The sequence below is a fragment of the Burkholderia sp. LK4 genome, assembly GCF_001043615.1.
Classification (GTDB): domain Bacteria; phylum Pseudomonadota; class Gammaproteobacteria; order Burkholderiales; family Burkholderiaceae; genus Burkholderia; species Burkholderia cepacia.
The window spans coordinates 112,868-166,919 of sequence record NZ_LDUL01000027.1 but is presented as its reverse complement, the minus strand read 5'-3'; the positions used below and the strand labels follow the sequence as shown (position 1 = coordinate 166,919).

Annotated in this window: 56 protein-coding genes and 3 pseudogenes (1 of these 59 only partly in view); 24 read left to right on the top strand and 35 right to left on the bottom strand. The window is 67.8% G+C overall.

All coding sequences use genetic code 11. The features are described 5' to 3' along the window. Positions 1-27: 27 nt before the first annotated feature. Both VK92_RS14565 and VK92_RS14560 read right to left on the bottom strand, forming a co-directional pair. Positions 28-513: an SRPBCC family protein gene (locus VK92_RS14565; protein ID WP_048023526.1), complete on the bottom strand. Its 486-nt coding sequence runs from the start codon at positions 511-513 to the stop codon at positions 28-30. Further along, positions 485-850, bottom strand: coding sequence for an ArsR/SmtB family transcription factor (locus VK92_RS14560; RefSeq protein ID WP_048023525.1), 366 nt, complete (start codon positions 848-850; stop codon positions 485-487). The genes VK92_RS14565 and VK92_RS14560 overlap by 29 nt, the downstream gene beginning before the upstream one ends. Before the next feature lie 204 nt (positions 851-1,054). On the opposite strand from VK92_RS14560, the gene VK92_RS14555 reads away from it, so the two are divergent. After that, the gene (locus VK92_RS14555) at positions 1,055-1,585 is read left to right on the top strand and encodes a GNAT family N-acetyltransferase (RefSeq protein ID WP_042975362.1); all 531 of its coding nucleotides are present in this window, start codon (positions 1,055-1,057) and stop codon (positions 1,583-1,585) included. A 170-nt stretch (positions 1,586-1,755) separates the two neighbouring features. After that, positions 1,756-2,334: a membrane protein gene (locus VK92_RS14550; RefSeq protein ID WP_048023523.1), complete on the top strand. Its 579-nt coding sequence runs from the start codon at positions 1,756-1,758 to the stop codon at positions 2,332-2,334. 48 nt (positions 2,335-2,382) lie between these two features. Here VK92_RS14550 and VK92_RS14545 read toward each other — a convergent pair whose 3' ends face one another. Further along, positions 2,383-2,967: a TetR/AcrR family transcriptional regulator gene (locus tag VK92_RS14545; protein WP_021159936.1), complete on the bottom strand. Its 585-nt coding sequence runs from the start codon at positions 2,965-2,967 to the stop codon at positions 2,383-2,385. Positions 2,968-3,313: 346 nt separating this feature from the next. On the opposite strand from VK92_RS14545, the gene VK92_RS14540 reads away from it, so the two are divergent. Next, positions 3,314-4,018, top strand: coding sequence for an SDR family oxidoreductase (locus VK92_RS14540; protein WP_048023522.1), 705 nt, complete (start codon positions 3,314-3,316; stop codon positions 4,016-4,018). A 64-nt stretch (positions 4,019-4,082) separates the two neighbouring features. Here the strand turns inward: VK92_RS14540 and fabV are convergent, their stop codons facing one another. After that, the gene (gene fabV, locus VK92_RS14535; RefSeq protein ID WP_021159934.1) at positions 4,083-5,285 is read right to left on the bottom strand and encodes an enoyl-ACP reductase FabV; all 1,203 of its coding nucleotides are present in this window, start codon (positions 5,283-5,285) and stop codon (positions 4,083-4,085) included. 161 nt (positions 5,286-5,446) lie between these two features. Between fabV and VK92_RS14530 the strand changes: the two genes are divergently transcribed. The 6 genes from VK92_RS14530 (at position 5,447) to VK92_RS14505 (ending at position 11,090) form a co-directional block, all read left to right on the top strand. Next, a complete protein-coding gene (locus tag VK92_RS14530) occupies positions 5,447-5,980 on the top strand; it encodes a GbsR/MarR family transcriptional regulator (RefSeq protein WP_011353812.1) in 534 nt (177 codons plus the stop codon). Between the two features lie 88 nt (positions 5,981-6,068). Further along, positions 6,069-7,388 carry an SDR family oxidoreductase gene (locus tag VK92_RS14525; RefSeq protein ID WP_048023588.1) on the top strand — a complete coding sequence of 440 codons (1,320 nt, stop codon included), beginning with the start codon at positions 6,069-6,071 and terminating at the stop codon, positions 7,386-7,388. Then, on the top strand, positions 7,385-7,855 hold the full coding sequence (locus tag VK92_RS14520) for a DUF2269 family protein (RefSeq protein ID WP_021159932.1): 471 nt from the start codon (positions 7,385-7,387) through the stop codon (positions 7,853-7,855). The genes VK92_RS14525 and VK92_RS14520 overlap by 4 nt, the downstream gene beginning before the upstream one ends. Positions 7,856-7,951: 96 nt before the next feature. Next, positions 7,952-8,827 carry a thiol-disulfide oxidoreductase DCC family protein gene (locus VK92_RS14515; RefSeq protein ID WP_048023520.1) on the top strand — a complete coding sequence of 292 codons (876 nt, stop codon included), beginning with the start codon at positions 7,952-7,954 and terminating at the stop codon, positions 8,825-8,827. After that, the gene (locus VK92_RS14510) at positions 8,824-10,323 is read left to right on the top strand and encodes a TIGR01777 family oxidoreductase (RefSeq protein WP_048023518.1); all 1,500 of its coding nucleotides are present in this window, start codon (positions 8,824-8,826) and stop codon (positions 10,321-10,323) included. Before VK92_RS14515 ends, VK92_RS14510 begins: the two co-directional genes overlap by 4 nt. Before the next feature lie 143 nt (positions 10,324-10,466). Further along, positions 10,467-11,090 carry a glutathione S-transferase family protein gene (locus tag VK92_RS14505; protein WP_021159929.1) on the top strand — a complete coding sequence of 208 codons (624 nt, stop codon included), beginning with the start codon at positions 10,467-10,469 and terminating at the stop codon, positions 11,088-11,090. 80 nt (positions 11,091-11,170) lie between these two features. Here the strand turns inward: VK92_RS14505 and VK92_RS14500 are convergent, their stop codons facing one another. Both VK92_RS14500 and VK92_RS14495 read right to left on the bottom strand, forming a co-directional pair. Then, positions 11,171-12,580, bottom strand: coding sequence for a serine hydrolase domain-containing protein (locus tag VK92_RS14500; protein WP_048023516.1), 1,410 nt, complete (start codon positions 12,578-12,580; stop codon positions 11,171-11,173). A gap of 192 nt (positions 12,581-12,772) precedes the next feature. Then, positions 12,773-13,057: pseudogene (locus VK92_RS14495) on the bottom strand (hypothetical protein); the annotation flags it as partial. Between the two features lie 88 nt (positions 13,058-13,145). Here VK92_RS14495 and VK92_RS14490 point away from each other — a divergent pair. The 5 genes from VK92_RS14490 to VK92_RS14475 all read left to right on the top strand — a co-directional run bounded on the left by VK92_RS14490 (position 13,146) and on the right by VK92_RS14475 (position 17,348). Further along, positions 13,146-13,565, top strand: a complete 420-nt coding sequence (locus VK92_RS14490) for an HIT family protein (RefSeq protein ID WP_048023513.1) — start codon at positions 13,146-13,148, stop codon at positions 13,563-13,565. 254 nt (positions 13,566-13,819) lie between these two features. Continuing rightward, complete coding sequence (locus VK92_RS42455; RefSeq protein WP_165589125.1) at positions 13,820-13,984, top strand: hypothetical protein; 165 nt, start codon at positions 13,820-13,822, stop codon at positions 13,982-13,984. A 156-nt stretch (positions 13,985-14,140) separates the two neighbouring features. Next, positions 14,141-14,800 (top strand): methyltransferase family protein, encoded by a 660-nt coding sequence (locus tag VK92_RS14485; RefSeq protein WP_048023511.1) that lies wholly within the window; start codon positions 14,141-14,143, stop codon positions 14,798-14,800. 378 nt (positions 14,801-15,178) lie between these two features. After that, on the top strand, positions 15,179-15,616 hold the full coding sequence (locus VK92_RS14480) for a hypothetical protein (protein WP_027790397.1): 438 nt from the start codon (positions 15,179-15,181) through the stop codon (positions 15,614-15,616). An 895-nt stretch (positions 15,617-16,511) separates the two neighbouring features. After that, complete coding sequence (locus tag VK92_RS14475; protein WP_048023509.1) at positions 16,512-17,348, top strand: bifunctional allantoicase/(S)-ureidoglycine aminohydrolase; 837 nt, start codon at positions 16,512-16,514, stop codon at positions 17,346-17,348. A gap of 465 nt (positions 17,349-17,813) precedes the next feature. Here VK92_RS14475 and VK92_RS14470 read toward each other — a convergent pair whose 3' ends face one another. Continuing rightward, positions 17,814-18,749 carry a LysR family transcriptional regulator gene (locus VK92_RS14470; RefSeq protein ID WP_048023508.1) on the bottom strand — a complete coding sequence of 312 codons (936 nt, stop codon included), beginning with the start codon at positions 18,747-18,749 and terminating at the stop codon, positions 17,814-17,816. A gap of 357 nt (positions 18,750-19,106) precedes the next feature. On the opposite strand from VK92_RS14470, the gene VK92_RS14465 reads away from it, so the two are divergent. The 3 genes from VK92_RS14465 to VK92_RS14455 are packed head-to-tail and all read left to right on the top strand — an operon-like array spanning position 19,107 to position 21,926. Beyond that, positions 19,107-20,543 carry an NAD-dependent succinate-semialdehyde dehydrogenase gene (locus tag VK92_RS14465; protein ID WP_048023506.1) on the top strand — a complete coding sequence of 479 codons (1,437 nt, stop codon included), beginning with the start codon at positions 19,107-19,109 and terminating at the stop codon, positions 20,541-20,543. 13 nt (positions 20,544-20,556) lie between these two features. After that, entirely contained in the window at positions 20,557-20,934 is a 378-nt protein-coding gene (locus VK92_RS14460) for a carboxymuconolactone decarboxylase family protein (protein ID WP_021164021.1), read from the top strand. Beyond that, the gene (locus VK92_RS14455) at positions 20,931-21,926 is read left to right on the top strand and encodes an NAD(P)H-quinone oxidoreductase (protein WP_048023504.1); all 996 of its coding nucleotides are present in this window, start codon (positions 20,931-20,933) and stop codon (positions 21,924-21,926) included. The genes VK92_RS14460 and VK92_RS14455 overlap by 4 nt, the downstream gene beginning before the upstream one ends. Before the next feature lie 174 nt (positions 21,927-22,100). On the opposite strand, the gene VK92_RS14450 is transcribed toward VK92_RS14455, so the two are convergent. Both VK92_RS14450 and VK92_RS14445 read right to left on the bottom strand, forming a co-directional pair. Further along, positions 22,101-22,451 (bottom strand): VOC family protein, encoded by a 351-nt coding sequence (locus VK92_RS14450; protein ID WP_048023503.1) that lies wholly within the window; start codon positions 22,449-22,451, stop codon positions 22,101-22,103. 173 nt (positions 22,452-22,624) lie between these two features. Continuing rightward, positions 22,625-23,419, bottom strand: a complete 795-nt coding sequence (locus VK92_RS14445; RefSeq protein ID WP_048023502.1) for an aminoglycoside phosphotransferase family protein — start codon at positions 23,417-23,419, stop codon at positions 22,625-22,627. Positions 23,420-23,655: 236 nt separating this feature from the next. On the opposite strand from VK92_RS14445, the gene VK92_RS14440 reads away from it, so the two are divergent. Together VK92_RS14440 and VK92_RS14435 are read left to right on the top strand one after the other, a co-directional pair. After that, positions 23,656-25,776, top strand: coding sequence for a penicillin-binding protein 1A (locus VK92_RS14440; RefSeq protein ID WP_048023586.1), 2,121 nt, complete (start codon positions 23,656-23,658; stop codon positions 25,774-25,776). A gap of 8 nt (positions 25,777-25,784) precedes the next feature. Next, positions 25,785-26,396: a trimeric intracellular cation channel family protein gene (locus VK92_RS14435; protein WP_048023500.1), complete on the top strand. Its 612-nt coding sequence runs from the start codon at positions 25,785-25,787 to the stop codon at positions 26,394-26,396. 29 nt (positions 26,397-26,425) lie between these two features. On the opposite strand, the gene VK92_RS14430 is transcribed toward VK92_RS14435, so the two are convergent. From VK92_RS14430 to VK92_RS14390, 10 genes and pseudogenes are all read right to left on the bottom strand, one after another. Continuing rightward, positions 26,426-26,809: a VOC family protein gene (locus VK92_RS14430; protein WP_048023499.1), complete on the bottom strand. Its 384-nt coding sequence runs from the start codon at positions 26,807-26,809 to the stop codon at positions 26,426-26,428. Between the two features lie 104 nt (positions 26,810-26,913). Continuing rightward, positions 26,914-27,735 carry a heme ABC transporter ATP-binding protein gene (locus tag VK92_RS14425; protein WP_048023498.1) on the bottom strand — a complete coding sequence of 274 codons (822 nt, stop codon included), beginning with the start codon at positions 27,733-27,735 and terminating at the stop codon, positions 26,914-26,916. Between the two features lie 19 nt (positions 27,736-27,754). Continuing rightward, a complete protein-coding gene (locus VK92_RS14420) occupies positions 27,755-28,843 on the bottom strand; it encodes a FecCD family ABC transporter permease (RefSeq protein ID WP_048023497.1) in 1,089 nt (362 codons plus the stop codon). A 15-nt stretch (positions 28,844-28,858) separates the two neighbouring features. Next, on the bottom strand, positions 28,859-29,740 hold the full coding sequence (locus tag VK92_RS42450) for a heme/hemin ABC transporter substrate-binding protein (protein WP_197092543.1): 882 nt from the start codon (positions 29,738-29,740) through the stop codon (positions 28,859-28,861). Between the two features lie 24 nt (positions 29,741-29,764). Continuing rightward, positions 29,765-30,853 (bottom strand): annotated as a pseudogene (locus VK92_RS42445) (hemin-degrading factor); the annotation flags it as partial. Positions 30,854-30,902: 49 nt separating this feature from the next. Continuing rightward, positions 30,903-33,173, bottom strand: coding sequence for a TonB-dependent hemoglobin/transferrin/lactoferrin family receptor (locus VK92_RS14410; RefSeq protein WP_048023495.1), 2,271 nt, complete (start codon positions 33,171-33,173; stop codon positions 30,903-30,905). Between the two features lie 268 nt (positions 33,174-33,441). After that, positions 33,442-33,669, bottom strand: coding sequence for a hypothetical protein (locus tag VK92_RS14405; protein ID WP_048023493.1), 228 nt, complete (start codon positions 33,667-33,669; stop codon positions 33,442-33,444). Positions 33,670-33,850: 181 nt separating this feature from the next. Next, positions 33,851-34,234: a DUF6232 family protein gene (locus VK92_RS14400; RefSeq protein WP_042972737.1), complete on the bottom strand. Its 384-nt coding sequence runs from the start codon at positions 34,232-34,234 to the stop codon at positions 33,851-33,853. Between the two features lie 124 nt (positions 34,235-34,358). Beyond that, positions 34,359-34,619 carry a DUF2866 domain-containing protein gene (locus tag VK92_RS14395; protein ID WP_011353838.1) on the bottom strand — a complete coding sequence of 87 codons (261 nt, stop codon included), beginning with the start codon at positions 34,617-34,619 and terminating at the stop codon, positions 34,359-34,361. A gap of 207 nt (positions 34,620-34,826) precedes the next feature. Further along, positions 34,827-35,984: a porin gene (locus tag VK92_RS14390; RefSeq protein WP_021156477.1), complete on the bottom strand. Its 1,158-nt coding sequence runs from the start codon at positions 35,982-35,984 to the stop codon at positions 34,827-34,829. Between the two features lie 308 nt (positions 35,985-36,292). Between VK92_RS14390 and VK92_RS14385 the strand changes: the two genes are divergently transcribed. After that, positions 36,293-37,099 (top strand): MetQ/NlpA family ABC transporter substrate-binding protein, encoded by an 807-nt coding sequence (locus VK92_RS14385; RefSeq protein WP_021156475.1) that lies wholly within the window; start codon positions 36,293-36,295, stop codon positions 37,097-37,099. Between the two features lie 150 nt (positions 37,100-37,249). On the opposite strand, the gene VK92_RS14380 is transcribed toward VK92_RS14385, so the two are convergent. The 4 genes from VK92_RS14380 to VK92_RS14365 all read right to left on the bottom strand — a co-directional run bounded on the left by VK92_RS14380 (position 37,250) and on the right by VK92_RS14365 (position 41,616). Beyond that, positions 37,250-38,365, bottom strand: coding sequence for a succinylglutamate desuccinylase/aspartoacylase family protein (locus tag VK92_RS14380; protein WP_021156474.1), 1,116 nt, complete (start codon positions 38,363-38,365; stop codon positions 37,250-37,252). 225 nt (positions 38,366-38,590) lie between these two features. Continuing rightward, a complete protein-coding gene (locus tag VK92_RS14375; protein ID WP_048023490.1) occupies positions 38,591-39,373 on the bottom strand; it encodes an ABC transporter substrate-binding protein in 783 nt (260 codons plus the stop codon). Between the two features lie 226 nt (positions 39,374-39,599). Next, a complete protein-coding gene (locus VK92_RS14370; protein ID WP_021156472.1) occupies positions 39,600-40,520 on the bottom strand; it encodes a LysR family transcriptional regulator in 921 nt (306 codons plus the stop codon). 148 nt (positions 40,521-40,668) lie between these two features. Next, entirely contained in the window at positions 40,669-41,616 is a 948-nt protein-coding gene (locus VK92_RS14365) for a GlxA family transcriptional regulator (RefSeq protein WP_048023489.1), read from the bottom strand. Between the two features lie 107 nt (positions 41,617-41,723). Here VK92_RS14365 and VK92_RS14360 point away from each other — a divergent pair, with 107 nt between their 5' ends. Together VK92_RS14360 and VK92_RS14355 are read left to right on the top strand one after the other, a co-directional pair. Next, positions 41,724-42,032 carry a DUF3817 domain-containing protein gene (locus VK92_RS14360; RefSeq protein ID WP_048023487.1) on the top strand — a complete coding sequence of 103 codons (309 nt, stop codon included), beginning with the start codon at positions 41,724-41,726 and terminating at the stop codon, positions 42,030-42,032. Then, on the top strand, positions 42,029-42,430 hold the full coding sequence (locus VK92_RS14355) for a CopD family protein (RefSeq protein ID WP_048023582.1): 402 nt from the start codon (positions 42,029-42,031) through the stop codon (positions 42,428-42,430). Before VK92_RS14360 ends, VK92_RS14355 begins: the two co-directional genes overlap by 4 nt. On the opposite strand, the gene VK92_RS14350 is transcribed toward VK92_RS14355, so the two are convergent. From VK92_RS14350 to VK92_RS14340, 3 genes are all read right to left on the bottom strand, one after another. Beyond that, positions 42,417-43,019 (bottom strand): hypothetical protein, encoded by a 603-nt coding sequence (locus VK92_RS14350; RefSeq protein ID WP_048023485.1) that lies wholly within the window; start codon positions 43,017-43,019, stop codon positions 42,417-42,419. The genes VK92_RS14355 and VK92_RS14350 overlap by 14 nt on opposite strands. A 216-nt stretch (positions 43,020-43,235) precedes the next feature. Beyond that, on the bottom strand, positions 43,236-44,624 hold the full coding sequence (locus VK92_RS14345) for an NCS2 family permease (protein ID WP_021156467.1): 1,389 nt from the start codon (positions 44,622-44,624) through the stop codon (positions 43,236-43,238). 568 nt (positions 44,625-45,192) lie between these two features. After that, on the bottom strand, positions 45,193-45,870 hold the full coding sequence (locus tag VK92_RS14340) for a TetR family transcriptional regulator (RefSeq protein ID WP_048023484.1): 678 nt from the start codon (positions 45,868-45,870) through the stop codon (positions 45,193-45,195). A 48-nt stretch (positions 45,871-45,918) separates the two neighbouring features. On the opposite strand from VK92_RS14340, the gene VK92_RS14335 reads away from it, so the two are divergent. Beyond that, on the top strand, positions 45,919-46,584 hold the full coding sequence (locus VK92_RS14335; RefSeq protein WP_048023482.1) for an O-methyltransferase: 666 nt from the start codon (positions 45,919-45,921) through the stop codon (positions 46,582-46,584). A 148-nt stretch (positions 46,585-46,732) separates the two neighbouring features. Here VK92_RS14335 and VK92_RS14330 read toward each other — a convergent pair whose 3' ends face one another. The 8 genes and pseudogenes from VK92_RS14330 to VK92_RS14300 form a co-directional block, all read right to left on the bottom strand. Then, complete coding sequence (locus VK92_RS14330) at positions 46,733-47,251, bottom strand: DUF3455 domain-containing protein (protein ID WP_048023480.1); 519 nt, start codon at positions 47,249-47,251, stop codon at positions 46,733-46,735. A 141-nt stretch (positions 47,252-47,392) separates the two neighbouring features. After that, positions 47,393-47,599, bottom strand: a pseudogene (locus VK92_RS43405) (cyclase family protein); the annotation flags it as partial. 1 nt (position 47,600) lies between these two features. Further along, a complete protein-coding gene (locus VK92_RS43490; RefSeq protein ID WP_208451039.1) occupies positions 47,601-47,747 on the bottom strand; it encodes a hypothetical protein in 147 nt (48 codons plus the stop codon). Positions 47,748-47,766: 19 nt separating this feature from the next. Beyond that, entirely contained in the window at positions 47,767-48,882 is a 1,116-nt protein-coding gene (locus VK92_RS14320; protein ID WP_027790425.1) for an alkene reductase, read from the bottom strand. 64 nt (positions 48,883-48,946) lie between these two features. Next, complete coding sequence (gene dkgB, locus VK92_RS14315) at positions 48,947-49,753, bottom strand: 2,5-didehydrogluconate reductase DkgB (protein WP_048023477.1); 807 nt, start codon at positions 49,751-49,753, stop codon at positions 48,947-48,949. Positions 49,754-49,904: 151 nt separating this feature from the next. Next, positions 49,905-50,861: an LLM class oxidoreductase gene (locus VK92_RS14310; protein ID WP_048023475.1), complete on the bottom strand. Its 957-nt coding sequence runs from the start codon at positions 50,859-50,861 to the stop codon at positions 49,905-49,907. A 19-nt stretch (positions 50,862-50,880) separates the two neighbouring features. Next, a complete protein-coding gene (locus tag VK92_RS14305) occupies positions 50,881-51,204 on the bottom strand; it encodes a MoaF-related domain-containing protein (RefSeq protein ID WP_048023473.1) in 324 nt (107 codons plus the stop codon). A gap of 28 nt (positions 51,205-51,232) precedes the next feature. Continuing rightward, positions 51,233-52,435 (bottom strand): MFS transporter, encoded by a 1,203-nt coding sequence (locus VK92_RS14300; RefSeq protein ID WP_021156457.1) that lies wholly within the window; start codon positions 52,433-52,435, stop codon positions 51,233-51,235. Positions 52,436-52,536: 101 nt separating this feature from the next. Here VK92_RS14300 and VK92_RS14295 point away from each other — a divergent pair, with 101 nt between their 5' ends. Further along, positions 52,537-53,481, top strand: a complete 945-nt coding sequence (locus VK92_RS14295) for a LysR family transcriptional regulator (protein ID WP_048023472.1) — start codon at positions 52,537-52,539, stop codon at positions 53,479-53,481. Positions 53,482-53,655: 174 nt separating this feature from the next. Here VK92_RS14295 and zwf read toward each other — a convergent pair whose 3' ends face one another. Continuing rightward, positions 53,656-54,052 carry the 3' portion of a glucose-6-phosphate dehydrogenase gene (gene zwf, locus VK92_RS14290; protein ID WP_048023470.1) on the bottom strand. 1,079 nt of this gene lie beyond the right edge of the window, so 397 of the gene's 1,476 nt are visible here — the last part of the coding sequence; its start codon lies off the right edge, out of view; it ends in the stop codon at positions 53,656-53,658.

Below are 54,052 nucleotides of genomic sequence, written 5' to 3'. Positions count from 1 at the left end.
ATGCAATGATCGCGCACCCGGCCGCGCTCAGCGCAGCGCGGCCGCGAAGGCGTCGAGCTGCGTGATGCAGGTGTTCCAGCCCTCGAAGAAGCCGAGCGCTTCATGGCGCTCGCGCGTGGCGGCGTCCGGATGCATCACGCGCGCCTCGTAGCGGCTGCCCGCATCGTCGTCGGCCATCGTGACGACTGCCGTGAACCCCATCCACGGCACTTGCGGCCGCCAGCCGCCCCCGAGCATCGACGTGAACGCGATGCGCGATTCGGGCACGATTTCGAGGAAGCAGCCGGGGTTGTCGCTCGTGCCGCCGTCGGGGCCGCGCATGAACGTGTGGAAAGCGCCGCCCGGACGCAGGTCGAATGCGCGTACTTCGGTGGTCCACGGTTTCGGGCACCACCATTCCTTCAGCAGTTCGGGGTCGGTCCACGCACGCCACAACGCGTGGCGCGGCGCGTGCAACGTGCGCGTGATGACGAGATCGTGGGCTTCAGCGGGGTCGACGGGGCTGGCTGACATCGTGCTCCTCCTGGTGACGGCGTTCGACGAATTCGACGAGACGATCGGATCGTGCTTCCCATAGCGCGCGTTGCGCGGCGAGCCATGCCTCGGCCTCGGCGAGCCGGCTGCCGACCAGTGTGCAGGTGCGCGAGCGGCCGGATTTCCGGGTCTGCACGAGGCCGCTGCGCTCGAGCACGGCCACGTGCTTCATGAACGACGGCAGCGCCATGTCGAACGGCTCGGCCAATGCGGAGACGGTCCGCTCGCCCTGGCCGAGCGCGCCGACGATCGCGCAGCGCGTCGGATCGGCGAGGGCGTGGAACACGTCGCTGATGCCGGGTTGAAAGTTAGCCATGTGGCTAAGTGTAGGCAATGGGAACGGCGATGCAACGGAAATTTTCGTCGCGTAGGATGATGGGGCGGTAACACGCGCCGACCGGGCGCGGTATTGCCGCATGCCTGCTGTCGTTGCGCGAGCCGCGACGATCGGCCGGTGTTCTTTCCGATCCGGCCGCCCGCCGAACCCGTGCGGGCGGGCCACCTGACTCCCGGAGATGGCATGACCGAATCCGTTACCGTCCGCCGCATCGACGCGGGCGAAGCGATGACCTGCGTCGATGCGCTGGCCGACGTGCTGATCGATTGCGTCGAGGGCGGCGCGTCCGTCAGCTTCATGTTGCCGATCGGGCGGCCGACCGCCGTCGCGTTCTGGACCCACGTCGCCAACGGCGTCGCGAACGGCGAGCGCATCCTGCTCGTTGCCGAGGACGCGGCCGGCCGGATCGTCGGCACCGTGCAGGTCGTGACCGCGCAGCCGGAGAACCAGCCGCATCGTGCGGATATCGCGAAGATGCTCGTGTCGCGTCACGCGCGCCGGCAGGGCATCGCTGGGCGGCTGATGGCGGCGGCCGACGCGGCCGCGCGCGACGCCGGCAAGACCGTGCTCGTGCTCGATACCGTGACGGGCGGCGACGCCGAGCGGCTGTACGAGCGGGCCGGATGGCAGCGCGTCGGCGTCGTGCCGAACTATGCGTTGATGCCCGACGGCACGCCCTGCGCGACGACGTATTTCCACAAGCAACTCGCGTAACGGGGCGCGCGATGCATCCCGTCGCTCCGGCGCTTGTCTCCCCGGTCGCGGCGAGCGCAGGGCCCGGGGCGACCGCGCCCCGTCCGGGAATCTGGCAGGGCCGGAGACGTCGCCAGTCCGATATAGTCACGCAGGAAGATTTCAGCTGCACGCCCCGGAACCCCGCCTCGATGAAACGCTCCCATGTCGCTTACGCCCTCACGGGCCTGCTTGTCGCGCTGCCGATTGCCGCGTATGCGCTGGTCAAGCCGCTGCGCGTCGTCGCGCCTGTGCTGGTTCCCGGCGTGTCGTGCCCGAGCGCCGATCTCTGCACCGACGATGCCGCGAGGCTCGGCGACGCACGGCAGCTCTATCGCGACGGTTATGCGCGCGCGGCGGCAGCCGTCGGCGCGTTCCGGGAGGCGCCGCGCGTCGTGTTCTGTTCGACCCGCGCGTGCGCCGATGCATTCGGCCTCGGCCAGCGCGCGGCGCTGACGCTCGGGAATTTCGGCGTGGTTGTCGCACCGCGCGGCTGGCAGACCTACTTTCTCGCGCACGAGCTGATCCATCACCGTCAGGCGGAAGTGCTCGGCAACCTGGCCGTCGTGACCAAGCCGCGCTGGCTGATCGAAGGGATGGCGTATTCGCTCAGCGACGATCCGCGCCATCCGTTGGCGGAGCCGTTCGAAGCGTGGCGCACGCGTTTCGACGCATGGCATGCGGCGCTGGGCGGGCAGCCGCTGTGGGAGGCCGCGCGGGCGGTCGAATAGCGCGGGGCAAGGGCGCCGCGCGCGCCGTCTTGCCCCGCCGTCTGCCCGTCATGCCGGCGCGGACGGATCGTCGCGCCCGGCGGTGAGCGCGTCCCGCCCCGCCGCGAGGATTTCGTCGGCCAGCGCGGGCTCGGTGCCGGCGATCGCGCGCGACAGCACGAGCGCGCCGACCATCTGGCTGAAGACGGCGATCGCGTCGCGACGCGTCTGCGCCGGTGTCCCGCCTTCGACGGCCACCATCCGTTCCAGCCGGTCGAGATACGTGGCGAGGCCGTGCGCGTAGCACGCACGCGCCGCATCGGTCAGTCGCGGCGCATCGCCCGCGAAACCGGACAGCGGGCACCCGGCCTCGACGTTGTCGCGATGCGCGGCAGACAGATACGACGCCACCTGCGCGTCGAGACTGCCGGCGTTCGGCGAATCCGCGCGGTCCTGCATGGCCTTTTCCATCACCTCGGCCACCAGCGCGTCTTTCGACTTGAAGTGGTTGTAGAAGCCGCCCTGCGTGAAGCCGGCTTCCTTCATCAGCTCCGTGAGTCCGACCGCGTCGACGCCGCGCACGCGGAACAGCCGCTCGGCGGCCGCGACAATCGCGCTCCGGTTCTCGGCAGCCTGCTGTCTTGAAACGCCCATCGATTCCTCCCTGATTTTTGCCGATCGCGTCGATTGAAAATCACAATGGCGACCACCATTGACATGAACGGACTGCGTGAACACAATGCACGGCAAAGACAATGGTGATCGACATTGACATCGAGTGTAGCCGACTTGGCGGAGGGTGCAAAGCCGCTGCCGGAACAGCCGATGGCGATCGATCGGTGTCTTGGGCGCCGCCGGGGCACGTGTATCGGGCAACGGGCGGCTTGCCGCCTGCCGGCGGCGTACCGGTTCGGAACGCAATGGCAGCCTGGTTTTTCACCGGATCTCACGCGCGCGGCGAGCCGGCGCGCATGCGATTCATCATGCGAAAGGAAGCGTCATGAAGATCGAAGGTGCAGTGGTGTTCGTCACGGGTGCGAATCGCGGGCTCGGGCTCGAGTTCGCGAAGCAGGCGCTTGCGAGAGGGGCGCGCAAGGTCTACGCGGCGGCGCGCGATCCGGCCACCGTGACGCTGCCGGGCGTCGTGCCGGTGAAGCTCGACGTGACCGATCCGGCGGCCGTCGCTGCGGCGGCCGACGCGGCGCGCGACGTCACGCTGCTGATCAACAATGCGGGCATCGCGCGACTCGGCAGCCTGACGGACGACGGTGCGACCGACGCATTGCGCGACCATTTCGAAACCAACGTGTTCGGGATGCTGGCGATGTCGCGCGCGTTCGCGGGCATCCTCGCCGGCCATGGCGGCGGCGCGATCCTGAACATCCTGTCCGTCGCGAGCTGGGTGAACCGGCCGATCCTGTCGGGTTACGGCGTGTCGAAATCGGCCGCGTGGGCGTTGACCAACGGGCTGCGCCATTCGCTGCGCGAGCAGCGCACGCAGGTCGTCGGGCTGCATGCCGGCTTCATCGATACCGACCTGACGGCCGGCCTCGACGTGCCGAAGGCGACGCCGGCCGACGTCGTGCGCCAGGCGTACGAAGCGATCGAAGCAGGGGAAGAAGAAGTGTCGACCGACGAGTTCACGCGGCAGGTGAAGGCCACGCTGTCGTCGGGCGTCTATCTGGAAGAACCGGCGCCGCGTTGACGCCGCCGGAACCTCGAACCCGCCTCCCGCGCCGCGTGTGCGGTACGGGCGGCGGGCCGGGCCGTCAGGCCGTGGTGTCGATGATGCCGGGGATCTTCACGTCCGGGTTCACGTCCGCGTCGTAGTCGACGCCGGCGATCTCGAAGCCGAACAGGCGCAGGAACTCGGTCTTGTAGCCGGCGAAGTCGGTCAGCTCGTACAGGTTGTCGTTCGTCACGTGGTTCCACTGCGCGACGACCTTCGCCTGCACCTGCGGATCGAGCTCCTTGTAGTCCGCGCGCAGGCGGCCTTCTTCGTCGACGTGCGGCGTCGCACCGTACAGGCTGTCCTTGAACAGCCCGTACACCTGCTCGATGCAGCCTTCGTGCGTGCCGGTTTCCTTCATCGTCTTGAACAGCAGCGACAGGTACAGCGGCATCATCGGGATCGCCGAGCTTGCCTGCGTGACGACGGCCTTCAGCACCGACACGCGCGCATCGCCGCCGTGCGCGGCCAGCTTGTCGCGGATCGACAGCACCTTCTTGTCGAGATCCTTCTTCGCTTCGCCGATCGAGCCGTTCCAGTAGATGTCGTGCGTGATCTGCTCGCCGAGATACGTGAACGCGGTCGTCTTCGCGCCGTCGGCCAGCACGCCGGCTTCATCGAGCGCGTCGATCCACATCTGCCAGTCCTCGCCGCCCATCACGGCGACGGTGCCGTCGATCTCTTCCTGCGTCGCCGGTTCCAGCGTGACGTCGCGGATCACTTCCTTGTCGGTGTCGAGGCCGCGGAACGTGACCGTCTTGCCGATCGGCTTGAGCGTCGAGCTGATGGTTTCGCCCGTCTTCGGATGCGTGCGGCGCGGTGCCGCGAGGCTGTAGACGACGAGATCGACCTTGCCGAGATCCTGCTTGATGGTGTCGATCGTGACCTGCTTGACCTTGTCGGAGAATGCGTCGCCGTTGATGCTGCGCGCATAGACCCCTTTTTCGGCGGCGAATTTCTCGAACGCGGCGCTGTTGTACCAGCCCGCCGTGCCCGGCTTCGTTTCGCTGCCGGCGCGCTCGAAGAACACGCCGAGCGTGTCCGCACCCGAGCCGAAGGCGGCCGAGATCCGGGCGGCGAGGCCGTAGCCGGTCGACGCGCCGATCACGAGCACCTTTTTCGGGCCGTTGGCGATCGGGCCGTGCGAAGTCACGTAGTCGATCTGTTCCTTGACGTTGGCTTCACAGCCGACCGGATGAGTCGTCACGCAGATGAAGCCACGCACGCGCGGTTTGATGATCATGGAAACCCTCTAGTCAGAAAGGCAGAAACGGCCTGAAATCGGAAAAATCCCGCGCATTGTAATGGAAGCGGCCGATCGCGGGCGGGCGCGGCCGGAACCCGGCGGATCGTCCAGTTATTTCTCTCTTGACAGAAATAACTGAAATGCCTAAATTTCACGCCATGGAACTCACACCGATTGCCGAACGATTCATTCTCCACTGGGGCGAAATGGGCTCGCGGTGGGGCGTCAACCGCACCGTCTCGCAGATCCACGCGCTGCTGTATCTGGCCGGCCGGCCGATCGCGGCCGACGAGATCGCCGAGACGCTCAACGTCGCGCGCTCCAACGTCAGCACGAGCCTGAAGGAGCTGCAGGCGTGGCGGCTCGCGAAGGTCGTGCATGTGCTGGGCGACCGCCGCGACCACTTCGAGACGTCGACCGACATCTGGGAACTGTTCAAGCTGATCGTCGAAGGGCGGCGGCAGCGCGAGATCGAGCCGACGCTCACGGTGCTGCGCGATTGCCTGACGAATCCGGAGATCGCGAACGAGAGCCGCGAGACCGAGCAGCGCATCCGCGACACGCTGCAGTTCGTCGAGACGCTCACGACCTGGTCGGACGAGATGCTGCGGCTCAAGCCCGATACGCTGATGAAGGCGCTCGGCATCGGCGCGAAGATCAGCCAGACGGTCAGGCGCAAGCCGTCGAAGTAAGCGTGACGCGCAGTGCGGGCAGGCAGCCCGCTTTTTTTGGGATTGTTATTTCTGTCTGTACAGAAATAACTGTAAGTGGAGGATGAAAATGAACGCTGTCTTGCCGTCGACCTGCCCGCAGGGCCGCACCGGGGCGCGCCGCATGACGGTCCTCGTGTGCGGCGCGAACGGCTTCATCGGGCGGGCACTGTGCGCGCAGCTCGAAGCCGGCGGCCATCGTGTGCTGCGCGGCGTGCGGCACGCGGCCGGCCCGTGCGACGTCGCGATCGACTTCGCCGCCGACATCGATCCCGATGCGTGGCTCGCGCGGCTGAAGGGCGTCGACGTGGTGATCAATGCGGTCGGCATCCTCGCCGATCGGCGCGGCGCGACGCTCGACGCCGTGCACCGTGCAGCACCGTGCGCACTCTTTACCGCGTGCTGCCGCGCCGGCGTGCGGCGCGTGATCCAGATCTCGGCGCTCGGCGTCGAGCGCGGCGGCACGCGCTACTTCGCCAGCAAGCTTGCCGCCGACCGCTTCCTGCAGACGCTGCCGATCGACTTCCGGATCGTGCGGCCCGCGCTCGTCTACGGCACGGACGGCGCGTCCGCGCGGTTTTTCCGGATGCTCGCGAGCCTGCCCGTGCAGGTGCTGCCGGCGGGCGGTCGTCAGCGGCTGCGCCCCGTGCACATCGACGATCTCGCCGAAGTCGTCGCGCGGCTCGTCGTGCAACCGGGCGATACGTCGGCGGCCGGCCGCGCGGTGATGGACGTGGTCGGCAACGACGAAGTCGAATACCGCGAGGTGCTGGCCCGCTACCGTGCCGCGCTGGGATTTCCGCCGGCCGCCCGCGTGACGCTGCCGGGCACGCTGGCCGGCGCGGCGGCCGCGTTGCTCGGCACGCTGCCGGGCGCGATGTTCACGCGCGACACGTGGACGATGCTGCGTGGCGGGAACACCGGCGATCCGTCCGCCGTCACGACCGTGCTCGGCCGGCCGCCGCTCGGGATCGACGGCTTCATCGGCACGGAAGCCGTTGCGCTGCGTCGCGACGCGCTGGCGATGTGGCGTCGGCCGTTGCTGCGCGGCGCGCTCGCGATCGTGTGGATCTGGACGGCCATCGCCAGCGCATTCATCCATCCGCTGCCCGCGAGCCTCGCGCTGCTCGCGCCTGCGCACCTGACGGGGCTGCCCGCGCTGATCGCGTTGTACGCGGCCAGCGCGCTGGACTTCGCGTTCGGCATCGCGACCGTCGTCGCGCCTTCACGGCGCCTGTGGGCGGCGCAAGCGGCGCTGATCGTCGCGTACTCGGCCGTCATCGCGGTCACGATGCCGGCGCTGCTCGCCGAGCCGTTCGGCCCCGTGCTCAAGAACGTGCCGATTCTCGCGATCCTGTTGATCCTTTTTTCAGAAGAAGAACAAGCATGAATACCTATCTCGTCATCAAGGCGCTTCACATCCTGTCCTCCGTGCTGCTGGTCGGCACCGGCTTCGGCACCGCGTTCTACCTGTTCTTCGCGAACCGCACGCAGTCGGTGCCCGCGATCGCGGCCGTGTCGCGCCTCGTGGTGCGCGCGGACTGGTGGTTCACGACGCCGGCCGTGATCTTCCAGCCGGCATCGGGGCTCTGGCTCGCGCACACCGCCGGCTGGCCGTGGCATACGCCGTGGCTGCTCGCGTCGATCGTGCTGTATGCGATCGCCGGTGCGTGCTGGCTGCCGGTCGTGTGGCTCCAGCTCGAACTTGCATCGATGGCGAAGCTCGCCCATGCGAACGGCGACGCCGCATTGCCGGAGCGCTACTGGCGCTATGCGAAGCGCTGGGAACTGCTCGGTTACCCGGCGTTCTTCGCGATGCTGTCCGTCTACTTCCTGATGGTGCTCAAGCCGATGTAAGCACGTGGCCGCCGCTGCACGGGAGCGGCGGTACGGCGTGCGGGAAAGCAGTCGATCGATTCACGATGCACGCAAGAACAAAAAGGAATGCGAATCATGGAATCAAGTGAACTGGTGCTGTACTTCGACGGACGATGTCCGTTATGTGTCGCGCAGATACGGCGTCTCGGTGCCCGCGACGCGCAGCAGCGGCTGGCTTTCGTCGATATCGCGGGGCCGGGCTTCGACCCGGCGCCGCTGGGCGTCGGCCTGCCCGCGCTGAATCGCGAGCTTCATGCGCGTCTGCCGGACGGACGCATGCTGACCGGGGTGGACGGCATCCTCGCCGCCCATGCGCTGACCGGGCGCGGCTGGCTCGTCCGGCTGCTTCGCGTGCCGGTCGTGCGCGGCGTGCTGGCACCGCTGTATCGCCGCGTCGCGCGCAACCGGCACGCCCTTTCGCGCTGGCTCGGCTATCGCACCGAAGCGGCGTGCGACGGGCGGGCATGCGATAGCGACCGCGCCGCCGAACCCGCCGAACCCGCGGCCGAGCGTCCCGCGCGCGATGACATGCGCCGCATCGTGGTGACCTGGATGTACGGCGCGGCGCTTGCGCACCTGCTCGTCGGCATCGCCGTTCCGTGGGTGGCCGGCACGCCGTGGCTCGACGCGTATCACCGCGTCATCGAGCTGCATTTCTGGGCGGGTACGGCGCCCGGCCCGGCGCGCGCGCAGCAGGTCTGGTGGATGTCGCTGATCGGCGCGACGGTGCAATGCGCGTCGGTCTGGATGCTGGCGCTTGTCCACCTCGGCAACCGGCTGCGCCGGCGGGAGGTGTGGGGGTGGCTGCTGGCCGGCCTGTCGATCTGGGCGCCGCAGGACATGCTGTTTTCATTGCAGGCCCGAGTATCGGGCCACGTGGCGATCGACGCGGCGGCGCTCGTTGCGATGGTGCCGCCGCTTGTGTGGCTGTGGAGAAGGGATACACCATGAACACCTTGCCTGCTTACGACTGGGCGCTCAACCTGCTGATCGTGCAGGGCGCGATGGGCGCATTCGATACGCTCTATCACCACGAGCTCACGCAGGATCTGCCGCACAGCCCGCGCGCGCGGCTCGAGCTGGGGATTCACGCGGTGCGCTCCGTGCTTTACGGTCTCGTATTCGCGTCGATCGCGAACGTCGCCTTTCACGGCGCGTGGGTCGCGGCCCTCGCGGCAGTGGTGGTCGTCGAGGTGGTGCTGACGTTGTGGGATTTCGTCGTCGAGGACCAGAGCCGCAAGCTGCCGGCGACCGAGCGCGTGCTGCACACGCTGCTGGCCGTCAACGGCGGCGCGCTGTTCGGGATGATCGCGATGCAGCTGGCCGTCTGGGCGCACGAGCCGACCGCGCTTCAGGTACTCGACCTCGGCTGGCGCGGCGGGTTGCTGAGCGTGTTTGCCGTCGGCGTGACGGTATCGGGCATCCGCGACGGAATCGCGGCCTGCCGGATCGCGCAACGCGCGCCGGCCGCCAATCCGTTCGCGGGGCAGCCGCCGGGGAACGTGCTCGTCACGGGCGGCACCGGCTTCATCGGCGAAACGCTCGTGAACCATCTGCTCGATGCGGGCCATACGGTCACGTTGCTGGCGCGCGACCCGCTGCGCGCGGCCTACTCGTTTCAGGGCCGTGTGCGCAGCGTGACGTCCGCCGGACAACTGCAGCCGCACGAGCGTTTCGACACGGTCATCAACCTCGCGGGGGCGCCGGTGCTGGGCGCGCGCTGGAGCAAGCGCCGCCAGGCGGTGCTGCTCGCCAGCCGCGTCGGCGTCACGGAATCGCTGATGCGCTGGGTCGAGACCGCCGAGGTCAAGCCCTGCACGTGGATCCAGGCGTCGGCGATCGGCTACTACGGCGTGCGGCCTGCCGACGAGCGGCTCGACGAGCGCAGCAGCGCCGGCACCGGCTTCATGTCCGGGCTGTGCCGGCAGTGGGAGCTTGCCGCACAGCCGCTCGAATGCCACGGCGTGCGCACGGTGGTGCTGCGGCTGGGCGTCGTGTTCGGCCCCGGCGGCGCGTTGCGCCCGATGCTGCTGCCGCACTACTTCGGGATGGGCGGGCGATTCGGCGACGGCACGCAGGTGATGAGCTGGATACACCGGGACGACGTGCTGCGGATCATTGCACGCGTGATGTCGAACGCGGGCATGCACGGCGTCTACAACGCGGTCGCACCGGCGCCGTTGACCCAGCGCGAGTTCGTGCAGGTCGTGTCGAAGGTGTTGCGTCGCCCGGCCTGGCTGCACGTGCCGGCCGCGCCGCTGCGCGTCGCGATGGGCGAGATGGCCGAGCTGCTGCTAGACGGGCAGCGGGTGATGCCGGCGCGGCTGCATCAGGACGGATTCATGTTCCGGTTCCCGACGGCCGAGCACGCGCTGCGTGACCTGACGAACCGGCCGCATGGAGATTTCGCGCACGCGGCCTGCCGTTTGCCTCGCGGTCGTGTTTGACCGCTCTGCCCGTGCCCCGAAGGAAGTTCCCCAGGGGAAAAGGACGGAGGTTCCCGGAGCAAACCTGCTAAATTCGGCGTGAATGCGTTCGTGGCGCGTCGTGCGCCCCGAACGCTCCGCATCCGACCTCACAAGGAGACTGCATGCTGCACATCCTCGGCAAGATTCCGTCCATCAACGTCCGCAAGGTGCTGTGGCTGTGCACCGAACTGAACCTGCCGTTCGAACAGGAAGACTGGGGCGCGGGCTTTCGCACGACCAACGATCCGGCCTATCTCGCGCTGAACCCGAACGCGCTCGTGCCCGTCATCAAGGACGACGATTTCGTGCTCTGGGAATCGAACACGATCATCCGCTACCTCGCGAACCGTTACGGCGGCGACGCGCTGTATCCGGCCGAGCCGCAGGCGCGTGCGCGGGTCGACCAATGGATCGACTGGCAGGGCGCGGACCTGAACCGCTCGTGGGTCGGCGCGTTCCTCGGCCTCGTGCGGAAATCGCCCGATCACCAGGATCCGGCCGGCATCGCGCAGTCGATCGCAGGCTGGACGAAGCACATGCAGGTGCTGAACGCACAGCTCGAAAAGACGGGCGCATACGTGGCCGGCGACACGTTCACGCTCGCGGACATTCCGATCGGCCTGTCGGTCAACCGCTGGTTCGGCACGCCGTTCGAGCATCCGGAATTGCCGGCGGTGTCGCGCTATATCGAACGTCTCGCGACGCGCGAAGGCTTCAAGCAATACGCGGGCAGCGCGAATCCGTAAGGCCGGCCGGTAGCGCGTGAGGCGGCCGTGTTGCAATCGCTGCCGCTTCACGCCTGATTCATCGATCCACGTACCCGTCGTCACGCGCCGGGCGCCGGCACCGCGTCGAGCACGCGCGCAAGAAACGCCTCGTGGTTCCACGCGGATTCCGGCCGCGACAGCCCGAGCCGCACGACCACCAGTTGACGGCTCGGCACCACGCTCACGAACTGGCCTTCATGGCCGACCGCATGAAACGCGTCGGCCGGCATCGCGACCGCGTGCGGATCGCGATCGTTGAACGGCTCCGGCACCTTGACCCACAGCTGCGCGCCGTATTCCTGGCGCGACGACTGCGGCGTCGCGCGCGTCAGGTAGCGTACCCAGCCGTCCGGCAGCAGCCGCTGCCCGTCCCACACGCCGTCCTGCAGCAGAAGCTGCCCGAAGCGCGCCCAGTCGCGTGCGCTCGCATACATGTACGACGCACTGACGAGTGTGCCCGACACATCGGGCTCGAACACCGCGCTGCGCATGCCGAGCGGCGCGAACAGCGCGCGACGCGGAAACGCGAGGTAGTCGTCCTCGCCGCCGCCCAGCGCTTCGCGCATCACGCGCGCGACGATCGCGCTCGTCCCGCTCGAGTAAGACCACTGCGTGCCGGGTGTCGCCGCGAGCGGCTTCGCCGATGCGAACCGCGCGGTATCGGGCTGCGTGAACAGCATCAACGCGACGTCGGACAGCGGGTCGTCGTAGTCCTCGTTGAATTGCAGGCCGCTCGTCATCCGCAGCAGCTCGTCGAGCGTGATGGCCGCGCGCGGATCGCCGCTGCCGCGCCATTCGGGCAGCAGCGCCGACGTATCGGGCGACAGCTTGTGCTGCGCGACGAGCGCGCCGGCCAGCGCGGCCGTCACGGTCTTCGTCATCGACCAGCCGGGCAGCGGCGTGTCGGCCGTGAAGCCGGGCGCATAGCGTTCGGCGATCACCTGGCCGCGCCACATCACGACGACCGCGCGCGTGCGCCGCGGTCGTGCCGGATCGGGCTCGTCGAACGCGCGGTCGAGCGCGGTCTGCAGTTTCCGTGCGTCGATGCCGGCCGGCGGCGTGGACGGTGCGGCTGGTGCGGGCTGCGCGGGCGGCGGATCGGGGAGGGGTGCCAGCGCGGCCGGCAATGCGGCGGGCGACGGCCCGATCGCGAGCGTGCAGCCGAGCCCGGGCCGGAAGTCGGCTTCGCGCCGGGCGAAGCCGGCGAAGGTCGCCACGGCGCGATGACGGTCGGGATCGATCGACGGGCGGACCAGTTTCAGCAGCGGATGCACGCCGGCCATGATGTCGACGTCGATCACGGACGCGGCAGGGCGGCCCGATACGTACACGCCGGAACACAGCGCCTTCGCCGCATAACCGGTCGCGACCGGCGCGAGCCGGGACAGCATGTAGCCCGTGTAGCCGATCGCGGCGACGGCCGCGAGCGCGACGCCGCGCAGGATCGGCTTCTTGAAGGGGATCGTCATGCGCGGGTGTCCTCGGTTGTCTGAAGGCGGAACACGAACCGGCAGTGTCGCAGGTTCGGGCCGGCGGTGGCAATCGCGAGGGGCGGCGATGCCGGGCAGCGTCGACAGCGCGCAGATGGCCCGGCATGTGCGAATCGTGTGTGTCGATCGCGGATGTCGAACGGGCCGCGCGCGGCCCGTTCAAGCGGCGCATCACTGCGTGTTGTTGTCGTCGGAGCGCAGGGTCCGGACCGTCGCGATATTCGTGTTGTCGTCGACGGCCGCGAATTGCCGCTGGCCTTTGCTGCCGTGCCCGAACGCCAGGCCGAACGCGGCCCCTGGAACGGTGTCGACCTGCATTTGCGCGACGAAGCGCCCGTCCACCGTGAATTCGACGATCTCGCTCGGCTGCTGCGGGGCGGCGTTGACCGCGTCGCCGTTCGCGGTCACGAGATGCCCGTTCGATGCGAGCGCCAGCGTGAGCGAGCCTGACAAGTTGAAATCCGACCCGTCGCCGGCCGATAATCGTCGGGCATTGCACTCCCGCTTTACCGCTTTCCCAGTCCAACCGATATCGGAAACCGACATGCCCTACGACAACAACAACCCGTTCGCCAGAATCCTGCGTGGCGAACTGCCTTGCGTGAAGGTCGCGGAAGACGACACGACGCTCGCGATCATGGATCTGATGCCGCAGGCCGACGGCCACGTGCTCGTGATCCCGAAGGAGCCGGCCGCACAGATCTTCGACTTGTCCGGCGATGCAGCCGCGGCCGGCATCCGCATGACGCAGCGCGTCGCGGCGGCGGTGCGCGCGGCGCTCGAGCCGGACGGCGTGTTCATCGGCCAGTTCAACGGCGCGGCAGCCGGCCAGACGGTTCCGCACGTGCACTTCCATGTGATCCCGCGCTGGGAGGGCGCCGAGCTGCGGATGCACGCGCGCGAGATCGCCGACGCGGCGACGCTCGAAGCGCTCGCGCAGCGCATTCGCGCGCGCTTCGTGTAACGCGTCGATTGCACGCGGCACGGCGCGCGGCGGCACACCGGCCGGCCGCCGCGCCCTCGTCTGTTTCAGCGGTCATGCGAGGTAACACGTGTAACCGGCGGCGAAACTCGTCCCGGCCGACCCGGCGCTAGACTCGGCGCATTGCTTCATCGAGCGACAGGAAGGGCGGATTGCCTCTTCGTGCCGGCCGTCGCACCTCGCGACGACGCGGCGTTCGCGAGGTGCCATTCGTCTTTCGCGCCGGGAATCGAGCCATGTCCAGACTTCTCATCACGCTTGCCCTGATCGGCGGCCTGTCCGGCTGCTACGTCGCGCCGCCGTACGGCTACGCGCCCGCGCCGGCCTACTACGGTTATGCGCCGGCGTATTACGCGCCGCCTGTCAGCGTCGGGATCGGCGGCCACTTCCGCATCCGCTGATCCGGCACCGGGCGCGGGCCCCGGCCGCCCGGGCCAGGGTCGTGGCGTTGTGCCGGACGATGCGCGCGGATTCGCGCGCTGCATGACGGCGGTGCGCTGCGCGGCGTGCGCGCGGTTCCTATACTTCACAGGAAAGCGCACTCCGGCGAGGCAGTCATGACAGTCACCCGCAAGGTCGCCGCCCTGTCAGGCATCTCCACGCTCGTTTATCTCGGGCTCGCGGTGCTCGGCAGCGGCGGGTTCGCGGCCTTCTTCTCGCATCCGCCGCTGACCGTCGTCGTCGTCGCGACACTCGCGATGGCCGTCGCGGCGATGTTCACCGAAGGCAACCTGAGCAGCGGCGAGCGCGAGAACCGCGACAACCGCTGGGTGCTCGCGGCGTTCGCGGTGAGCGGGTTCCTGCTGGCCTACCTGCCCGCGCTGACCGACCGGCTCGACTTCTGGACCTTCGGCGGCGACGCGGTGCGCTGGGCCGGCGTTGCGCTCTACATCGCGGGCGGCGTGCTGCGCATCTGGCCCGTGTTCGTGCTCGGCAAGCGCTTCAGCGGGCTCGTCGCGATCCAGCCGGGCCATACGCTCGTGACCGACGGCGTCTACCGCCGCATCCGCAATCCGAGCTATCTGGGGCTGCTCGTCAATTCGGTCGGCTGGGCGCTCGCGTTCCGCTCGGGTGTCGGCGTGCTGCTGGTCGTGTTGACGATGATCCCGCTCGTCGCGCGTATCCGCTCCGAAGAGGCGCTGCTGCGTGCGCAATTCGGTGCCGAGTACGACGCGTATTGCGCGCGAACCTGGCGGCTGCTGCCCGGCGTGTACTGACCCCCTTCATTTTTCCCGGATGGTCGTTTCCGGGCCCGCTCACGACACGTGCCCGATGTGTTGCCACGTGTGTCGCAAACGGGCGACGCCCCGCATGGGCGACCCGTCGCTGCGCAGGGCCGGAACCTCGGCAGAGCCAATGCCGGCGCGGGTTTGCGGGCATTCTGGTGCGGGCGTTTGGGGGCGCCTGTTCGTAAACAACTTGTTACCAGAATGTCGACGGCAAGGATGCGGGACCGGTGCTATTCTTCGCCGCAAGCTCATTGAAATGAATTGGTCCGCGGTTCGGCACAATGCCGGATCCGACGTCGATCGATTCAGATCGTCGTACCGAGCGGACCTTCGATAACCAGATTGCGAACAAGGAAGAATACGGGAATGTGGAAGAAAATCGCCCCCGCTCTCGTCGTCGCCGCGCTGACCGGCGCGACTGCGCTGCCGGCCCTGGCAGGTGACATGAACAACGCGCTTGGCGGCGCGCTCGGCGGGGTAGCCGGCGCAGCGGTCGGCGGTGCGCTCGGCGGCAGCACGGGCTCGGTGATCGGCGGCGCCATCGGCGGCGGCGCAGGCGGCGCGGTGACGTCGAACCGTCGCGAGCGCACCGGCGCGATCATCGGCGGCGCCCTCGGCGGCGGCGCAGGCACCGCGGCAGGCAACGCGATGGGCGGCCGCACGGGCGGCCTGCTGGGTGCGGCGGTCGGCGGCGGCGCCGGCGCGGCGCTCGGCGGCAACATGTCGCGCAGCTCGTACGAGCGCGATCATGGCGATCGTGGTTATCGCCACCGCAAGCATCGTCACCATCGCGACTGGGACTGATCGCCGCCCGCGCGGCACGGTGCGCGAACCGCGCACCGGCGCGTAGACGGCGTCGGTTTCCGACGCGAGATTCGGCCCGGCGGCCTGCCGGGCCGCCATCGCCGGCCAGACCGGCGAACATTTTCCGGCTTCACCAGCCGCGGCCGGATGCCCGATCGACGGGTCGGCCAGTTTCCCCTCCTCGCAGCATTTCTCCGTTTTCCCGGCTACACCGCCTCTCGCGACGGAATGCGTTCGCGCAGCGTCGACATCCTTGGCGTTCCGTTCGACCCCCGTTCGATCCGCGTTCTGCCCCGTTGCCCCGTTCCGGTCCGACGACGGCTCATGATCGGTGCGGAGCGGTTCGTAGCCTTGCACGCTTCGGCGCACGCCAATCTGCGTAACCGGATGTATCGCGACCCGCGTGCGTGACCGGCATGACCGCAGTTGCATACCCGCGCCTCCAGCGCCGCCGACGTGTGTTTGCGCGGCCCCGCCCGTCAGGATTTCCCGGATAGCCAGACCGTCGCGCCACGCTCCGTCACCGCGTATCGCGGGTGCCGACAGGTAGTGGGAAATCGAATGGAATCCATCGCAACATTTAATTGGTCGATTGCGAACGACTTCGCTATCGTCGGCGATGCTCGCGTACGGCGTCGAACCGTGCCGCCGGCCGCGCGTCGCCGCATGAACGCGAGCGCCACGGCCCGGCCGCCGGCCCCACACAAACATGGGCCGCTGCGTCCGATGAACCGGACGAACCCGTCGCGAAGCCTGGCCGACCGAACGAAGGCGCATGCGCCTTCAAGCCACCCCGGCAACGATGTCCCGCCGCCGCATGCGTGCCCCACGCGCATGCGTGCCGCCCGATGCCGTTGGCGCCCGGGGCCGGACCAACCCATTGCCTGGATGCACTATGTCTAAGACAACGTATTACGCGCCGCACGGCGGCCACCCGCCGCAGACCGATCTGCTGACCGATCGCGCGATGTTCACCGAGGCGTACGCGGTGATCCCGAAGGGTGTGATGCGCGACATCGTCACGAGCTGGCTGCCGTTCTGGACGAACACGCGCCTGTGGGTGATCGCCCGCCCGCTGTCGGGTTTCGCGGAAACCTTCTCGCAGTACATCGTCGAAGTGAACCCGGGCGGCGGCAGCGACAAGCCGGAGCAGGACAAGAACGCCGAAGCCGTGCTGTTCGTCGTCGAAGGCGAAGCCGAGCTGACGCTGCAGGGCACGAAGCACGTGCTGAAGCCGGGCGGCTACGCGTTCATTCCGCCGGGCGCGGACTGGACGCTGCACAACGTCAGCGATGCCGCGGTGCGTTTCCACTGGGTGCGCAAGCATTACCAGGCCGTCGACGGCATTCCGCTGCCGGAAGCATTCGTGACCAACGAGCAGGACGTCGAGCCGATCCCGATGCCGGGTACCAACGGCGCATGGGTGACGACGCGCTTCGTCGACATGAGCGACATGCGCCACGACATGCACGTGAACATCGTGACGTTCGAACCGGGCGGCGTGATTCCGTTCGCTGAAACGCACGTGATGGAGCACGGGCTGTACGTGCTCGAAGGCAAGGCCGTCTATCGCCTGAACCAGGACTGGGTCGAGGTCGAAGCGGGCGATTTCATGTGGCTGCGCGCGTTCTGCCCGCAGGCATGCTATTCGGGCGGCCCTGGCCGCTTCCGCTACCTGCTGTACAAAGACGTGAACCGTCACATGAACCTGACGCTGAATCCGGCGCGCTGAAGCGCCGTGCAAGTCGGACAAGAAAGGCCGCCGGTGGAAGCCGGCGGTTTTTTTTCGGGCGCTTCGTGGGGCGGAACGTCGGCGGACAAGCTGTACCACAACCCGAATCCGAACCCGCACCGTGCGAAGGCGTCGCGCGCGGTCGTCGAAGAGACATGAGGCCGCAAGCGCCAGGAGGCCTGAAATTGCGCCCGTTGGGGATACGGTAACCACTCGTATGCGGGTACGCGTCGCCCAACGCTGTCAGGGCACCAACGACCAGCGCATTGCCGCATACGCCGTTGGCGGAACGTCGGCGAACGGCTGCAATGGATCGGGAACCGGTCGCGACACATCGAGTCCGGCACGAGCGGCACGGTATGCGGATTCGTCGGTCCGCCGTAATGGCAGTGTCACAACCGCATACGCTCAATGCGAGGAGGGCGGCACCGCGAAACCGGATACCCATGCCGACAGCGAAGTGGCTCATGAGACCGTGATGGCGAGCTCCTCCGCATACGCATTCAACTGGTCACCTACCCGCACCTTCAGTACATCGATGAACCGTTTGATTTTCGCATCGACGAACTGACGGGACGAATACATCGCATACACGTTGCGCTGAGCGGTGTGGAATTGAGGCAGGACACGAACGAGCGATCCTTTACGCAAATCGTCGATTGCCGAGAAGGCGGCGATCAGCCCGATTCCGGCGCCTTCCTGCAGCACAGTGGACATGGCATCCATGTCGTTGACACCGAAGTACGATCCCGTCGGACGATACACCGCGTCACCGGCCCTGCCTTGCAGATGCCACTCGTCGGGTGCGTAATCGACCGTGCTGAGGAGCACGCACGTGTGATCGGCGAGATCTTCCACGCATTCGGGAGCCGGATGCCGTACCAGATAATCGGGCGATGCCGCCAGAACGCAGTGGCTTGCACCGATCTTCTGGCTCACATACGCCGAGTCCGGCAGGGTGCGCGCAATCACGATCGCCACGTCGAGCTGCTCTTCCAGCAGATTCGGCATTCGCTGCGACAGCATGAGATCGACCGATACTTCCGGGTATGCGCTTCGATAGGCCAGCACGGCTTGCGAAACCAGTCGACGACCCAATCCGGGAACCGCGTGCACGCGTAATACACCGCGCGGCTCCAGGAGCGCATCGCGGGCTTCCGCTTCTGCCTGCTCGATGTCCGACAGGATCGCAACGCTGCGCTCGTAAAAACGTCGCCCCGCATCGGTGACCACGAGCCGTCGCGTCGAGCGCTGCAGCAACCGCGTATTGAGATTGTCCTCGAGTACCGAGACCGCTCGGGAAATGTTGCCGACCGTCGTATCGAGGTGGTTTGCGACAGCCGTGAAACTGCCCATCTCGACCACTTTCGCAAACACCGACATGGTGTGAACCTTGTCCATTACGCACCCTGGTTTTGAATTTTTCGTCGAATCGCTGCGTTTCGGCCCGCGCGAGCCAGTGATCATAGAGCGCGCGCCTGTTCCATGCAGTCAGCGCGCAAGAGCGTGTCGTTTTTGCGCATCCTTTCAATATGCCCTCATGCCGGCAGGGGATTTTCTCTCCCGAGACAAGATTCATTCTTTCCGGCCCCTCTAAGTTGCCGCCGGCTTCACCCCTAGACTGGGTCCCGAAGTCAGGCAGTCAGAACACGGACGTTTGAAACCCGAGCTCGGCCCGACACGGCGTGGCGCGGTTCCCCTATCCGGCTCGCGGCGAACACATATTGAATCGTATTCCTAACCATAGAAGGCAATACCATGGACATCAGTTACGACGCACTTCACCTTTTCATCAACGGCGAATGGATCGGCGCGAGCGAACGCGAAACGGCGCCGGTGATCAATCCCGCCACGCAAATCGAGATCGGGCGCGTGCCGCTGGCGACGGCAGCCGACCTGGATCGCGCCCTGCAGGTCGCCGCCCAGGCGTTCGACGTCTGGCGCAATACCGTGCCGGCCGAACGCGCGCGCATTCTCAAGCGCGGGGCGGAGCTGATGCGCGAGCGCGCCGAGCACATCGCGACCGTCATGACGCTCGAGGAAGGCAAACCGCTGGCGGAAAGCCGCGACGAAGTCCTGCGGGCCGCCGACTATTTCGAATGGTTCGCCGAAGAGGCGCGTCGCATCGACGGCCGCGTGGTGCCGTCCAACCGCCCGGGTGTGCAACAGCTCGTGAAGAAACAGGCGATCGGGCCTGTCGCCGCCTTCACGCCGTGGAATTTTCCGGCGATTACCCCGGCGCGCAAGCTGTCCGCCGCACTCGCCGCCGGGTGCAGCGTCATCATCAAACCCGGCGAGGAAAGCCCCGCAACGGCGCTCGCGCTGGCACGCGCACTGGATGACGCCGGTTTGCCGAAGGGCGTGCTTCAAGTCGTGTTCGGCGTGCCCGACGAGGTGTCGAAGCACCTGATCGCTTCCCCGGTCATCCGGAAGGTGACGTTCACGGGCTCGGTGCCGATCGGGCGTCTGCTGTCGGCGCGCGCAGCCGAAGGCGTCAAGCCCATCACGCTGGAGCTGGGCGGCCACGGGCCCGTCCTCGTATTCAACGATGCGGATGTCGAGAAGGCCGCGGTCGAAGGCGCGGCGAACCGCTTTCGCGGGACGGGCCAGATCTGCATCTCGTCGACGCGCTTCCTGATCCAGCGCGAAGTCTACGACGCGTTCGTCGGGCACTTCGTGCGTGCCGCCAACGCGCTCAAGGTCGGGAACGGCATGGATGCGGGCACGCAGGTCGGGCCGCTGGCCAATCCGCGCCAGCTCGCCAAGATGGAGGAACTCATCGCCGATGCGGTGGAACGTGGCGCAACGGTTCTCGCCGGCGGAAAGCGCATCGACGGCGAAGGGTACTTCTTCGAGCCCACGGTGCTGGCCGACGTCCCGAAGGACGCGCGCGTGATGCACGAAGAGCCGTTCGGCCCGATCGCGGTGCTGATGCGCTTCGATGCGCTCGCCGACGGGCTCGCCGAAGCGAACCGGTTGCCGTACGGGCTCTCCGCCTATGCGTTCACGAGCAGTGCGCGCACGGCCATCGATGTGGCAGACGGTCTTGAAGCCGGCATGATCGGCATCAACCAGTACCGCATCGTCTCGACCGAACTCCCGTTTGGCGGCATGAAGGAAAGCGGCCATGGTTCGGAAGGCGGCGCCGAGGGCATCGAGTATTACCTGACACGCAAATTCATCAGCCAGGTTTAAAGGGAGCATCGACATGTCTCACGCAGATTTCAGCAGCCCGCGGGAAGCCGCACGCGCCTTTACGCCGACGCTCTCGGCATTCGTCGACGACACGCTCTATCCGCGCATCTGGAACGACCCGGCGCTGTCGCCGCGCGACCGCAGCCTCGTGACCGTCGCCGCGCTGATCGCGGGCGGCCATCTCGACGAGTTGCCGGCGCACCTGCGTCGTGCCGTGACGAACGGTGTCACGCGGGAAGAGCTGTCGGCGGCCATCACTCACCTCGCGTTCTATGCGGGGTTTCCCGCGGCGATCTCGGCATCCGCCGCGGCGCAGGCAACGCTTGGCGCGCAACCTCGGTCCGACGATGTTGCCGGCCATTCATCCACGACGCAGGAAGGTGTGAAATGAAAGCCATCACGTTCAGCGAATTCGGCGAGGCCGAGGTTCTCCAGCTCGCGGAGGTCCAGGCACCCGAGGTTCGTCCCGACGACCTGCTGGTGCGCGTCCATGCCGCAGGCGTGAATCGCGCGGATCTTACGCATCGGCGAGGAGGATACGGCCGGCCGAACTTCGGCGACTCGACGATCATGGGGCTCGAAATCGCCGGCGAGGTGATCGAGACCGGACCTTCCGTTCAGGGTTACAAGGTCGGTGATCGTGTCATGGGCGTAGTGGGCGGCGGGGCCTATGCAGAACTGGCGCGCATCGACTGGAGAATGGCGATGCCCATTCCCGCAACGATCGACTACGTGCACGCGGCTGCGATACCGGAAGTCTTCGTCACTGCGCACGAAGCGTTGTTGCATCTTGGCCGGTTGCAGCATGGCGATTCGGTGCTGGTTCACGCGGCGGCGGGCGGGGTGGGTTCCGCGGCAGTGCAGCTGGCCTACGCAACCGGCGCGACGATATTCGCGACCGCCGAAGCTTCGAAGCTGGAACGGATCGTTCAACTGGGTGTGGACCATGCGATCGGCTACAAGACGCAGGACTTCGCGGAAGTCATCGCCGACAAGACAGACAAGCGCGGTGTCGACGTGGTTATCGACTTCGTCGGTGCACCGTATTTCGCGCGGAACATCGCATCGCTCGCAAACGGAGGGCGGCTGGTGCAGGTCGGCATTCTGGGTGGGGGCGGCGACGTGAGCGTGAGCCTCGAGCAGATCCTGTACCGTCATCTGCAAATCATCGGCACGGTGATGAAGTCGCGCGACCAGCGCGAGAAACATGCAATGGTCCGGCGGTTTCGTGAACATTGGCTGGACCGCTTTGCGGGAGGGGCGGGCCTGGAACCGGTCGTCGACAGCGTGTTTCCTCTCGCCGATGCCGCGGCTGCCCATCGACGGATGGAGTCGGCCGTGAACGTCGGAAAGATCATCCTGACGATGGGCGAAAACGCCTGACGTGGCGTTTGCTCATGTCGGATGCCGGTGCATGAAGCTGTTGGGCAGGTGAGCGGAGCGAAGCGACCACCCGGCCGGATTGCGTGATCGACATTCGTCGCAACTCTTGCAACGGCCCTTCGTCGCCGCGAAGCGGTCGTTCGCAGGACGTGCGATGAAGTGGAAAGCCGCGGGCTAGTCGCGGCACATGCAAAGCTCGAACTCGTGTCCGTCGGGGCTGCTCAATACAATGCTTTTCATGGACTCGATCTTCAATCCGTCCATCACGATGGAGGCTCCGTTTTCTGTTGCCCGCTTCACGAATTCGTGAAGCGCCTTTTCTTCGAACTCGAAGACAGGGACGGAGCCGCTACCTTTTATCTCGTCTCCGAAATCGTTTAACAAAAGGCCCAGTCTGCTTGTGCCGATCATGAATTCGGTCCACTTGCCGGACCGCTTGAGCGGTGCGTATCCAAGTAGCCGCTCCCAGAAAGAAGCGGACGTCTCCATATCACTCACCTTCAAATACACGGTCCGAAGTTTCATGACGTGTCCCGGAAATGGATGCGAATCGAATGTATCAGACGCCAAAATAATTGGTTCACGGCAGCGTCGGCCTGGCTCATGCAGTGATTGACGCTCGAGCACGATGCGCCGGGCGCGACCGTCCATCAGCGGGCGTGCGTTACCGGCCCCGTTTTCATGGCCGGTGCGTATCGCTACAGATCGAGCGCGATTGCCGCGAGTCGCGCAACCTGCAACCGCGTGTCGGGCAGCAGGTCATCCTCCATCAGCCACACGGCCGACAGGCCCGCCCACGCGAGAATCCACTGCAGCAGCCGACGGCGATCGAGTCGCGCGGCATCGGCCACGCACACGACGCGTTGCGTGAAGCGCGCCGGATCGACGGCGATCTCGTGCGCGGGATTGCAGAACAGGTTCGCGTAGTCGAACGCACGATCGCCGCGCAACCCTTTCGGGTCGATCGCGAGCCAGCCGCGATCGCCGAAATGAAGAATGTTGTCGTGATGGATGTCGCCGTGCAGGACGACTTCGTCGACGGGCGGCCCGGCCAGCAGCTCGTGCGCGATCGTTGCCGAGCGATGCAGCACGTCGTTGCCGATGTCGTCCGACAGCAGCGAACGGAACCAGTCGCGCAACGGCACGACCGAAACCGGCTCCGGCGCGCGATGCGCGTGCAGCCGTGCGACGACGCCGCATGCGATGCGCATCGTGTCGTCGTCGTGACCCGATGCGGACAATTGGGCCAGCGACGGCGCGGGCTGCGCGCGCTCGAGCAGGATCGCGTCGCTGTCGTGCTGCCACACCTGCGCCGCGCCGTGCCCGTTCCACCACGTCATCAGCGCGTTGCCGCGCCGCTCTTCGTCGCAGGTGGCGACCTTCAGCATCGCAGGCCGCGCCTGCCAGAGAACGGGCAACAGGCCGCCGCTCGCGGTCAGGATCGGGCCGCCGTCGGGTACGAGGCCCCACAGGGCGAGGTATCGATCGAACATCCCACGATGCTACAGGCGAAACGGATCGCGCGCAGCGCGGTTCTCCCGGCCGTGTTTGACGTGCCCGCATGATCGACGTGAGCGGCCCGACGCACTTTCCTAAATAAAATTTAGCCTGCCAAACTTTGGCTAAAGAATGTTCCGGTTTCGTGCGATCCCTTCGACAATGCGCGCCTTTCGTGACGGTCGGTGCATATCGCGCGCCGGCCGTCGCAGCATCGAAGAAGGAGCCCGACATGACCGACCACACCGCATCCCCTCCGCCGCCGCCCGTGCCGCCGCCGCGCCGCCGTCGCGCATGGCGCACGCTCGCGGGCGCGCTGCTCGGCCTGACGCTCGCGTGCGCGGGCATCGGCGCATGGACGATCCATCGCATCTGGACGCAGCTGCCGTCCGTCGAGCACCTCGCCGTCTATCGTCCCGCGCTGCCGCTGCGGATCTTCTCGCGCGACGGCGACCTGCTCGCCGAATACGGCGTCGAGCGGCGCGAGTTCGTGCCGCTCGAACGCATCCCGCCGCTGATGCGGCACGCGCTGCTCGCGGCCGAGGACGCGAAGTTCTATCAGCACGGCGCGGTGGATGTCGGCGGCCTCGCGCGTGCGACGTTTGCGAACGTCGTGACGGGGCAGCCGGGGCAGGGCGGCAGCACGATCACGATGCAGGTCGCGCGCAACTTCTACCTGACGCGCGACAAGGTGCTGAGCCGCAAGCTCGCCGAGATCCTGATGGCGGCCAAGCTCGAACGCGAATACAGCAAGGACAAGCTGCTCGAGCTGTACATGAACGAGATCTACCTGGGTGAGCGCGCATACGGTTTCGCGGCGGCGGCGAACGTGTATTTCGGCAAGCCGCTCGACGCGCTGAACGCGGGCGAGGCGGCCGTGCTCGCGGGGCTGCCGAAGGCGCCGTCCGCGTTCAACCCGGTTGTCAATCCGGCGCGCGCGACCGCGCGGCGCAACTACGTGCTCGGGCGGATGCATGCACTCGGCCAGCTCGACGACGCGACGTACCGTGCGGCCGTCGACGCGCCGATCGCGCTGGCGACCACGCCGCCGCCCGGGATCGTCGCCGCGCCGTACGTCGCCGAACGCGCGCGGCGCATGATGGTCGAGCGTTTTCACGACGACGCCTATACGCTCGGCCTCGACGTGACGACGACGATCTCGATGCGCGACCAGCGCGCGGCCGAAGCCGCGCTGCAGCGTCAGCTGAGCCGGCAGCCGGGCGCGAAGCGCGATGCGCGCAACGGGCTCGAAGGCGCGCTCGTGTCGCTCGATGCGGCCACCGGCGACATGCTCGCGCTCGTCGGCGGCGCGGATTTCAATCGCAACGTGTTCGACCATGCGCTGCAGGCGTATCGCCAGCCGGGTTCGAGCTTCAAGCCGTTCGTCTATTCGGCCGCGCTGGAAAAGGGCTACTTCCCGGGGGTACTCGTCGACGATACGCAGCGCACGCTCACCCATGAGGAAACCGGCGCGCGGCCGTGGCGTCCGCGCAATTTCGGCAACCGCTACGAGGGTTTCATCCCGGTGCGGCGCGGGCTCGTGCGCTCGAAGAACCTGGTCGCGGTCAGCCTGATGCAGGCCACCGACGCGCGCTACGTGCAGCAGCACGCGGTGCATTTCGGCTTCGACGCGCAGCGCAATCCGGCGTCGCTGCCGCTCGCGCTCGGCGCGGGCGCGGTGACGCCGCTCGAACTCGCGAGCGCGTACAGCGTGTTCGCGAACGGCGGGACGCGAATGGAGCCGCGCCTGATCCTGTCGGTGAAGCAGCGCCACGGCGGCGCGATGTACGAGGCCACGACGCCGGAAGGTGCGCGCGTCGTGTCGGCGCGTAACGCGTTCTTGATGGACAGCATGCTGCGCGACGTCGTGAAGGCCGGCACCGCGCGCGGCGCGCTCGCGCTGCGCCGCGACGACGCGGCCGGCAAGACGGGCACGTCGAACGGGTCGAAGGATGTGTGGTTCGCCGGCTACTCGTCGGGTATCGTCGCGGTCGCGTGGCTCGGCTACGACACGCCGCGCCCGATGGGGCGCGCGACCGGCGCGACGCTGGCGCTGCCGGTCTGGCTCGACTACATGAAGACGGCCGTCGACGGACGCACGCCGGTCGATGCGACGCCGCCGCAGGACGTCGCGCTCGTCGACGGCGATTTCGTCTACGCCGAATACACACGCGGTACCTGCACGGCCGACGTGCCGGCGTATATCCGCAGCCGCTTCGCGTGCGGCGGCGCGGCGGCACAGGACGCCTCCGATGTGCCGGCCGGTAGCGGCAAACCCGACGCGCCGATGCCCGCGGCCGTCGACGCGGCCGAGCGCGAACGCGTGCTCGACCTGTTCCGTACCGACGACTGACGCGCACCATGCATACGCTTTATCTGATTGCGATCGTCGCGGAAGCGATGTCGGGTGCGCTGATGGGCATGCGGCGCGGGATGGACCGCTTCGGGCTCGCGCTAGTCGGCGCGGTGACGGCGCTCGGCGGCGGCACCGTGCGCGACGTGTTGCTCGGCCACTATCCGCTCGGCTGGATTGCGCATCCCGAGTACCTGGTGATCACGCTCGCCGCGGCAACCGTCGCATCGTGGGCCGCCCGGCACGTCGCGCGAATGAAGACGCTGTTCGTCACCGTCGACGCGATCGGCCTCGCCGCGTTCACGATCATCGGCTGCGACATCGGCGCGTCGACCGGCGCCGCGCCGATCATCGTCGTGCTGGCCGGCGCGATCACCGGCGTGTGCGGCGGGATGCTGCGTGACCTGCTGTGCAACGAGATGCCGCTGATCCTGCGCGAGGAACTGTACGCGAGCGTCGCGTTCGTGACGGGCGCGTTGTATGTCGGGATGCAGCATCTCGACGTCGATGCGGGCGCGGCGACCGTGGTCGCGCTGGCAGCCGGTTTCTCGATGCGGATGCTGGCCGTGCGGCTCGGGTGGAAGATGCGGACCTTCGGCGCGGCCGACGTCGGGCATTGACGCGTGGCGGCGAGGCGGCGCGGCGGCGTTCAGTCCGGCTGCATCACCTGGAAGACATTGCCTTCCGGATCTATGCCGTCGAGCAGCCGGTACGTGAATCCGTCGAAGCGCTTGACGTCGCGCACGGTGACGCCGTCGCGCGCGAGGCGGTCGCGATGCGCGTCGATGTCGGCGTCGATCCGGAAGACGAGCTTCACGTTGTTCGTCGCGGGGGGCGCATTCGACGGCGCGGCCGCGTGGCGGAACGCCGGGCCCGCCAGATGCAGGGCGAGTTCGATCGCACCCGCGTCGAGCACCGCCCATTCACCGTCGATTTCCTCGATGACAGGCAGATCGAAATGGCGTTGATAGAACGCCTTCAGCAGCGTGACGTCCTGGACGTACAGGATGATGCGGGTCATCGGAAGCGGCATGGGGTTTCCTCGAAGGGGAAGCGCGAAGCGCGAATGAGGTCGCTTGAAAGTCGAACGTGCTGATCAACGGGCAGGAAGCGGCCGCCCGGCATGCGCCCGCGGCGTCACGCCGGGACCATGACCGGCGGCGCACCGTCGCCGGTTTCCACCATCTTCACGGAAAACCCGTAGCACTGCGCGATATGCGCGGGCGTCATCACGTCGCGCGGCGTGCCGTGCGCGACGATCGTGCCGTCGGCGAGCATCGCGATCGTATCCGCGTGCCGCGCGGCGAGGTTCGGATCGTGGACGATCGCGAGCACGCCGAGCCGCCATTCGCGCGCGACCGAGCGTACGGTGTCGAGCAGCCGGTGCTGGTGCGCGAGGTCGAGCGCGGCGGTCGGTTCGTCGAGCAGCAGGTAGCGCGGGCCGCACTCCGTTGCTTCGTCGTCCGGCCATAACTGCGCGAGCACGCGCGCGAACTGCACGCGCGCGAGTTCGCCGCCCGACAGCGTCGTGACGTCGCGGCCGACGAGCGCGTCGGCGCCCGCGCGTTCGAGCGCGCGCCACGCGATGTCGCGATCGTGGTGCGACGTCGCGCCGCTGCGCCGCGCATGCGGATAGCGGCCGAGCAGCACGATTTCGTCGACGCTGAACGGGAAGGCCGGTTGCGCGGCCTGCGGCAGCACCGCGCGCAGGCACGCGAGGCGCGGCGCGTCGATGCGCGCGAGCGGTTCGCCGTTCAGCGTGATGTCGCCGGTCACGCGCACGCCGTTCGGCGCGACGCTGCCGGTCAGCTCGCCGGCGAAGGTCTTCAGCAGCGTGCTCTTGCCCGCGCCGTTGCGGCCGAGCAGCGCGGTCACGCGGCCCGGTTCGATCGACAGCGACAGGTCGCGAAGGATGGCGTTGTGGCGGCGCGCGACGTCGAGATGGTGAGCGGTCAGCATGGTCGTCGTGAAGAAAGGGTTACCCGCCGAGCGCGCCGCGGCTTTTCCACAGCAGCGCGAGAAAGAACGGTGCGCCGAGCAGCGCGGTCAGCACGCCGAGCGGAATGTCGGCCGGCGCCGCGACCGTGCGCGCGGCGAGATCGGCGGCGAGCGTCAGCAACGCGCCGAGCAGCGCGGCGCCGGGCAGCACGACGCGCTGGTCGGGGCCGCACGCGAGGCGCACGCAATGCGGCGCGACGAGCCCGATGAAGCCGATGATGCCGGCGCACGATACCAACGCGCCGACCGCGAGCGCGACCGCGACGAGCACGCGCCGCTTCAGCCGCTGCACGGGCACGCCGAGGTGCAGCGCCTCGGTTTCGCCGAGCTGCAACGCGTTCAGCGCGTCGCGTTCGCGTGCGAGCAGCACGCAGCCGATCGCGACGCACGGCGCGACGGCCGCGAGCGCGGACCATTGCGCGCCGCCGAGGCTGCCGAGGCTCCAGAAGGTCAGCGAGCGCAGCTGCGCATCGTCGGCGACGAACGTGAGCAGCCCGATCGCCGCGCCGGCCAGCGCATTGATCGCGATGCCGGCGAGCAGCAGCAGCGGCAACGCGAGCCGGCCGCGCGACGCGGCGAGCCGGTAGACGAGCGCGGCGACCGCGAGCGCGCCCGCGAACGCGGCGACGGGCAACGCGGCGGCACTTGCGTGTGCGGCGAACAGCGCAGGGCCGAGCACGATCATCGTGGTCGCGCCGAGTGCCGCGCCGCTCGACACGCCGACGAGCCCCGGATCGGCGAGCGGGTTGCGGAACAGTGCCTGCATCGCGGCGCCGGCCGCGCCGAAGCCGCCGCCGACCAGCAGTGCGAGCGCGACGCGCGGCGCGCGGATGTCGAGCAGCACCGCGCGCGCCTGCTGCGCGGCGGCGTCGCCGGTCAGCGCGGCCCAGGCTTCCGTGAGCGGAATGCGGTATGCGCCCACGCACAGCGCGACGACGGACATCGCACACACGAGAACGGCAAGTGCGGTGAGCGCGAACGGCGCGAAGCGGCGCGACGTGCCCATGCGCGCGGCGCCGGAGCGCGACGCGGGCGACGGGGCGGGGAAGGGCGAAGCATGAGCGGGCATCGGGGCGATCCGGAATCAGGCGAGTGCATCCGACAGCCGTCGGTGCAGGGTCGTGACGGCGAGCGGCAGGCGTGGGCCGAAGCCGAGCAGGAACAGGGCATCCAGCGACACGACGCGTTGCGCGCGGCCGGCCGGCGTCGCGCCGAAGCCGGGCGTGGCGAGCAGCGCCGCGCGCCCGCCGACGGCCGCGAGCCCTTCGTCGGAAATCAGCACGACGTCGGGCGCGGCGGCGGCGAGCGCCTCGGTCGTCAGCGGCTTGTAGTGATCGAAACCCTGCATCGCGTTGCGTGCGCCCGCGTAGCGGATCATCGCGTCGGCGGCCGTGCGCTGGCCGGCGACGAGCGCCTGGTTGCCGGTATGGTTCAGCACGAACAGCACGCGCGGCGGCTGCGCGCCGCCGGGCGCACGGGCAGCGACCGCGTCACGCGCGGCCTGCCAGTCGCGGTCGAAACGGTGCAGCAGCGCGGTGCCCGCGTCGCGCACGTCGAGCGCCTGCGCGACGCCCGTGATCTTCGCGCGGGCCGATTCGACGTCATGCCGTTCGTCGAACGTCGTCACCGCGACGCCGGCGCCTTTCACCTGCGCGATCGCGGTGGGCGGCCCGGCTTCCGCCGACGCGAGCACGAGATCGGGCCGCAGCGACAGCAGCCCCTCTGCCGACAGCGCACGCTGGTAGCCGACTTTCGGCAAACGCTTCGCGGCATCGGGATACGTGCAGGTCGTGTCGGCGCCGACGAGCCGGTAGCGCGGCGTCTCGGCGCCGCCGAGCGCGAACGCGGTTTCCGCGAGTGCGCCGCCGATCACGACCACGCGCTTCGGCGCAGCCGGTGCAGCCTGGGCGAGCACGCTGCCGGGCAGCGCGCCGGCGAGCGCGCCGGCCGCCGCGCCCGCCAGCATCGCGCGGCGGCGCGGATCGAACGGTCGCGCGCCTCCGCGTGCCGCGGCCGGCAGCGTTGCGACGAGCGCGCGCCAGTCGTCGCGTTCGACCTTGCCGGGCTTGCGCTCGCCGAACAGCAGCGCGACGTGGTCGCCCTGCCGGTCGAACAGCTCGAGCGACGTGACGATGCCGTCGCTCGTCGGCTTCTTCACGACCCACGCGGCGGCGATCAGGTCCTCGCGCACGTGCAGGTTGAAGCCCGGATCGAGCACGTTGATCCACGCGCCGACCTCGCGCACGTTCGCGACCGGGCCCGTATGAATCTGGATCATCCCCGCGTTGCCGACGAACACCATGATCGGCTGCCCGCTCTGGGCGGCCTGTTCGAGCACGTGGCGCAGCGCATGCGCGGTTTCGACCGGATACGCGTATTGCGGATCGGCGAGGCGCAGCGCCTGCATGCGGCTCACGCCGAAGCGCTGCGTGATGCCGAAGAACTGGTGCGTGTCGGTCATCGCGTCCCACGCGGCGCGAAAACCCGCGACGTCGATCTCGGTGTCGGCGCGCTCGGGCGTTTTCGGCGCGGCGGCCGCGACCTCGAGTCCCGGCTCCTGCGACGGCGCGCGCCAGCGCTCGACGAACGCGTCGTACGCGGCGTGGTCGCTGTGCGCGCGCAGGTAGACCTTGTGAATCGCATGTCCCTGCGCGTCGAAGAACTGCAGGCTCTTCAGCGGGCCGTGCGCGGTCTCGTCGCGCACCGCGAACGCCGACACCCAGTGACGATAGAAGATGCGCAGGTCGATATCGCCGAGCGCGAGGCCGACGGGCCCGTCATGGCTCATCTGCGCATATTCGCCGTCCTTCTCGTGGACGGCCGTATCGTTGCGCGTGAGCGCCATCACGCGGCCGAGGCGCGGCATTTCCTCGAACATCGCCGGAAAGCGCGCGTCGAGCCGCACGACGTGCTCGCCGACGAACGCGGCGAGCGCCTCGCCTTCGCTGACGCCGAGCGCCTGCGCGACGTCGCGGTTGCGCAGCTGGCGCTCGGTCTTGAGCTTGACGAATGCGTCGCGCAGCGCGGCGGCCGCGCGGGCCGGCGTGGCCGGTTGACCGGGAAGGGCGGATTGCATCATGTCGGACTCCTTCGAGTAACGGTTGAGGTGGTTGCGCGGGCGGCGCGCATCAGAAATCCACTTTCATGCTGACGGCGACCGTGCGTCCGGACGACGTATATGCATCGAGCACCTGCGAATCGGCTGCGATGCCGCGCACGTCCGACCAGTTCCAGTATTTGCGGTCGAACAGGTTGCGGATGCCGACCGTCGCGCTCACGTGCTTGTTGAAGCGGTAGCCGCCGCGCAGGTCGACGACGAACGACGACGGCGGCGAGAAGCACGTCTTGTTCGAACAGTCGGACTTGTCGATGTCCTTGTCGCGTTTCGCGGCCTGGAACAGCAGGTCGGTCTGCACGAACCAGCGTTCGGTCGGTTCGTAGCGCACGCCGAACACGGCGGAGAACGGGTTGACGGTGTTGAGCGGCTGGCTCGCCGCGCCGTCGTTCTGCGTCGAGCCCTTCGTGAACGCCATCGCCGTCTTCAGCGTGATGCCGTTCGGCATCACCCATTCGGCGCGGCCTTCGAGGCCGTGGATGCGCGCGTCGGCGAAGTTCACGTACTGGAACACGGACGGGTCGGCCGGCCGGCCGCTGCCGGCGATCGTCGTGCGCGAGATGAAGTTGCGGTAGCGGCCCGTGAACGCGGCCGCGCTGTAGCGCACGACGCCGTAGCCGGTGCCGGCCTTGCCGCGCAGCCCGGCTTCGAAGGTATCGCTCGTCTCGGGCTTCAGGTTCGGATTGCCGATCGACGTGTAGCCGTACACCGGGTTCGAGAAACTGCTGTTCACCTGGTCGGGTGTCGGTGCGCGGAAGCCGTGCGCGTACTGCACGTACGGAATGACCGCCGGTGTGATCTCGTAGAGCACGGCGACGCGCGGCGACAGTTCGTTTGCGCTGGTCGACACGGCCTTGCCGGTGAACAGCGGATCGTTTGCGGTCGGGCTCAGCCGGTACGTGTCGAAGCGCAGGCCCGGCGTGACGAGCAGGCGGCCGTAGCCGATCTGGTCCTGCAGGAACGCACCGAACAGCGTGTAGTCGGTGTCGGGAAACGCCTTGTTCGGGAACGCTTCGCCGACGCCCGGCACCGTGCCGTCGCGCAGGTTCGTCACGCGCGACACGCTGCCGTCGACGCCATACAGCAGCTTGTGCGCGAACGGCCCGGTCGCGAAGCCGCTTTCGGCGAACGCCGAGCCGCCGAACGTGCGTTCCTTGTACTGGTTGTCGCGCGAACGCGATTTCAGCGGCGCGCCGCGCGTCTCGAACGCGTACTGGTCCTGCTTCGCGTCCTGGTAGTAGAACTGCACGTGCGCGGTCTGGAACCAGCGGAACGCATCGTCGCGGAAATCGTAGCCGACGCTGAAGCGGTTGCGTTCGAGCCGGTCGTTCGTCGTGAGGCCGAGCGTGGTCGGCGGATTGATCGCGGACAGCACGTTGGTGCTCACGCGCCGCTGCACCGTTTCGGCGGTGAGCTTGAACGTGTCGCGCGCGGTGGGCGTCAGTACGAGCTTGCCGAGCAGCGATTCCGAATAGACGTCCTGCGGATTCGACGTGGTGCGCAGCGTGCTCGCCGAGTTGTTGCTGCCGCGCGTGTCGACCTCGTGGCCGCGCCGCCCGTCGGCGATGATCATTCCCTGGACGCGATCGTTGCCGCCCGCGGCCGATACGGTCGCGCCGATGCTGCGGTCGGCCGAGTCGTAGCTCGGCCGAAACGAGAAGTAGGTGGGCTTGTTGTAGATCGACAGCAGGTCGCGCGGATCCTTCGTGATGAAGTTCACCGCGCCGGTCAGGCCGTCGCTGCCGTAGAGCGCCGACGCCGGCCCGCGCAGGATCTCGATGCGCTTGAGTGTGTCGAGATCGGCGTAGTCGCCGCGCCCCGCTTCGAGCGGGCCGAACGAAAACGCGTTCGGCAGGCGGATGCCGTCTTCCATCAGCAGCACGCGATTGCCTTCGAGGCCGCGGATGTTGATGCTCGAATCGCCGTCGCGGCCGCCGCCGAGCGCGGCGGTGCCGGGCCGGTACGCGGTGCGGCGCACCGTGATGCCCGGCTCGTAGCGCAGTGCATCCTTGATGTTGGTGGCCTGCTGCTCCTCCAGATCCTCGTCGGTGATCACCGAGACGGATGCAGCCGTGCGGCTCGTGGCCGTTGCGGTGCGGTTGGCCGTGACGGTGACGGGATCGAGCAGCGCCGCATCGCCGCGCGTGGACGCGGCAACGAGCAGGGTGGAAGGCGGGGTGGCGCCTTGCGGCGACGAATCGGCGTGAGCCGGGGCGGCGGACAGGCCGAACGCGCCGAACAGCGCGGCACAGATCGGCCGCCGCGCCAGCGTATAGCAATGCACAGGTGGTCTCCCATTGACGAAAACAAGCCCGAAGGCTGGCTGGGTGACGCGTTCACCTGGCTGGCCCGCCCGCGCACGGAATGCGGCGGGCGGCGAATTGAAAGGCAACTGATAATTTTGCCAGTGTAAATGAGAATTATTATCAATACAAGAACGAAAGGCGGCACGCGTGGGTGAGCGCTCACCTGCGCGGCTCGGGCCTGCCGTGGCGGGAAATACGGGAGAAGCGCGGGCCCCGGCGCAAGCCCGTCACGAGCGTGAACAGGCCCTAGGCGAGTGCTTCGATGCGGATCAGCAGGTTGCGTGCATGCGTGATGAACGCATCGTGCGTCGCGCGATCGCCGTGGCCTTCGAGGCCGGCCTGTTCGGCGAACGCGATCTGTTCGGTGTAGAGGTCGACGAGCGCACGGCGTGCGTCAGGGGGAAGCGCGCGGATCATCGACACGATCAGCAGTTCCTGCGCGCGAAGCGTGCCGGACAGCGTCTGGATGTTCATGCTGGCCTCCTCGGACGATGCGGCGACGAGCCGCTCTTTCCATACTAGGCGGTCGGCGTACGCAGCGCAGGCGAGGCGGTGGTGGAATGCGATTCGACGGGGGCAATCGAGGGCGCCGTTGCGCGACGCGAAACGCGCCGCCGGGCACCACGGATCGAAGCGTGCAGGGATGCGAACGGAATCAGCCGGCCGTCGTTGCGGCCTGCGCATCGCGCACGACCTGCGCGACGCGTTCGACGAACTCGACGTCGACGCTCGACAGCGCTTCGCGCTTGCCGTCGGGCATCTCGACCATCAGGCGATACGTGACGTCCTGCGTGGTCCACGCGAGATAACCGACGACGGCGAGCATCACGCCGACGACGAGCGCGGCGCTCGATCCGGCGATGCCGCCCGCCACGGCGGCGGCCGCGCCGATCAGCGAGATCAGCGACGGCACGAGGCGGTTTTTCGGAATCTTGACGACATCGACGTGGCGGATGTCACGCAGCGCGAATACCTGCCCGGCGGCCGACAGGCCGTTGCGCGTGATCATCACGCCGCGTTCGTTGAATGCGTTTTCCATCATGTGTTGCGTGGACGAAAACGCGCAGCGTAGCAGGTTTCATTGCCGCATCAAACGAGACCGACTGCCGCACGATGCGTGCGGCAAGGCCGAAAGACGGGCAGCGGGTGGAACGGGACGGCGTTCAGAACTGCAGCCGGCCGTCGCCGTAAAGCCGGCCCGGCACGTGCGACGCGACGACCTCGGCGATCTCTTCGTCGGTCGATTCGGCCGGCACGATCTGGCGCCGCGCGGGTGCGTCGAGATGCATCGTCCATTCGACGAGACGATACGGCCGCCCCCACGGGCGCTGCATTTCGACCGATACGCGGCAGCTCTGGACCGGCATCGAGTGTTGGCACGTCAGAATCGCGTGCAGATGGCTGAAAACGGTATCTTCGATCATCATGGCCTCCGATCCTGTCTTGTGGGCAATCGATGGCGGCGCCGTCGGCGGTTCAAAAAAAAAGCCGCCGATGTTCAGGCGGCCAACAGGGGGGGTGAGAGCATCCTCTCAGCCCAGAATTAAGCGAAACTTAAAAGCCCATAAAAAAGCGCCCCGCGTGGAGCGGGGCGCTTCTTGCCGTCGTGATCCGCGAGTTAAGCGGATGCTTTAGAACTTGTGACGGATACCGATACGTGCGGCGATCTGGTTCTTCGAACCCGTGCCCGACGTGTTGAAGTAGCTCGTGCTCGAGCCGATCTGCGCTTGCACGCCCTTGCCCGATGCCTGCTGGTACACGACCAGGCCGTACACGTCGGTACGCTTGCTGAGTGCGTAGTCGGCGATACCGTTGACCTGGTTCCAGTGCCACGAGTTGCCGTTCTGCGTCGCGTTCGTGTACGTGTAGCCGAGGCCGCCCGACAGAGCCGGCGTGAACGCGTACTTCGCGCCTGCTTCATACGCGTTGTAGAACGTGCCGCCTGCGCCCGAGACGGTCGAGAACTGCGTACGCGTCCACAGCAGCCATGCCGTTGCCGGGCCCCAGACGTAGCGGCCGCCCACACCGTAGGTGCGCAGGTCGCGGACGTTGCCCGTGCTCAGGTTCGCGATCGTCGTCGAGAATGCCGGCGTCGACTGGCTCGGGAAGCGGATGTCCGTGTACGCGGCGCCGAGCGAGAACGGGCCGTTCGCGTAGTTCAGGCCGAAGCTGTATGCGCGCGACGAGCCTGCCGTCGTCGTCGTGCCCGACGTCGTTGCCGGTGCGCCGGCGAAGTCCGTCGAGTTCGAGAAGCCGTACAACGCGCCGAACGTGAAGCCCGAGTAGTTCGCGCTCTGGAACTTCACGGCGTTGTTGATGCGGCTCGACGTGAGCTGGTCGATGTCGTTCACGTGGTACGCGTAGTTGCCCGCGACCGTGTTGCCGCCCGTCGAGTAGTTCGAGCCGAGGATGTCGGTCGAGAACGAGTACTGGCGGCCGAACGTGACCGTGCCGTATTGCGACTGGCTCAGGCCGACGTAAGCCTGGCGGCCGAAGATCGCGCCGCCCTGGCCGATCGTGCCGTTACCGCTGTTGAAGCCGTTTTCGAGCACGAAGATCGCCTTCAGGCCGCCGCCGAGGTCTTCGGTGCCGCGCAGGCCCCAACGGCTGCCCTGGGCAACGCCGTCGTCATACTTGAACAGCTTGCCCGAGCCGCCGTTGGCGGTCTTGCTGTGGTTCACGTAGCTGATACCGGCATCGATGACGCCGTACAGCGTCACGCTGCTTTGTGCGTGCGCCGTGCCGGCCGTTGCTGCCAGGACGGCGATGGTCAACAGTTTCTTGTTCAAAGGATTCTCCGAGCGAATAAATGGCGTGTCCAGTTGCGGTTCCGGCGCTCTCTATGGGCGCTTTCACGGACCGGCGGCAACTTTATCGAGGGGCCACGTAATGAATATGACAGCGACTGTCATATGAAGAATGTGTGGCGCCGATGCGACACCGAATTCTGCCCGCTTGTATAGCCGGTGGTTATACCGATTCAGACTGAGATTCGATCGGAAGCAGGAATATGCACATGAAATAAGCTTGGTTGGTGGCGTTCGGGCCCCATGCCACGATCCGTGTTCCAACAAACGACACGGGACAAGAGGACACCATGCGACGTTCATTCCTGACCGGCCTCGGCGCGCTCGCAGCCGCACTGGCATTCGCGGCGCCCGGCGCGCACGCCGACTCGCAAACGCTGAAGATCGGCACGATGAGCGGCCCCGACGCGCAGATCTGGACCGAGGTGACGAAGGTCGCCGCACGCGAAGGCCTCGCGATCAAGGTCATCGAATTCAACGACTACGTGCAGCCGAACGCGGCGCTCGATGCCGGCGACCTGGACGCGAACGGCTTCCAGCACCAGCCGTTCCTCGACAGCCAGATCAAGCAGCGCGGCTACAAGATCGTCAACGTCGGGCTCACCTACACCGCGCCGATGGGTTTCTATTCGAAGAAGATCAAGTCGCTGAAGGACTTGCCGGTGGGCGCGAAGGTCGGGATCCAGAACGATCCGTCGAACGGCAACCGCGCGCTGCTGCTGCTGCAGAAATACGGCGTGATCAAGCTGAAGCCGGGCGTCGGCGCCAACGGCGTGAACGCGACGCCGCTCGACGTCGCCGAGAACCCGAAGAAGATCAAGATCGTCGAACTCGACTCCGCGCAGCTGCCGCGCGCGCTGCCCGACGTCGATGCCGCGTCGATCAACACCGACTACGCGGTGAAGGCCGGGCTCACGCCGGTGAAGGATGCGATCGCGATCGAGGACCTGCGCGGGCCGTACGCGAACCTGATCGCCGTGCGCGCGCAGGACAAGGACAAGCCGTGGGTGAAGAAACTCGTCGCGGCCTATGAATCGGACGACGTGCGCAAGTTCATCGACCAGAAGTTCGGCGGCGCGATCGTGCCGGCGTTCTGAACGCCCACGCGTGCCATCGCCCGGCCGGATGGAGCGCCGGGTATTCCGAAAAGCAGATCGCCCGCGCAAGCGGGCGATTTCGTTGGTGCGCGCGGGTGAGCGCCGGGGGATGCCCGATACGCGCCGTGACCCGGCGCACGGGCCGGCCGCTCAGGCCGACAGCAGCGAACCCGTGCGGATCGCGGTCGCGCCCGCGATGCGCGCGACTTCCATGCCGGCCGTCGCGAAGCGCACGACCTGGCGCGCGTACAGCACGCCCGACACGCTGCTCTTCAGCGTGACGACACGATCGGTCAGCGGATCGACGATGTCGGCCACGGCCTGGCCGGCCTCGATCATCGCGCCGACCGGCGTGCGGAACACGATCACGCCCGACACGGGCGCGACGAGCGGATCGGTGCCCGCGAGCGGCGTGGCCGGATGCGCGAGCGGCGGCAGCGGCGCCGGCGTGCCTTCGACGACACCGCGCTCGGTCAGGTATTCGACGATCGCCTGTGCGTCCTTTTCGGCGAATTCGTACGACACGTCGCGTTCGCTGCGCAGTTCGACCGTGACGGAAATCGCGCCGTTCGGGATCGGGAAGCGGTCGCCGAAGCGGTTGCGCAGGTCCGACCAGCAGAAGCTGTGGATTTCGTCGAACGGGTTGCCGACCGAATTCAGCGCGAGCAGCGACGCCTGTGCATCGAGATAGCGCGCCAGCGGCTCGACGTCCGCCCACAGATCGGGGTTCGTGTACAGGTGCATCACCGCATCGTTGTCGCAGTGCAGGTCGAGCACGATATCGGCGTCGAACGACAGCTTCTGCAGCGCGAGGCGCTGCGAGTCGAGTTCGGTGCGCGGCTTCTGTTCGTCGAGCGCTTCGCGCATCGCGGTGCGCACGGCGACGAGATTGCGCTGCGCGTCGTTCGTGAGGCGGCTTTCGACGTGCGGCAGCACGAGCGCCGCGAGATCGTGGAAATTGCGGTTGAAGTTCTGCATCGAGCCGAGCTCGAAGCGGCCGAGGTGATCGCCGAACACGTGCTGCGACAGGCCGATCGGGTTCGGTACGGGCACGATGACGACTTCGCCGCGCAGCTTGCCGGCCGTTTCGAGCGCGGCGATCTTGCGGCGCAGCAGCGTGGCGACCAGCATGCCGGGCAGTTCGTCCGCGTGCAGCGACGACTGGATGTAGACCTTCTTGCCGCCGCGCGGGCCGTAGTGAAAGCTCGTGATCTGGCGTTCGGTACCGACGGCGGGGGAAATCAGCGGATGGGTCTGCGTTTGCATGATGGGGGAGTGCGGCGCAGCCGCGAATGATCCGGTGTGCGTGGAAGATCGATTGTACGTTGCCTTCCTCGCCCCCATCAAACCGGCGCCAGAACGCGCCGATTTTCGTTGTGAATCATCAGGTTGGTGCGGAAAAAATAACGCTGCCGGCACCGCGTGCGCAAAAAAACGGGCTCCTTGCGGAGCCCGTTCGTGCCGAAGCGAAGCGTGCGCTTGCGTGGCGGATTACTTCCCGTAGACGTCGAAATCGAAGTACTTCTTCGCGATCTTGTCGTACGTGCCGTCCTTGCGCATGCCGGCGATCGCGCCGTCGATCTTCGTCTTCAGGTCGGTGTCTTCCTTGCGCAGGCCGATACCGGCGCCGTTGCCGAGCGTCTTCGGATCGTCGAGATCCTTGCCGGCGAAGTCGAAGTTCGCGCCGCGCGGCGTCTTCAGGAAGCCGATCTCAGCCTGCACCGCGTCCTGCAGCGCGCCGTCCAGACGGCCGGAGATCAGGTCGGCGTAGACCTGGTCCTGGTTCTGGTAGGGCACGACGTTCACGCCCTTCGATGCCCAGTACGTCTTCGCGTAGGTTTCCTGGATCGTGCCCTGCTCGACGCCGACCGACTTGCCCTTCAGCGATTCGGCCGTCGGCATCAGGCCGGCACCCTTCTTCGTGACGAGGCGCGTCGGCGTGTTGAACAGCTTCGCCGAGAAGGCGATCTGTTCCTGACGCGCCGGCGTCATCGACATCGACGACAGCACGCCGTCGAACTTGCGGGCCTTCAGTGCCGGAATCATCCCGTCGAAGTCGTTTTCGATCCACACGCACTTCGCGTTCATGCGGCGGCAGATTTCGTTGCCGAGATCGACGTCGAAACCCACAACCTTGCCGTCAGCGCCTTTCGATTCGAAAGGCGGGTAGCTTGCGTCGACGCCGAACCGCACGGTCGACCAGTCCTTCGCATACGCGCTGCCGGCCGATACGGCGAGCAGGGCAACGGTCACAGCCGCAAGAATCTTTTTCACCAGGTGACTCCTCGTTTTGTTCGATGGGTGCGCGGTTGTGCCGCGCCGTAAGCCTTCGGCCGGCCGCGGCTTCGCGGCAGGCTGTCCGTTTCGCCCACCCGATGCGGGCGCGCGACGTGCGCAAGATTATCAAGACAAAATACCGGCAGGGCGCCTAGGACAAGCCCCGATACCGGGCCCGGCGGCGGCGCGGTGCGTGCGCCGCCGTTTCAGACACAGGAACGATTCAGCCGAGCGTTTCGTTGACCGCACGCTGCAGGCACGTGACGAATTGCGTGACGGCGGGCGTGGGCAGCAGGTCGCGCCGCGCGATGATCGACAGGTCGAAGCGCGGCATGCGCTCGTCGAGTTCGGCCGTGCGGATGCCGAGCGGCGCGACCGTCGCGGCGAGCGGGCGCGTGAAGCAGCCGATCACGTCCGAGCGCGCGACGAGCCCGAGCGTCACCGCGAACGACATCGGCGAGCGCAAGAGCCGCTTCGGCAGCGGCAGCCCGTGCGCCTGGAACATCCCGACCATCACGCTGTGCGGAAACTGCTCGGCGCCGACGGTGACGATCCACTCGGCATCGAGCAATTCCTCTAACCGGCGCGCGTGCGCGAGCGGGTGGCCTTCGCGCATCACGACGGTGAACTCGGTGGACAGCAGCGGCAACTGCGTGAAATCGCGATCGAGCGCGGGCACGTGGTGCATCGCAGCGATGTCGAGCGTGCCGTTGCGCAACTGCGCGAGCGCGTCGGGTACCGTCACTTCCTCGAGATGCAGGCTCACGTCCGGCATCGACCGGCGGAACGCCGTCACCGCGCGCGGCAGCGCCGTCAGCGCGATCGACGGCATCGTGCCGACCGCGACCCGGCCGGACATCTCGCCCTTCACCTGTTCGACGGCCTCGACCGTGCGGCGGATATCGCCGAGCAGTTGCTCGGCGCGCGGCAGCAGCGCATGGCCGCACGCGGTCAGCTCGACGCCGCGGACGCTGCGCGCGAGCAGCTCCGCGTTGAGCGCCGTTTCGAGCTCGCGGATCGTATGCGTGATCGCGGGCTGCGTGACGCCGAGTTCGCGCGCCGCGGCGCGCAGGCTCTTGTGATGTGCGGCGGAGACGAACGCCTGGAGCTGCGCGATGTTCAGGGGGTTGCGGATGCGGGTCATCGATCGGGTCCGGTTGGCGCGACAGTGTGGCGAACGAGGCGGGGCGGCGGCGGTTTTCGGTCGCGATCCCGATGGTTGCATGCACGCGGTGCCGCGCGCGCCCGACACATCGCGTGCCGTTGTGCAGGCGGCGGTGACGTTGCGAACGTCACGCGCCGGCGCGCGCGCGGAACGCGCGACGATACCGCTGCGGCGACGTGCCGACGATGCGCGCGAACCGCTCGCGAAACGCGGTGACCGAACTGAACCCGGCCTCCGTCGCGACATGCTCGACCGACAGTTCCGTGACCTCCAGCAACTGCTGCGCATGCCGGACGCGTGCAGTCTGCAGCCATTGGCGCGGCGACGTGCCGGTCTGTTCCTGGAAGCGCCGCGTCAGCGTGCGCACGCTCGTCGACGCCTTGCGAGCCATCTCGTCGAGCGTGAGCGGCTTGCGCAGGTTCGCCTGGAGCCAGTCCATCAGGTCGTGCAGCCCGTCGGTGGCGGCCGGCCATTCCGGCGCGATGAACTGCGCCTGCCCGCCTTCGCGCACGCGCGGCGCCACCGCGCTGCGTGCGGCGTCGACGGCAACCGCCGCGCCATAGTCGGCCTGGATCATGTGCAGGCACAGGTCGAGGCCGGCCGCCGCGCCGGCCGACGTCAGGATGCGCCCGTTGTCGACGAACAGCACGTTCGGATCGACGTCGACGTCCGGATAGCGGCGTGCGAGTTCGGCGGCCGCGAGCCAGTGCGTCGTCGCGCGCAGGCCGTCGAGCAACCCGGCTTCCGCGAGCACGAACGCGCCGCTGCAGATCGACGCGATCCGGCACCCGCGCGCGGCCGCTTCGCCCAGGGCGGCAATCGCACGGCGTGACGTGGGTGCGAGCGGCACCGACGTGCCGGGGACGACGATCGTATCGGCGTCGGCGAGCGCATCGAGGCGAAACGGGGGCCGCAGCTCGAACAGGTCGCCGGCGACGCGCGGATGCTCGCTGCACACGCATACGCGGTAGGCCTGTTCGACACCGGGCGCACGCACGCGTGCGAACGTGTCGCATGCGACGCCCAGATCGAACGGGACGACATCGGGCAAGGCGAGCACGGCGACCGTATGCATGGCGTTCGAGGGTTTGGCCAGAATCCGTTGAAAGATGTCATTCTAGCCAATGGCTCGAACCCGCACCACACGCGACAATCGCGGCGGATCAACCTGGAGCCCCGCCGATGAAACAAGACGATCGCGACGCGTTGCGGAACCTGCAGTACCTGTCGTTGCTGGAGGCGACCACACTCGTCGTGCTGGTGTGCGTCGCCGTGCCGCTCAAGCATCTGGCCGGTTATCCGGTCGCGGTATCGATCATGGGGCCGGTCCACGGCATCGCGTTCGCGATGTACGTGTGGGCGGTCGTCGGCACCGCATCGAGCGGGCTGTGGAGCAGGGGCGACGTCGCGCGGCTCGTGCTGTCGGCCGTCGTGCCGTTCGCGGGGCTGGCGAGTGCGGGATGGATCGCGCGCCGGAGGCACGCGCGATGATCTACCTGATGATGAAGACCGTGCACGTGGCGGCCGTCGTCACGTTCGTCGGCGGGCTGCTGATGCTGTCCGTCGGTGTCCGGATCGCGAACCTCGCCGTGCATCGCGCGGTGCGGCGCTGGGATCGCATGGTGACGGCGCCTGCACTCGCGATCGTCTGGATCACGGGTGTCGCGATCGCGCTCAACGGGCACTGGTTCGGCGCGGCGTGGCTGTCGGTGAAGCTTGCGGTCGTCGTCGCGCTGTCGGCGCTGCACGGCATGCTGGCCGGCACGCTGCGGCGCATGGAGCGCGACGATCTCGTCGTCGTGCCGACACCGTGGCTCGGGCAGGCGGCGGGCGCGGTCGTGGCCGCGACGGCGATCGTCGTCGGGCTGGTCGTGATCAAGCCGTTCTGACGAGTGCCGTTTCGACGGCCGCCAGCGTACGGCGCCGGATCCAGCCGCTTCCCAGCCGGATCGCGAGCCAGTACGGCGTGAGCAGCCAGCGCGTGCGCTCGCTCGGGCAGTGGATGAACGTTTCCGTGCGCAGCATGTGCGCGCCCGATGCGAGCCCGACGACCTCGAAGCGGAGCACCAGCTTCGCATCGCGCGGGTCGTCGTGCCGCACGAAGGCCGTTGCGTCGGCGATCGTTCGAACGTCGGGCGTGGGACGCCAGAAGCGGCCGACGAGGCCGAGCGACAGCGATGTGTCGTCGCGGTGGAGCAGCGTGAACGAGTCGAAGCCGAAGCGCGCGTGTGCGGGGCGGGCCGGCCCGTTGCGGAGCGCGCCGGCGACGGCGGCCGGGAATTCGCGCACCATGAGCAGTGCGTCGATGACGGGATCGGCACGCATGTCGAGCGACGCGACGGCGTCGATGATGCGCGCCGGCGGCGCGTCGATCGGCTGCGATTCATGCACTTCGTGGAACCCGAACGACGGGATGAACGGCGGCTTGCGCGCCGAGGTCCGGGTGCTCGATTCGGAGACGATGCCGAGCGCGTTCATCGCGGCTCCTGAAGGGGGCAAAGCGCGATCGTAGCACCGGGCGCGGATTTGCGTCGCGCCGTTGCGGCGACGCGCATCATGCTGCACTGCACGCACAAAAAAAGCCTGGAAACGTGCGTTCCCAGGCCTGGAGACCATCAACGACGATGGTGGAGGAGACGATGTCGTCCCGATGCGCGCCGCCCTTCTGCAGGCAACGTCGCGCATGTCTCGCGGTCAGATCGCCCAGCCGCCGAGATAGAACGTGACGAGCACGGCCGCGATCAGCACGGTGCCGACGTTCAGCTTGCGGAATTCGCCGCTGGCGATGCGGCCGATCACGAGCGTCGAGAAGCCGAGCATGATGCCCGTCACGATGTTCGCGGTCAGCACGATGAACACCGCGCACACGAGGCCCGACATCGCGTCGACCATGTCGTCCATGTGCAGCTTGCTCACGCTGCCGAGCATCAGCAGGCCGACGTACATCAGCGCGGGTGCGGTGGCGTACGACGGCACGAGGCCCGCGAGCGGCGAGAAGAACATCACGACGAGGAACAGCAGGCCGACCACGGCGGCCGCGAGGCCCGTCTTCGCACCGGCGGCCACGCCGACGCTCGACTCGATGTAGGCCGCCGCCGGCGCGCCGCCGAGGAAACCGGAGAAGATCGAGCTGATCGAATCGGCGGTCAGCGCGCGGCCGCCATTGATGATGCGGCCGTTCTCGTCGAGCTGGCCGGCCTGGCCCGCGACCGCGCGGATCGTGCCGGTCGCGTCGAACACGGCGGTCATCACCAGCGCCAGCACGCTCGGCAGCACGGCCATCGACAGCGCGCCCTTGATGTCCATCGCGCCGATCAGCGATGCATGGCCCGGTGCGCTCAGCGACGGCAGCGCGAAGACGCCGTGGTACTTCACGGCGGGATCGAAGATCAGCCCGAAGATCGAGATCGCGATCACGACGAGCAGGATGCCGCCCGGCACGCGACGCTTCTCGAGGCCGAAGATCGCGGCGAGGCCGACGACGGACATGATCACCGGGAGGGCGGTGATCTGGCCGAGCGAGACCGGCAGGCCGGCGCCCGGGTTCTTGATCACGAGGCCGACGTCGTTCGACGCGATCAGCAGCAGGAACAGGCCGATGCCGATCCCGGTGCCGTGCGCGACGCCCGCGGGCAGGTTGCGCAGGATCCACGAGCGCACGCCGGTCACCGAGATGCCGGTGAACACGAGGCCCATCAGGAACACGGCGCCGAGCGCGACCGTCGGATGCAGCCCCTTGCCGAGCACGAGGCCGAACGCGGTGAACGCGGTCAGCGAGATCGCGCAGCCGATCGCGATCGGCAGCTTCGCCCACAGGCCCATCAGCAGCGAGCCGAACGCGGTCGTGAGGCAGACCGCGACGAACACCGCGCTCGTGTCGAAGCCGGCCTTGCCGAACATGCCGGGCACGACGAACACGGAATAGACCATCGCGAGGAAGGTGGTGACGCCGGCGACGATCTCGGTGCGTTGCGTGCTGCCGCGCGACGAAATGCCGAAATACCGGTCGATGACTCCCTGGGTGCCAAAGTCAGATTCTGCCGCGCCGACGTCGACCGTCGGCTGCACCGGGGTATCACTCATGAGCTTGCTCCTTTATCAGCATGCTGAAACGGTCCGTAGCGAACCGTCGTCAGGGTGTCTCGTATCTAGTTGGGATTTGTCGGCAACGTCGTGGGGACGAATGACGCGTGATGCGTGTCGTTACGTGCGAATCGAAACGATCGCGAGGGTGTCGCGTCGGACGACGCGTGGTGTGGTCGACCCCGTCACGTGTGCTTTGCCGTAGCGAAGGTTAGGCGAGCGGCCGATCACGTCCCATCGGGGGAAGTGCATGCAGCGCATGTCGCAGCGCTTATATCGGCGTGCAACCGGGCTCCGTCGCGACGACACGCGTGTATACGCCTAGTTCGAATCCGTTAAGGCGACTATTTGAATGCAGGGTCGACGGGCAGGGCGGGAGCGGGTGAGGCATTGAATATTACGAATATCTTTCATCGAGGCGGTGCACGCGCATGAAAACGGCGGCGCGCGACGCGATGCGGTGCGCGGCCGTGTACAAGCGGCACCCGGATGATACCGGTGCCGCACGCGGCTTGCGCTCGCGCGTTCCGGCCCTCGTCGCTTCGATCGCGCCGGCGTGTCAGTCGCGTCAGTCGCGTGCGAGATGCGCGAGGTACGCGCAGAACATGTCGGCCATCGCGGTCGAATAGGCGTCGATTTCCGCCGGCGTGCGCGCGGTTTCGGAGAACGCCTTGCCGCCCGACGTGAGCGTTGTCTTGATCAGCTCGCAGGCGAGCGCATGCGTGGTCTCGGGCACGCCGGGCAACGCTTCGCGCATGAATGCGCTGAAGACCCGGTTGCCTTCGGCTCTCACTTCCTGTGCTTCGGGCGCGTCGCGATAGAGCGGTGCGGCGTCGTCGAGCGCGATGCGCATGCCCGCCTCGTCGCATTCCGACTGGATGAACGCATGGACGGCCGTACGCAGTCGCTCGGGCGGCGTCTTCTGCGTGTCCTGCAGTATTCGGCACAGCATGTCGGACGTCTGCCGCCATTCGTCGTGCTGCAGCCGGAACAGCACCGACGCCTTGTTCGGGAAGTACTGGTACAGCGAGCCGACGCTCACGCCGGCGCGCTCGGCGACGCGCGCCATCGTGAAGCGCTGCGCGCCTTCGGTCGCCAAAACCTGAACAGCAGCCTGGAGGACGTCTTCGACGAGACGGGTCGAGCGCGCCTGCCGAGGCAGCTTGCGCGTGGCAATCGGGGCATTTCGACGGTCGGTCATGGGCGGTTGGCCAATGCGAATAGTAAAACCTGAATAGTTCGTCATATTCTAGTCGGGCGCACTGACGCACTCAACCTGACACTGGAGATCCGCATGACCACCCTGATTCACGACCCGCTGGCGTCGCTGCTCGCGCGCCTGTTCGACGAAGCCGAGGCGTCGTCGCCCGCGACGAGCCCGGCCTTTGCCGACGTGTCGCGCGACGAACAGGCGCGGCTGATGCGCAGCAAGACGGACTACACCGATCTGTATGCGCGCCTGAAGGACTATCCGCTTCCCGTGTCGCGCGAGACGGGCACGCTGCTGTACATGCTCGCGCGCAGCGGCGGCGCGCGGGCGATCGTCGAATTCGGCACGTCGTTCGGCATTTCGACGCTGCATCTCGCGGCCGCGCTGCGTGACAACGGTGGTGGCCGGCTGATCACGAGCGAGTTCGAACCGTCGAAGGTCGCGCGCGCGAGGGCGAACCTGACGGCGGCCGGGCTCGCCGATCTCGTGGAGATTCGCGAAGGCGATGCGCTGCGCACGCTGGCCGCCGATCTTCCGGATTCGGTCGACCTGTTGCTGCTCGACGGCGCGAAAGGGCTGTATCCCGAGATTCTGGCGCTGGTCGAACCTCACCTCGAGGCGGGGGCGTTCGTCGTGGCCGACAACGCGGAATACAGCCCCGACTACCTCGCGTACGTGCGCGCGCCGGAAAACGGCTATCTGTCGGTGCCGTTCGACGGCGAAGTCGAGTTGTCGATGCGGATACGCTGAACGGACGTAACGCGGGTGTCGACGCTGCCACGCTTGTGCGCATGAAAGACAGGAAAACTGAATGAATGGTGACGTGGCGGCGTGGCGGCAGGAAGCGGGAAGATGCCCGGTGCCGGCGGCGCCGGGCGTTACCTCACGTCACGTCACTTCACTTCAGGAACACATAACGCGCGAAGTAAGGAAAGCGTCCGACCGCATGCTCGGTCGTGCACGTCGCGGCCGGCGGGGTGCCGCCCGCCGTGTCGAGCCGCTGCACGAAGCGCACGCCGGCAAGCGTGCCGGTTGCCGCCGGCGTGGCCGCGAGCAGCAGTTGAGGAACGCTGCCCGGGTGTGTGCCCGGCGCTTCCGCGAGCTTCTTGCCGGTGACGCGGCTGCCGTCGAGTGCCTCCCACGACGGGCCCGCGCCGTGCCGGACGACGAGCGTGCCGCCGGCATCGAACAGCAGTGCTTCGGGGTACTGGAATGCCCACGCGAGCCGGTGCCCGGCGTCGTATTCGCATGCATAGACCTGCATGCCGCTCGCGGTGGTCGACAGCACCGGCGTGGCCGGCTCGGGCGGCGCGAGGCCGGCGGCCTCGTCGGCATGCGCGGGCGCGGTGAACGCCGCGCAATAGAGACTGGCCGCAAGGGCCAGCAGCATGTCGCGTGTCGGGGAACGGCTGGGCATGGCGGAGCGTCCTCTCAGGTCGGGTGACGGTCGTGTGAAGTCGATCTCGTCAACACTAGACGCCGATGGCGCAGGCTGCAACCCGGAAATGACAATCGCAGCGCTAGCGGCCGCGATGGTCGGGGGGCGGAGGGGCGATCGGCGGGTCGCAACCGGGTTGATGTTGACCTGCGTGGAGCCGACGTACAGCGGCTGGCCGAGCACGAACGGGAATTCCCACGCCTTGTCGCGCTCCAGCGCGCGGCTGTCGATCCGCTCCAGGTTGCAGATGCCGCGCGTCGCGCGCACGTACTGGTCGATCGGGAATTCATCCTGCGTGTGCGGATTCGGATAGAGCTCCGACGCCCACTCACGTGTCGCCGCCGAACGCGTCGTTCGCGCCCTGGACGGACGGATACCGGTCGGCCGCGGGTGCGGCCGGCGCGGCGTGCGCCGCCCGGGCCGCCGCGAACGGCAGGATCGCGCCGAACGCGAGCCGGGCGAGCGTTGCTTGCATGCCGGACTGCGGTGAATCGTTACGCAGCGGCTTGCGCGAGCGTCGGGTAGTCGGTCAGGCCCTGGGCGCCGCCGCCGAACAGCGTGTTGCGGTCGTGCGGCGCGAGCGCGGCGCCGGTGCGCAGGCGTTCGGGCAGGTCGGGGTTCGCGACGAACGGGCGGCCGAACGCGACGAGGTCGGCCCAGCCGGCGGCGATCGCTTCGCGTGCGCGCTCGGCGGTGTACGCGCCGGCATAGATCAGCACGCCCGGGTACGCGGCGCGCAGCTGCTGCTTGAATGCGACCGGCATCAGCGGCGCGTCGTCCCAGTCGGCTTCCGCGATGTGCAGGTAGCCGACGCCGAGCTCGCCGAGCAGCTTCGCGGCGGCGAGGTAGGTCGTTTCCGGATCGTCGTCGACGCAGCCGTTCAACGTGGTCAGCGGCGCGAGGCGGATGCCGACGCGCGACGCGTCGCCGGTGCCTTCGATCAGCGCCTGCGTGACTTCACGCAGGAAGCGCAGCCGGTTCTCCAGCGAGCCGCCGTATTGGTCGGTACGCGTGTTCGCATTCGAATCGATGAACTGGTTGACGAGGTAGCCATTCGCGCCGTGCAGCTCGACGCCGTCGAAGCCGGCTTCGATCGCGTGGCGCGCGGCGGCGCGGTACTGGTCGACGATCTCGCGGATTTCGTCGACGGACAGTGCGCGCGGCTCGGATGCCTGCACGAAGCCCGGCGTGCTGCCGTCCTCACCGGCGATGAACACGTTCACGCCCTTCGCCTGGAGCGGCGACGACGATACGGGTTGCGCGCCGCCGAGCAGGCTCGTGTGGCTCAGGCGGCCGACGTGCCACAGCTGCGCGAAGATGCGGCCGTGCGCGGCATGCACGGCGTCCGTCACCTTGCGCCAGCCGGCGACCTGCGACGGCGTGTGAATGCCGGGCGTCCATGCGTAGCCCTTGCCGAGCGGCGCGATGTAGGTGCCTTCGCTGACGATCAGCCCCGCACTCGCGCGCTGCGCGTAATACGCGGCCATCAGTTCGTTGGCTTCGTCGCCGGGCTGGCTGGCGCGCGAACGCGTCATCGGCGGCATCACGATGCGGTTCGGCAGCGTCAGCGCGCCGAATTGCAGCGGTTGGAAAAGCGGGTCCTGGGTCATGATGGAGTCCTGTCGGGGCCGCGGCCGGCTGGCCGCGGACGATTCGATTGGGAGAGCGGTGCGTTTAGTCCCACTTCGGCGCGAGGCCGGCCGGGTCGACTTCGCGGCCGTTGCGCTCCAGCGCGGCGATCTGCGCCATGTCTTCGTCGGTCAGGCGCAGCGTCTGCGCGAGCAGGTTGCTCGCGAGGTTCTCGCGCTTCGTCGACGACGGAATCACCGAGTAGCCGAGCTGCAGCGCCCACGCGAGTGCGACCTGTGCCGGCGTCGCGTCGTGACGCTGTGCGATCGCGCCGATCACCGGGTCGCCGAGCACCTTGCCGTACGCGAGCGTCATGTACGACGTCACGTGGATGCCTTCGGCGTTCAGGAACTCGACGAGCTTGCGGTTCTGCAGGTACGGGCTCAGTTCGATCTGGTTCGTCGCGATCGCATCCTTGCCGACGGCCGCGATCGCTTCCTTCGTCAGTTCGATGTTGAAGTTCGAGATGCCGATCTGGCGCGTGAGGCCCTTCGCCTTCGCGTCGGCCAGCGCGGTCATGAACGCGTCGATCGACACGCCGTTGCCCGGGGCCGGCCAGTGGATCAGCGTCAGGTCGACATAGTCGGTGCGCAGCTTGCGCAGGCTTTCCTCGAGGCTCGCGACGAGCTTTTCCGGTGCGTAGTTGTCGACCCAGATCTTCGTCGTGAGGAACAGGTCTTCGCGGCGCACGTCCGACGCGGCGATCGCTTCGCCGACTTCGGCTTCGTTGCCGTAGATCTGCGCGGTGTCGATCGCGCGGTAACCCACTTCGAGGCCGTTACGCACCGAGTCGATGACCACCTGGCCTTGCAGGCGGAACGTACCGAGGCCGAATGCGGGAATGTTGCTCATCAAGTGCTCCTGAAAGGGGTGGAACGGTTGCGGTATGGAAGTCATTCTGGCGCTTGATACTGATGAGATAAACGCCTTTAGAGGTCAAAAATATTTGATTTGAATTCAAATATCGGTCGTGCGGCGGGCTCGCTCGAGGCCGTTGCCGGCCTTATGCGGCGCACGTCTGCGCGTTTGCCTTCGTATTCGCGTGGAATATCGGCAGCACGTCCGCCGCGATCTCGGCCATCGTCTCGTCGAGCGGGCGGCAGTTGCGGCGGAAATGCAGGCCGATGTGCCGTACGCCCGCGTCGCGCATCGCCGCGAGCTCTTCCGTCAGCGCGATGCGTCCGGCGCGGGCGCCGAAGCGATGCCGCTGCAGCGGCTCGTGCGGATCTTCCGCGAGGTCGAGGTGGATGAAGCTCACGTACGGTTTGTCGCCGGCCACCGCGCGCCAGTTCGCGGCGCGCTGCGCGTGGTCGGCCGGCGTGCCCGGATACGCGAGGCAGCCGTCCATGTGCTCGCCGATCCACGCGGGCGTTTGCTGCGCGAGACCCGCGACGAGCAGCGGCACCGGCGAGCGCGCGGCCGGCAGCACCTCGAGGCCCGGCGGCAGGTGCCCGCGCGCGCCGTCGCGCAGCAGCGCGACCTGGTCGCGGAAATTCGCGCCGCGCGACGCGAAGTCGCGGCCGAACAGCGGATATTCGACCGGCCGGTCGCCGCTCGCGACGCCGAGCATCAGGCGGCCGCCGCTCAGTTCCTGGATCGTCGCGGCCGATTTCAGCGTCAGCAGCGGCTCGCGCAGCGGCAGCACGACGGCCGCGGTGCCGAGCAGGATGTCGTGCGTGATCCCGGCGAGGTAGCCGAGATACGAGAACGTTTCGAACACCTGCGCGGCGTCGCCGAACGACGGGTCGTACACCGGCACGTCGCGCACCCAGAGCGCGCGGAAGCCGAGCGTGTCGGCCAGTTGCGCGAGTTCCGCGTGGATGTGGAGGTCGGGCACGCCCGGGTGGCGGCCGTCATGCCGGCGTTTCGCGTTGCCGGACGGGGTCCAGTCGTTGTCGAGCGGCAGTTCGATGCCGATGCTGAAGCCGCCGTCGGCGAGCGCGTCGAGTGAAGTGGGCATGGTTGGGGGCTCCGTCCGTTCAGACCGCGCGCAGGCTGCCGTCGAGCCGGTAGAAATCGAGCGACGACGCGGTGAAGAACGAGCGCGACGTGCCGGCGGCGAAATCGTCGATGTGCACGACGGTGGCGCGATCGGCTTCCTGCCACGAGATCGCGTAGGCCTCGCCGGCGATGAGTTGCCACGTGTATTCGACTTCACCCTTCGCGCCCGCGTACGGGCCTTCGGTGATCTCGTAGCGCATGTGGAGGCCGTCCTCGTCGTATGCGTTGAGCGCGGTGAGGCCGTCGTAACGGACTTCGAAAGTCTTGCCGGCGAACGGCGGACGTCGGGTCGATGCGTTCATGCGGGTGGCTCCTGTGAATAGGTGACGTTCAATGGGCGAGTTCGACGGGTTCGGCCGTGCGTTCCGGCAGCCCGTGGCTGCGGTCGAGACGGCCGCTCAATGCGGTGAGCGCGAACGCGCCGAGCGTGACGACGGCGGCGATCCAAGGCGTGTGGCCGAGGCCGACGTTCGCGACGATCAGGCCGCCCAGCGACGAGCCGCCGGCCACGCCGAGGTTGAAGGCGGCGATGTTGAAGCCCGATGCGACGTCGGTGGCGTCCGGCGCGAAGTGGCGCGCCTGCTTGACGACGTACACCTGCAGCCCCGGCACGTTGCCGAACGCGACCGCGCCCCACGCGAGCATCGTCAGCACCGCGAGCCATTTCACGTGGATCGTGAAGGTCAGCGCGAGCAGCACGATCGCGAGCAGCAGGAAGATCCGCTTGAGCGCCTTCACGGGGCCGACGGCATCCGCGAGCTTGCCGCCCCACACGTTGCCGACCGCGACCGACACGCCGTAGCCGACCAGCACGAGGCTGACCTGCGACGGCGTGAAGCCGGCGATCTGCTCGAGCAGCGGCGCCATGTACGTGAACGCGATCAGCGAGCCGCCGTAGCCGACGGCCGTCATCGCATAGACGAGCAGCAGGCGCGGCTGGGCCAGCACGCGCAGCTGGCGGGCGAGCGGGGCGGGCGGCGTCTGCGGCAGCCCGCGCGGCACGAACGCCACCGCGCCGAGGAACGCGACCAGGCCGAACAGCGCGACGATCAGGAACGTCGCGCGCCAGCCGAAGTGCTGGCCGATGAAGGTGCCGAGCGGAATGCCGGCGACGAACGCGACGGTCATGCCGCTGAACATCGTCGCGATCGCGCTGGCGGCCTTCTCCTTCGGCACGAGCGTGGTCGCGATGATCGAGCCGACCGAGAAGAACACGCCGTGCGCGAGGCCGGTGAGGATGCGCGCGACGATCAGCGATTCGTAGCTGGGCGCCTGCCAGGCGACGAGGTTGCCGACGGTGAAGAGCGCCATCAGCCCGGCGAGCAGCGCCTTGCGCGGCACGCGGCCGGTGAGCGCGGTGAGCAGCGGCGCGCCGATGGCGACGCTCAGTGCATAGAGGCTGACGAGCAGGCCGGCCGACGGCAGGCTGACGCCGAGGTCGGCACCGATCGTCGGGATCAGCCCGACGATCACGAATTCGGTGGTGCCGATGGCAAAGGCGCTGATGGTCAGCGCAAGCAACGCGAGTGGCATGACGGGATCCGGGTTTCAGAAGGAATGGATCGCAGTGTGCCGGCTTTACTTTTGCTGAAAAACTCGTCTATAAACCAAATTGTTTTGATTTCAAATCAACAATGAAAATCACCCTAGACGAACTCCAGGCCTTTGCCGCCGTGGTCGACACCGGTTCGATCACCGCGGCGGCCCAGCAGCTCGACCTCACCGTGTCGGCCACGAGTCGCACGCTCGCACGGCTCGAGGAGAAGCTGAAGACCACGCTGCTGCGCCGGACCACGCGCCGGCTCGAACTGACGGAGGAGGGGCGCGCGTTCCTGCAGGACGCACGCGCGATCATCGAATCGGTCGAGACGGCGGAAGAGCAGATGCTCGCGCGACGCGAGATGCCGTCGGGGCGGCTGCGCGTCGACGCGGCGACGCCGTTCATGCTGCACGTGATCGTGCCGCTCGTGCGCGGCTATCGCGAACGCTTCCCGAAGGTCGAGCTGGAGCTGAACAGCAACGAGGGCATCATCGACCTGCTGGAGCGGCGCACCGACGTCGCGATCCGGATCGGCCGGCTGAAGGATTCGACGCTGCACAGCCGGCGGATCGGCAACAGCCGGCTGCGCATCTTCGCGAGCCCCGCGTATCTCGAAGCGCACGGCCAGCCTCGCAAGGTCGAGGATCTCGGCAAGCACACGCTGCTCGGCTTCACGCAGCCCGAATCGCTGAACGTGTGGCCGATCCTCGGCGCGGACGGCGAAGCGTGCCGCATCGAGCCGGACATCTGTTCGTCGAGCGGCGAGACGTTGCGGCAGCTCGCGCTGGAGGGCGCGGGTGTCGTCTGCCTGTCGGATTTCATGACCGCGCAGGATCGCGAGGCCGGGCGGCTCGTGCAGGTGCTCGCGCGCCAGACGCTCGAGATCGAACAGCCGATCAACGCGGTGTATTACCGGAATACCGCGATTTCGTCGCGGATCGCGTCGTTCGTCGATTACATGATCGAGGTGCTGGGCGGCGGCAGCGGCGGCAGCGATGCGCCGGTGCGGCGCAAGGCGGCGTGGATGGGGACGGTGTAGCCGGGGGCGGCTGTATCGTTGCCGCCGGGCGCCGTTCCCGCGCGGGACAGGTCGGCGGACTTTCTCCGGCCGAAGCGAACGGCGCGGAGGCGGGCGGCGCGCGGCGGGCGCGCCGATGTGATCCGGCATGCCGACGGCGCTTGCGCCGCCGACATGCCGCGCGTGCTGCGCGTCCTACGCTTCCTCGGCCCACGACATCCCGTCGCGCGCGAGCAGCGCCGACGAAGCCGCGGGCCCGAACGTGCCGGCCGTGTACAGGCGCGGCCGGTCGCCGAGCTGCTTCCAGCCGTCGAGGATCGGCTCGACCCACGACCAGGCGGCTTCGAGCTCGTCGCGGCGCATGAAGTGCGTGAGGCGGCCGCGGATCACGTCGATCAGCAGCCGTTCGTACGCTTCCGCGCGCCGCTCCGGAATCGCCTGCTGCAGGTCGAGGTTCAGGCTCACCGGCACCATGTTCATCCCGCTGCCCGGTTCCTTCGCGAGCATCTGCAGCTGGATCGACTCTTCCGGTTGCAACTGGATCACGAGGCGGTTGCCGTAATTGCGCGGGCCGGTCGGGATGATCGAGAAC

What these genes read in the sequence shown, in the direction of transcription:
- VK92_RS14420 (WP_048023497.1), bottom strand. Translation starts at nt 28,843, where the DNA reads ATGCCCGCTCATGCTTCGCCCTTCCCCGCCCCGTCGCCCGCGTCGCGC.
- VK92_RS14425 (WP_048023498.1), bottom strand. Translation starts at nt 27,735, where the DNA reads ATGCTGACCGCTCACCATCTCGACGTCGCGCGCCGCCACAACGCCATC.
- VK92_RS14430 (WP_048023499.1), bottom strand. Translation starts at nt 26,809, where the DNA reads ATGCCGCTTCCGATGACCCGCATCATCCTGTACGTCCAGGACGTCACG.
- VK92_RS14555 (WP_042975362.1), top strand. Translation starts at nt 1,055, where the DNA reads ATGACCGAATCCGTTACCGTCCGCCGCATCGACGCGGGCGAAGCGATG.
- VK92_RS14370 (WP_021156472.1), bottom strand. Translation starts at nt 40,520, where the DNA reads ATGACCCGCATCCGCAACCCCCTGAACATCGCGCAGCTCCAGGCGTTC.
- VK92_RS14330 (WP_048023480.1), bottom strand. Translation starts at nt 47,251, where the DNA reads ATGCCCAGCCGTTCCCCGACACGCGACATGCTGCTGGCCCTTGCGGCC.
- VK92_RS14435 (WP_048023500.1), top strand. Translation starts at nt 25,785, where the DNA reads ATGCATACGCTTTATCTGATTGCGATCGTCGCGGAAGCGATGTCGGGT.
- VK92_RS14300 (WP_021156457.1), bottom strand. Translation starts at nt 52,435, where the DNA reads ATGCCACTCGCGTTGCTTGCGCTGACCATCAGCGCCTTTGCCATCGGC.
- fabV (WP_021159934.1), bottom strand. Translation starts at nt 5,285, where the DNA reads ATGATCATCAAACCGCGCGTGCGTGGCTTCATCTGCGTGACGACTCAT.
- VK92_RS14475 (WP_048023509.1), top strand. Translation starts at nt 16,512, where the DNA reads ATGTCTAAGACAACGTATTACGCGCCGCACGGCGGCCACCCGCCGCAG.
- VK92_RS14485 (WP_048023511.1), top strand. Translation starts at nt 14,141, where the DNA reads ATGACAGTCACCCGCAAGGTCGCCGCCCTGTCAGGCATCTCCACGCTC.
- VK92_RS14440 (WP_048023586.1), top strand. Translation starts at nt 23,656, where the DNA reads ATGACCGACCACACCGCATCCCCTCCGCCGCCGCCCGTGCCGCCGCCG.
- dkgB (WP_048023477.1), bottom strand. Translation starts at nt 49,753, where the DNA reads ATGAGCAACATTCCCGCATTCGGCCTCGGTACGTTCCGCCTGCAAGGC.
- VK92_RS14525 (WP_048023588.1), top strand. Translation starts at nt 6,069, where the DNA reads ATGAACGCTGTCTTGCCGTCGACCTGCCCGCAGGGCCGCACCGGGGCG.
- VK92_RS14540 (WP_048023522.1), top strand. Translation starts at nt 3,314, where the DNA reads ATGAAGATCGAAGGTGCAGTGGTGTTCGTCACGGGTGCGAATCGCGGG.
- VK92_RS14385 (WP_021156475.1), top strand. Translation starts at nt 36,293, where the DNA reads ATGCGACGTTCATTCCTGACCGGCCTCGGCGCGCTCGCAGCCGCACTG.
- VK92_RS14340 (WP_048023484.1), bottom strand. Translation starts at nt 45,870, where the DNA reads ATGACGAACTATTCAGGTTTTACTATTCGCATTGGCCAACCGCCCATG.
- VK92_RS14505 (WP_021159929.1), top strand. Translation starts at nt 10,467, where the DNA reads ATGCTGCACATCCTCGGCAAGATTCCGTCCATCAACGTCCGCAAGGTG.
- VK92_RS42450 (WP_197092543.1), bottom strand. Translation starts at nt 29,740, where the DNA reads ATGCTGGCGGGCGCGGCGGCCGGCGCGCTCGCCGGCGCGCTGCCCGGC.
- VK92_RS14405 (WP_048023493.1), bottom strand. Translation starts at nt 33,669, where the DNA reads ATGAACATCCAGACGCTGTCCGGCACGCTTCGCGCGCAGGAACTGCTG.
- VK92_RS14560 (WP_048023525.1), bottom strand. Translation starts at nt 850, where the DNA reads ATGGCTAACTTTCAACCCGGCATCAGCGACGTGTTCCACGCCCTCGCC.
- VK92_RS14365 (WP_048023489.1), bottom strand. Translation starts at nt 41,616, where the DNA reads ATGCATACGGTCGCCGTGCTCGCCTTGCCCGATGTCGTCCCGTTCGAT.
- VK92_RS42455 (WP_165589125.1), top strand. Translation starts at nt 13,820, where the DNA reads ATGTCCAGACTTCTCATCACGCTTGCCCTGATCGGCGGCCTGTCCGGC.
- VK92_RS14520 (WP_021159932.1), top strand. Translation starts at nt 7,385, where the DNA reads ATGAATACCTATCTCGTCATCAAGGCGCTTCACATCCTGTCCTCCGTG.
- VK92_RS14345 (WP_021156467.1), bottom strand. Translation starts at nt 44,624, where the DNA reads ATGAGTGATACCCCGGTGCAGCCGACGGTCGACGTCGGCGCGGCAGAA.
- VK92_RS14445 (WP_048023502.1), bottom strand. Translation starts at nt 23,419, where the DNA reads ATGTTCGATCGATACCTCGCCCTGTGGGGCCTCGTACCCGACGGCGGC.
- VK92_RS14455 (WP_048023504.1), top strand. Translation starts at nt 20,931, where the DNA reads ATGAAAGCCATCACGTTCAGCGAATTCGGCGAGGCCGAGGTTCTCCAG.
- VK92_RS14310 (WP_048023475.1), bottom strand. Translation starts at nt 50,861, where the DNA reads ATGCCCACTTCACTCGACGCGCTCGCCGACGGCGGCTTCAGCATCGGC.
- VK92_RS43490 (WP_208451039.1), bottom strand. Translation starts at nt 47,747, where the DNA reads ATGCAAGCAACGCTCGCCCGGCTCGCGTTCGGCGCGATCCTGCCGTTC.
- VK92_RS14460 (WP_021164021.1), top strand. Translation starts at nt 20,557, where the DNA reads ATGTCTCACGCAGATTTCAGCAGCCCGCGGGAAGCCGCACGCGCCTTT.
- VK92_RS14360 (WP_048023487.1), top strand. Translation starts at nt 41,724, where the DNA reads ATGAAACAAGACGATCGCGACGCGTTGCGGAACCTGCAGTACCTGTCG.
- VK92_RS14450 (WP_048023503.1), bottom strand. Translation starts at nt 22,451, where the DNA reads ATGAAACTTCGGACCGTGTATTTGAAGGTGAGTGATATGGAGACGTCC.
- VK92_RS14465 (WP_048023506.1), top strand. Translation starts at nt 19,107, where the DNA reads ATGGACATCAGTTACGACGCACTTCACCTTTTCATCAACGGCGAATGG.
- VK92_RS14510 (WP_048023518.1), top strand. Translation starts at nt 8,824, where the DNA reads ATGAACACCTTGCCTGCTTACGACTGGGCGCTCAACCTGCTGATCGTG.
- VK92_RS14380 (WP_021156474.1), bottom strand. Translation starts at nt 38,365, where the DNA reads ATGCAAACGCAGACCCATCCGCTGATTTCCCCCGCCGTCGGTACCGAA.
- VK92_RS14515 (WP_048023520.1), top strand. Translation starts at nt 7,952, where the DNA reads ATGGAATCAAGTGAACTGGTGCTGTACTTCGACGGACGATGTCCGTTA.
- VK92_RS14550 (WP_048023523.1), top strand. Translation starts at nt 1,756, where the DNA reads ATGAAACGCTCCCATGTCGCTTACGCCCTCACGGGCCTGCTTGTCGCG.
- VK92_RS14350 (WP_048023485.1), bottom strand. Translation starts at nt 43,019, where the DNA reads ATGAACGCGCTCGGCATCGTCTCCGAATCGAGCACCCGGACCTCGGCG.
- VK92_RS14320 (WP_027790425.1), bottom strand. Translation starts at nt 48,882, where the DNA reads ATGACCCAGGACCCGCTTTTCCAACCGCTGCAATTCGGCGCGCTGACG.
- VK92_RS14530 (WP_011353812.1), top strand. Translation starts at nt 5,447, where the DNA reads ATGGAACTCACACCGATTGCCGAACGATTCATTCTCCACTGGGGCGAA.
- VK92_RS14545 (WP_021159936.1), bottom strand. Translation starts at nt 2,967, where the DNA reads ATGGGCGTTTCAAGACAGCAGGCTGCCGAGAACCGGAGCGCGATTGTC.
- VK92_RS14490 (WP_048023513.1), top strand. Translation starts at nt 13,146, where the DNA reads ATGCCCTACGACAACAACAACCCGTTCGCCAGAATCCTGCGTGGCGAA.
- VK92_RS14500 (WP_048023516.1), bottom strand. Translation starts at nt 12,580, where the DNA reads ATGACGATCCCCTTCAAGAAGCCGATCCTGCGCGGCGTCGCGCTCGCG.
- VK92_RS14305 (WP_048023473.1), bottom strand. Translation starts at nt 51,204, where the DNA reads ATGAACGCATCGACCCGACGTCCGCCGTTCGCCGGCAAGACTTTCGAA.
- VK92_RS14565 (WP_048023526.1), bottom strand. Translation starts at nt 513, where the DNA reads ATGTCAGCCAGCCCCGTCGACCCCGCTGAAGCCCACGATCTCGTCATC.
- VK92_RS14400 (WP_042972737.1), bottom strand. Translation starts at nt 34,234, where the DNA reads ATGGAAAACGCATTCAACGAACGCGGCGTGATGATCACGCGCAACGGC.
- VK92_RS14470 (WP_048023508.1), bottom strand. Translation starts at nt 18,749, where the DNA reads ATGGACAAGGTTCACACCATGTCGGTGTTTGCGAAAGTGGTCGAGATG.
- VK92_RS14395 (WP_011353838.1), bottom strand. Translation starts at nt 34,619, where the DNA reads ATGATCGAAGATACCGTTTTCAGCCATCTGCACGCGATTCTGACGTGC.
- VK92_RS14355 (WP_048023582.1), top strand. Translation starts at nt 42,029, where the DNA reads ATGATCTACCTGATGATGAAGACCGTGCACGTGGCGGCCGTCGTCACG.
- VK92_RS14335 (WP_048023482.1), top strand. Translation starts at nt 45,919, where the DNA reads ATGACCACCCTGATTCACGACCCGCTGGCGTCGCTGCTCGCGCGCCTG.
- VK92_RS14295 (WP_048023472.1), top strand. Translation starts at nt 52,537, where the DNA reads ATGAAAATCACCCTAGACGAACTCCAGGCCTTTGCCGCCGTGGTCGAC.
- VK92_RS14480 (WP_027790397.1), top strand. Translation starts at nt 15,179, where the DNA reads ATGTGGAAGAAAATCGCCCCCGCTCTCGTCGTCGCCGCGCTGACCGGC.